The organism is Mesorhizobium sp. A623, from assembly GCF_054489405.1.
The window spans coordinates 1-57,421 of sequence record NZ_JBTMXB010000013.1 but is presented as its reverse complement, the minus strand read 5'-3'; the positions used below and the strand labels follow the sequence as shown (position 1 = coordinate 57,421).

At 59.4% G+C, this 57,421-nt stretch carries 49 protein-coding genes and 5 pseudogenes (1 of these 54 cut by a window edge); 28 read left to right on the top strand and 26 right to left on the bottom strand.

Annotated features, from left to right (window positions below):
• The 3 genes from ACX3P1_RS15215 to ACX3P1_RS15205 form a co-directional block, all read right to left on the bottom strand.
• Positions 1-19, bottom strand: partial view of a nucleotidyltransferase family protein gene (locus ACX3P1_RS15215; RefSeq protein WP_459080432.1) — the 5' end (the start) only. The gene continues 1,073 nt to the left of window position 1, outside the view; 19 of the gene's 1,092 nt are visible here — the first part of the coding sequence; it begins with the start codon at positions 17-19; the stop codon falls past the left edge of the window.
• A gap of 271 nt (positions 20-290) precedes the next feature.
• Complete coding sequence (locus ACX3P1_RS15210) at positions 291-1,658, bottom strand: nucleobase:cation symporter-2 family protein (protein ID WP_459080431.1); 1,368 nt, start codon at positions 1,656-1,658, stop codon at positions 291-293.
• 35 nt (positions 1,659-1,693) lie between these two features.
• Positions 1,694-2,164 (bottom strand): nucleoside deaminase, encoded by a 471-nt coding sequence (locus tag ACX3P1_RS15205; protein WP_459080430.1) that lies wholly within the window; start codon positions 2,162-2,164, stop codon positions 1,694-1,696.
• A gap of 136 nt (positions 2,165-2,300) precedes the next feature.
• On the opposite strand from ACX3P1_RS15205, the gene ACX3P1_RS15200 reads away from it, so the two are divergent.
• The 5 genes from ACX3P1_RS15200 to ACX3P1_RS15180 all read left to right on the top strand — a co-directional run bounded on the left by ACX3P1_RS15200 (position 2,301) and on the right by ACX3P1_RS15180 (position 8,030).
• Positions 2,301-3,197 carry a LysR family transcriptional regulator gene (locus ACX3P1_RS15200; protein WP_459080429.1) on the top strand — a complete coding sequence of 299 codons (897 nt, stop codon included), beginning with the start codon at positions 2,301-2,303 and terminating at the stop codon, positions 3,195-3,197.
• A 418-nt stretch (positions 3,198-3,615) separates the two neighbouring features.
• Positions 3,616-4,785: a plasmid partitioning protein RepA gene (gene repA, locus ACX3P1_RS15195; protein ID WP_459080428.1), complete on the top strand. Its 1,170-nt coding sequence runs from the start codon at positions 3,616-3,618 to the stop codon at positions 4,783-4,785.
• A 70-nt stretch (positions 4,786-4,855) separates the two neighbouring features.
• Positions 4,856-5,854, top strand: a complete 999-nt coding sequence (repB, locus tag ACX3P1_RS15190; protein WP_459080427.1) for a plasmid partitioning protein RepB — start codon at positions 4,856-4,858, stop codon at positions 5,852-5,854.
• 157 nt (positions 5,855-6,011) lie between these two features.
• A complete protein-coding gene (gene repC / locus ACX3P1_RS15185) occupies positions 6,012-7,211 on the top strand; it encodes a plasmid replication protein RepC (protein ID WP_459080426.1) in 1,200 nt (399 codons plus the stop codon).
• Positions 7,212-7,595: 384 nt separating this feature from the next.
• Positions 7,596-8,030 (top strand): hypothetical protein, encoded by a 435-nt coding sequence (locus ACX3P1_RS15180; protein WP_459080425.1) that lies wholly within the window; start codon positions 7,596-7,598, stop codon positions 8,028-8,030.
• A 120-nt stretch (positions 8,031-8,150) separates the two neighbouring features.
• On the opposite strand, the pseudogene ACX3P1_RS15175 reads toward ACX3P1_RS15180, so the two are convergent.
• Positions 8,151-9,103 (bottom strand): annotated as a pseudogene (locus ACX3P1_RS15175) (site-specific integrase).
• 224 nt (positions 9,104-9,327) lie between these two features.
• Here ACX3P1_RS15175 and ACX3P1_RS15170 point away from each other — a divergent pair.
• From ACX3P1_RS15170 to ACX3P1_RS15135, 8 genes are all read left to right on the top strand, one after another.
• Positions 9,328-9,690 carry a type II toxin-antitoxin system RelE/ParE family toxin gene (locus ACX3P1_RS15170; protein ID WP_459080424.1) on the top strand — a complete coding sequence of 121 codons (363 nt, stop codon included), beginning with the start codon at positions 9,328-9,330 and terminating at the stop codon, positions 9,688-9,690.
• Complete coding sequence (locus ACX3P1_RS15165; protein ID WP_459080423.1) at positions 9,677-10,000, top strand: helix-turn-helix domain-containing protein; 324 nt, start codon at positions 9,677-9,679, stop codon at positions 9,998-10,000. The genes ACX3P1_RS15170 and ACX3P1_RS15165 overlap by 14 nt, the downstream gene beginning before the upstream one ends.
• A gap of 19 nt (positions 10,001-10,019) precedes the next feature.
• Positions 10,020-11,048 carry a 3'-5' exonuclease gene (locus ACX3P1_RS15160; RefSeq protein WP_459080422.1) on the top strand — a complete coding sequence of 343 codons (1,029 nt, stop codon included), beginning with the start codon at positions 10,020-10,022 and terminating at the stop codon, positions 11,046-11,048.
• Positions 11,049-11,365: 317 nt separating this feature from the next.
• Complete coding sequence (locus ACX3P1_RS15155) at positions 11,366-12,328, top strand: DUF1403 family protein (protein WP_459080421.1); 963 nt, start codon at positions 11,366-11,368, stop codon at positions 12,326-12,328.
• Positions 12,329-12,330: 2 nt separating this feature from the next.
• Positions 12,331-13,050, top strand: a complete 720-nt coding sequence (scpB, locus tag ACX3P1_RS15150) for an SMC-Scp complex subunit ScpB (RefSeq protein WP_459080420.1) — start codon at positions 12,331-12,333, stop codon at positions 13,048-13,050.
• A gap of 77 nt (positions 13,051-13,127) precedes the next feature.
• Entirely contained in the window at positions 13,128-15,359 is a 2,232-nt protein-coding gene (locus tag ACX3P1_RS15145) for an nSTAND3 domain-containing NTPase (protein ID WP_459080419.1), read from the top strand.
• A gap of 298 nt (positions 15,360-15,657) precedes the next feature.
• Complete coding sequence (locus ACX3P1_RS15140; protein WP_459080418.1) at positions 15,658-15,957, top strand: hypothetical protein; 300 nt, start codon at positions 15,658-15,660, stop codon at positions 15,955-15,957.
• A complete protein-coding gene (locus tag ACX3P1_RS15135; RefSeq protein ID WP_459080417.1) occupies positions 15,950-18,433 on the top strand; it encodes an AAA family ATPase in 2,484 nt (827 codons plus the stop codon). The genes ACX3P1_RS15140 and ACX3P1_RS15135 overlap by 8 nt, the downstream gene beginning before the upstream one ends.
• Before the next feature lie 21 nt (positions 18,434-18,454).
• Here ACX3P1_RS15135 and ACX3P1_RS15130 read toward each other — a convergent pair whose 3' ends face one another.
• The gene (locus ACX3P1_RS15130) at positions 18,455-21,937 is read right to left on the bottom strand and encodes an ATP-binding protein (protein WP_459080416.1); all 3,483 of its coding nucleotides are present in this window, start codon (positions 21,935-21,937) and stop codon (positions 18,455-18,457) included.
• The gene (locus ACX3P1_RS15125; protein WP_459080414.1) at positions 21,937-23,208 is read right to left on the bottom strand and encodes a metallophosphoesterase family protein; all 1,272 of its coding nucleotides are present in this window, start codon (positions 23,206-23,208) and stop codon (positions 21,937-21,939) included. The genes ACX3P1_RS15130 and ACX3P1_RS15125 overlap by 1 nt, the downstream gene beginning before the upstream one ends.
• A gap of 160 nt (positions 23,209-23,368) precedes the next feature.
• Here ACX3P1_RS15125 and ACX3P1_RS15120 point away from each other — a divergent pair.
• A pseudogene (locus tag ACX3P1_RS15120) lies at positions 23,369-23,626 on the top strand (acyl-CoA dehydrogenase family protein); the annotation flags it as partial.
• Between the two features lie 170 nt (positions 23,627-23,796).
• On the opposite strand, the gene otnC reads toward ACX3P1_RS15120, so the two are convergent.
• The 3 genes from otnC to ACX3P1_RS15105 are packed head-to-tail and all read right to left on the bottom strand — an operon-like array spanning position 23,797 to position 26,708.
• Positions 23,797-24,447, bottom strand: a complete 651-nt coding sequence (gene otnC, locus ACX3P1_RS15115) for a 3-oxo-tetronate 4-phosphate decarboxylase (RefSeq protein ID WP_459080413.1) — start codon at positions 24,445-24,447, stop codon at positions 23,797-23,799.
• Positions 24,444-25,709 carry a 3-oxo-tetronate kinase gene (otnK, locus tag ACX3P1_RS15110; protein ID WP_459080412.1) on the bottom strand — a complete coding sequence of 422 codons (1,266 nt, stop codon included), beginning with the start codon at positions 25,707-25,709 and terminating at the stop codon, positions 24,444-24,446. The genes otnC and otnK overlap by 4 nt, the downstream gene beginning before the upstream one ends.
• A 27-nt stretch (positions 25,710-25,736) precedes the next feature.
• Positions 25,737-26,708, bottom strand: a complete 972-nt coding sequence (locus ACX3P1_RS15105) for a LacI family DNA-binding transcriptional regulator (RefSeq protein WP_459080513.1) — start codon at positions 26,706-26,708, stop codon at positions 25,737-25,739.
• A 161-nt stretch (positions 26,709-26,869) separates the two neighbouring features.
• Between ACX3P1_RS15105 and ltnD the strand changes: the two genes are divergently transcribed.
• Together ltnD and otnI are read left to right on the top strand one after the other, a co-directional pair.
• Complete coding sequence (gene ltnD, locus ACX3P1_RS15100; protein ID WP_459080411.1) at positions 26,870-27,784, top strand: L-threonate dehydrogenase; 915 nt, start codon at positions 26,870-26,872, stop codon at positions 27,782-27,784.
• Positions 27,785-27,786: 2 nt separating this feature from the next.
• Positions 27,787-28,554, top strand: coding sequence for a 2-oxo-tetronate isomerase (gene otnI / locus ACX3P1_RS15095; RefSeq protein ID WP_459080410.1), 768 nt, complete (start codon positions 27,787-27,789; stop codon positions 28,552-28,554).
• Positions 28,555-28,882: 328 nt separating this feature from the next.
• Here otnI and ACX3P1_RS15090 read toward each other — a convergent pair whose 3' ends face one another.
• The 8 genes from ACX3P1_RS15090 to ACX3P1_RS15055 form a co-directional block, all read right to left on the bottom strand.
• Positions 28,883-29,113, bottom strand: coding sequence for a hypothetical protein (locus ACX3P1_RS15090; RefSeq protein WP_459080409.1), 231 nt, complete (start codon positions 29,111-29,113; stop codon positions 28,883-28,885).
• Between the two features lie 71 nt (positions 29,114-29,184).
• Positions 29,185-30,180, bottom strand: coding sequence for an ABC transporter permease (locus tag ACX3P1_RS15085; protein ID WP_459080408.1), 996 nt, complete (start codon positions 30,178-30,180; stop codon positions 29,185-29,187).
• Positions 30,180-31,085, bottom strand: a complete 906-nt coding sequence (locus ACX3P1_RS15080; protein WP_459080407.1) for an ABC transporter permease — start codon at positions 31,083-31,085, stop codon at positions 30,180-30,182. The genes ACX3P1_RS15085 and ACX3P1_RS15080 overlap by 1 nt, the downstream gene beginning before the upstream one ends.
• A 53-nt stretch (positions 31,086-31,138) precedes the next feature.
• Complete coding sequence (locus ACX3P1_RS15075) at positions 31,139-32,662, bottom strand: sugar ABC transporter ATP-binding protein (RefSeq protein WP_459080406.1); 1,524 nt, start codon at positions 32,660-32,662, stop codon at positions 31,139-31,141.
• 61 nt (positions 32,663-32,723) lie between these two features.
• Positions 32,724-33,827, bottom strand: a complete 1,104-nt coding sequence (locus ACX3P1_RS15070; protein ID WP_459080405.1) for a sugar ABC transporter substrate-binding protein — start codon at positions 33,825-33,827, stop codon at positions 32,724-32,726.
• A gap of 65 nt (positions 33,828-33,892) precedes the next feature.
• Entirely contained in the window at positions 33,893-34,930 is a 1,038-nt protein-coding gene (gene pdxA / locus ACX3P1_RS15065; protein WP_459080404.1) for a 4-hydroxythreonine-4-phosphate dehydrogenase PdxA, read from the bottom strand.
• A complete protein-coding gene (locus ACX3P1_RS15060; RefSeq protein WP_459080403.1) occupies positions 34,930-36,243 on the bottom strand; it encodes a four-carbon acid sugar kinase family protein in 1,314 nt (437 codons plus the stop codon). The genes pdxA and ACX3P1_RS15060 overlap by 1 nt, the downstream gene beginning before the upstream one ends.
• A complete protein-coding gene (locus ACX3P1_RS15055) occupies positions 36,240-37,040 on the bottom strand; it encodes a DeoR/GlpR family DNA-binding transcription regulator (RefSeq protein ID WP_459080402.1) in 801 nt (266 codons plus the stop codon). The genes ACX3P1_RS15060 and ACX3P1_RS15055 overlap by 4 nt, the downstream gene beginning before the upstream one ends.
• A 337-nt stretch (positions 37,041-37,377) precedes the next feature.
• On the opposite strand from ACX3P1_RS15055, the gene ACX3P1_RS15050 reads away from it, so the two are divergent.
• Positions 37,378-38,286, top strand: a complete 909-nt coding sequence (locus ACX3P1_RS15050; RefSeq protein WP_459080401.1) for an SMP-30/gluconolactonase/LRE family protein — start codon at positions 37,378-37,380, stop codon at positions 38,284-38,286.
• 186 nt (positions 38,287-38,472) lie between these two features.
• On the opposite strand, the pseudogene ACX3P1_RS15045 reads toward ACX3P1_RS15050, so the two are convergent.
• Positions 38,473-38,649: pseudogene (locus ACX3P1_RS15045) on the bottom strand (IS110 family transposase); the annotation flags it as partial.
• 623 nt (positions 38,650-39,272) lie between these two features.
• Here ACX3P1_RS15045 and ACX3P1_RS15040 point away from each other — a divergent pair.
• Positions 39,273-39,662, top strand: a pseudogene (locus tag ACX3P1_RS15040) (SLATT domain-containing protein); the annotation flags it as partial.
• Positions 39,663-39,725: 63 nt separating this feature from the next.
• On the opposite strand, the gene ACX3P1_RS15035 reads toward ACX3P1_RS15040, so the two are convergent.
• The 3 genes from ACX3P1_RS15035 to ACX3P1_RS15025 are packed head-to-tail and all read right to left on the bottom strand — an operon-like array spanning position 39,726 to position 43,468.
• The gene (locus tag ACX3P1_RS15035; RefSeq protein ID WP_459080400.1) at positions 39,726-40,805 is read right to left on the bottom strand and encodes a response regulator; all 1,080 of its coding nucleotides are present in this window, start codon (positions 40,803-40,805) and stop codon (positions 39,726-39,728) included.
• Positions 40,806-40,865: 60 nt separating this feature from the next.
• A complete protein-coding gene (locus ACX3P1_RS15030; RefSeq protein WP_459080399.1) occupies positions 40,866-42,974 on the bottom strand; it encodes an ATP-binding protein in 2,109 nt (702 codons plus the stop codon).
• Between the two features lie 47 nt (positions 42,975-43,021).
• Positions 43,022-43,468: a putative pterin-binding protein gene (locus ACX3P1_RS15025; RefSeq protein WP_459080398.1), complete on the bottom strand. Its 447-nt coding sequence runs from the start codon at positions 43,466-43,468 to the stop codon at positions 43,022-43,024.
• Between the two features lie 446 nt (positions 43,469-43,914).
• Here ACX3P1_RS15025 and ACX3P1_RS15020 point away from each other — a divergent pair, with 446 nt between their 5' ends.
• From ACX3P1_RS15020 to ACX3P1_RS14985, 8 genes and pseudogenes are all read left to right on the top strand, one after another.
• A complete protein-coding gene (locus tag ACX3P1_RS15020) occupies positions 43,915-44,901 on the top strand; it encodes a hypothetical protein (protein ID WP_459080397.1) in 987 nt (328 codons plus the stop codon).
• 37 nt (positions 44,902-44,938) lie between these two features.
• Positions 44,939-45,958 (top strand): hypothetical protein, encoded by a 1,020-nt coding sequence (locus tag ACX3P1_RS15015; protein WP_459080396.1) that lies wholly within the window; start codon positions 44,939-44,941, stop codon positions 45,956-45,958.
• Positions 45,959-46,002: 44 nt separating this feature from the next.
• Positions 46,003-47,715, top strand: coding sequence for a vWA domain-containing protein (locus ACX3P1_RS15010; RefSeq protein WP_459080395.1), 1,713 nt, complete (start codon positions 46,003-46,005; stop codon positions 47,713-47,715).
• Positions 47,716-47,738: 23 nt separating this feature from the next.
• Positions 47,739-48,581 carry a hypothetical protein gene (locus tag ACX3P1_RS15005; RefSeq protein ID WP_459080394.1) on the top strand — a complete coding sequence of 281 codons (843 nt, stop codon included), beginning with the start codon at positions 47,739-47,741 and terminating at the stop codon, positions 48,579-48,581.
• A 76-nt stretch (positions 48,582-48,657) separates the two neighbouring features.
• Complete coding sequence (locus ACX3P1_RS15000) at positions 48,658-49,152, top strand: DUF805 domain-containing protein (protein ID WP_459080393.1); 495 nt, start codon at positions 48,658-48,660, stop codon at positions 49,150-49,152.
• 151 nt (positions 49,153-49,303) lie between these two features.
• Positions 49,304-49,573 (top strand): annotated as a pseudogene (locus tag ACX3P1_RS14995) (transposase); the annotation flags it as partial.
• Between the two features lie 133 nt (positions 49,574-49,706).
• Entirely contained in the window at positions 49,707-50,786 is a 1,080-nt protein-coding gene (locus ACX3P1_RS14990) for an IS1595 family transposase (protein WP_459080392.1), read from the top strand.
• 98 nt (positions 50,787-50,884) lie between these two features.
• On the top strand, positions 50,885-51,826 hold the full coding sequence (locus tag ACX3P1_RS14985; protein ID WP_459080391.1) for an MYG1 family protein: 942 nt from the start codon (positions 50,885-50,887) through the stop codon (positions 51,824-51,826).
• A gap of 9 nt (positions 51,827-51,835) precedes the next feature.
• On the opposite strand, the gene ACX3P1_RS14980 is transcribed toward ACX3P1_RS14985, so the two are convergent.
• Positions 51,836-53,431, bottom strand: coding sequence for a serine hydrolase (locus ACX3P1_RS14980; RefSeq protein ID WP_459080390.1), 1,596 nt, complete (start codon positions 53,429-53,431; stop codon positions 51,836-51,838).
• A gap of 256 nt (positions 53,432-53,687) precedes the next feature.
• Between ACX3P1_RS14980 and ACX3P1_RS14975 the strand changes: the two genes are divergently transcribed.
• On the top strand, positions 53,688-53,969 hold the full coding sequence (locus ACX3P1_RS14975; RefSeq protein WP_459080389.1) for a hypothetical protein: 282 nt from the start codon (positions 53,688-53,690) through the stop codon (positions 53,967-53,969).
• On the opposite strand, the gene ACX3P1_RS14970 is transcribed toward ACX3P1_RS14975, so the two are convergent.
• The 3 genes from ACX3P1_RS14970 to ACX3P1_RS14960 all read right to left on the bottom strand — a co-directional run bounded on the left by ACX3P1_RS14970 (position 53,963) and on the right by ACX3P1_RS14960 (position 55,409).
• On the bottom strand, positions 53,963-54,697 hold the full coding sequence (locus ACX3P1_RS14970) for a carbonic anhydrase (RefSeq protein WP_459080388.1): 735 nt from the start codon (positions 54,695-54,697) through the stop codon (positions 53,963-53,965). The genes ACX3P1_RS14975 and ACX3P1_RS14970 overlap by 7 nt on opposite strands.
• Positions 54,698-55,012: 315 nt before the next feature.
• Positions 55,013-55,258, bottom strand: coding sequence for a hypothetical protein (locus tag ACX3P1_RS14965; protein WP_459080519.1), 246 nt, complete (start codon positions 55,256-55,258; stop codon positions 55,013-55,015).
• On the bottom strand, positions 55,158-55,409 hold the full coding sequence (locus ACX3P1_RS14960; RefSeq protein WP_459080512.1) for a DUF6538 domain-containing protein: 252 nt from the start codon (positions 55,407-55,409) through the stop codon (positions 55,158-55,160). The genes ACX3P1_RS14965 and ACX3P1_RS14960 overlap by 101 nt, the downstream gene beginning before the upstream one ends.
• 650 nt (positions 55,410-56,059) lie before the next feature.
• Here ACX3P1_RS14960 and ACX3P1_RS14955 point away from each other — a divergent pair.
• Positions 56,060-56,374: a hypothetical protein gene (locus ACX3P1_RS14955; protein WP_459080387.1), complete on the top strand. Its 315-nt coding sequence runs from the start codon at positions 56,060-56,062 to the stop codon at positions 56,372-56,374.
• 225 nt (positions 56,375-56,599) lie between these two features.
• Here ACX3P1_RS14955 and ACX3P1_RS14950 read toward each other — a convergent pair.
• On the bottom strand, positions 56,600-57,421 hold an 822-nt coding region (locus ACX3P1_RS14950; RefSeq protein WP_459080386.1), incomplete at its 5' end, for a DUF2182 domain-containing protein.

Genomic DNA, 57,421 nt, shown 5'->3' with positions numbered 1-57,421 from the left:
CGAGATCGATCGTTTTCATGCATTGAGCCTGTTATAAGCTTTTCGTGTAAATCTTATAACGGCGCTGCCGCAAATGGCGCAAGTGGGGTTATAAGAAAAATGCGAAAAAATTATAACGCAAAGGGCTGCCAAAAACATAAGTAATCGGGCCTCCCTTCGTGGCCGCCTGCAAGAGGAGGTGGCGTCTTGATCGTTACCGACCTCGCCTCTAAAATGTATACATTTTTGATGAAGATCGTCCGGTCGTGGTAGGGAGTTGCAGGGGGAGTAACTCTTCCCCTGCAACTTTCTTATTCTGCAGACAGCGATGCGCCTTTGGCAGCGACCCCGTTTAGCGCGACATTCAGGATGATGGCTGTCACGGCTCCCATGATGACGGGCGAGGTGAACAACACCTGAGACCAGTCGGGCATGAACTGGAAGAACTTCGCGTTCATGATTGGGATCATGCACATTGCGACGCTGATGCCGACCACGATGAAGTTCTTGAAGCTTGAGTCGAAATCTACCGACTTGAGCGTCTTCATGCCGACGACGACCAAAGTGCCAAACATCATGAAACCTGCGCCGCCCACAACTGGCTTCGGCAGAGCAGCCACCGCAGTTGCAAGAAATGGTGATAGGCCGATCACGACAAGGAATCCGCCAGCCAGGGCGACGACCCATCGGCTTTTGACGCCCGTGATGCTTACGAGCGCTACGTTCTCCGAGAACGCTGTGTACGGGAAGGAATTCAGGATGCCGCCGAGAATTGTCGCCAGCCCGTCGGCACGGATCAGATCAGAAATCGTTCGGGCCGTTGGTTTCTTGCCGACCATGTCTCCGACAACGATTGTATCGCCGATGGATTCGACCCAGGTGATGGCGACCACAAGGCACATGGTAGCAATCGGGAGCAGATGAAACGTAGGCATGCCGAAGTGGAACGGCGTTATGATCGAAACCGCCTTCGCATCGTGGACGGCACTGAAATCCAGCATCCCGGTGAATCCTGCGACAATCACACCCAGGATCAGGCCGATGAAGATGGCGATGTTTCGGATGAAGCCTGTCGCCACGACATTGATGATGATGATCGTTGCTAGGACAAAGAATGCCAGGCCGATGTACCCGGGCGCTCCAGCATCGTCGACGAAGCCACCAGCCGCATACTGGATCGCAACCGGAAGCAGGCTCAGTCCGATGACCGTCAGGACAGAGCCGACCACCACAGGTGGGAAAATCCGCACCACGTGTTTGCCGATTGGTGCCATGATGATCGCGAAGATGCCCGCGGCGATAACAGATCCGTAAACAGCCTGTAGTCCGGCATTGGGACCGCCTGCCATGATCGACGGATCGCTAGCAATCGCGATGATGGGAGAGATCGATGCAAAGGTGACACCTTGCATCAGCGGCATTCTTACGCCGAACCGCCAGACGCCGAGGGTCTGGATTATGGTGGCGATCCCGCAGGTGATGAGATCAGCCTGTATCAGAAAGGCGACCTGCTCTTGGGTTAAATGAAGAGCGCTGCCGATAATAAATGGTACCGCGATGGCTCCCGTGTACATGACGAGCACGTGCTGAAGAGCAAGCGCGCTCATTTTGACAGGAGGCAGCACCTCGTCGACGGCGCACACCGCTGATGAAGACCTCTCTGCAGTTATTGATGTCACTTATCCCTCCCCTGGTTAGTGACCTTTTTGGATGGTCACCAGAATCCTTCGTGAACTTGGACAATCTCCCGTTCCAACTCCGGATAAGGTCCCCTCACCTGGACCTTCCGCTGACCAGCGTCGAAAATGCGATGGCATGTCAGGTCCATCGTCAGGTTTTCGGGATTGTCGCCCGTCAGTTCAGCAAGTCGCTTCTCGGTAAGGCCGTAGACGACTGTTCCGATACCAGCCCAATACGCGCCGCCCGAGCACATGCTGCAGGGCTCCACGGACGTGTAAAGCGTGCATTGCTCAAGGAATTCCGGATCGTATTTCTTCGCAGCGTCACGAGCAACATTCAGTTCGGCGTGGCCAATGCCCTTATCCTCCGAGAACGTATTGCCGGAAGAAATTAGGGTTTCTCCCTTGGGGCCGACCAATGTCGAACCGAACGGATGGTTTCCGGCTTCCCTGCTCTTGCGGGAAATTTCGATCGTTTCTCGAAGGCACTCAATGTCAGTCCGCAACGTCTTCCTCCAATGCTTTTATGGTCATGTCAGGATGTGCCAGTTCTGGAAGGATGCAAGACGAATGAATCGGTCAACGTGTTGCGAAAATTAGAACACAGGATAGTCTGCCGTTCTCTTTGAACGGATAATTTTGATGACTGCTTTCTCCCGCGAATTACGGTCCTTCATAGAAATAGCTGGCGAGCGTTCGATTCGAGGGGCCGCTGAAAAGCTGAATATTTCGCCCTCTGCGCTTAGTCGCCAAGTCCAAATCCTGGAGAGAGATTTTGGTGTGGCCCTAATCGTGCGATTGCCGCAAGGAATTGAGTTGACGGCGCAGGGGAAGTCCCTGCTCAAGCATGCTGAGGCATGGCTGGAAGATGAGGAAAGCCTCCGAAATTCACTTCATCAGCGTAGCAACCAGCCGTCGGTCACAATTCGTCTTGGAATTATGGAGTGCTTGGCATCAAGTGCCTTGCCTTTGGAAGGGCCGGGTCTGCCATCCACCAATTTGGAAGTTACCGTTGGAAGCACTGCCCACCTGACTGAACTGCTGTTGCGAAATGAATTGGACGCCATTGCCGCGTTCAATGTGCCTCGTGTTTCCCAGCTTCGCGTCATCTTTGAACAAGACTGTGTGCTTGGTCTTGTTCACGGGATGGGTATCGATTTGTCGGGAAAGACCTCGATCCGCATTGAGGACTGCCTGCAATGGCCGCTTTGCCTCCCCGACAGAAGTCTGTCGCTGCACCCGAGGCTGAACGCCGAATTGTTTCGGAGCCGAGCCGACGCTCAGATAGTGCTACGGAGCAGCTCGATTGCCCTCATTCGCCGTTTTGTCGCCGCCGATAAGGGCGTGAGCTTCCTGACCTGGTACGATGTCTCGAACGATGTTCGGAGCGGGCTTCTCGGCTTCGTCCCGTTGGAAAATCGGAGATTGAAAGAGCGCCTCTACATCTGCACGGCGTCAAACAGAAAAATGGATGCCGGGATCGCGCGAGTGCTTACGGCATTGGCAAATCGGTTCGTCGAGACGGCAGATGGCCATTGATGTCCCTGTTTGACATACGAGATACAATTTTGGCGAGGCTATCCCCGGAGCCATCATTACTCTGAACGCGCTCGCGTTCTGAAAGCTAGCGACAATAAGGATCCAAGGTTTCGAAAGAGGCGTTTGAGGGGTGATTGGCCGAAATCGATGCCCAGAATGGATGGCATGACATCGCGGCTAGATAGGCGACCTGGCCAGAACCTCCAGCGAAGCGCTATTATCCGTTGTCAGCCGTACACCTCGGTGATTATCGTAATGAAATGAATAGGATAGCCGATCTCGGATCACTGGCCTGTCTCTTTGCAATCCATGTTAACCCTTTGTTAACTCAAAACTTCTTGCCGGAGCGCCAGAATCGGACGATAGTGTCGATAATTTCCCGGATGTCGGGAAAAAATCGTTCCTGACGGGTCCAAATATGAATGTTGTGGCTGCGAAGAATCAAGGTATCGACTTCGCGAGAACTATCCTAGCGCATGGCGGCGAGATTTCCCGTAAACTCGATATGTTGCGCACGGAAAAATTTCCGCCTGATGCGCAAAAGCGGCTGCGTACGTTTTCACTAGCCGAGGTTGCTCATTTCGTTGGTGTATCTCCGAGCTACCTGAAGAAGTTGCATCTTGAAGGCAAAAGCGTTCAGCCGAACACGTCGCCGACAGGAAGGCGATCATACACCGCCGAGCAGATGAACGAGCTCCGAGAATTTCTTGATCGGTCGCCCATGCGCAAAGAAGGTGACACACTCAAGGTCATCGCCGTTGTCAACTTCAAGGGCGGTTCTGGAAAAACCACGACAGCAGCCCATCTTGCTCAGTACTTAGCGCTGACAGGGCATCGAGTTCTTGCGGTCGATCTGGACCCCCAAGCGTCGTTGTCGGCCCTGCACGGAATCCAGCCTGAGCTCGACCGGAACTCGTCATTCTACGACAGCCTGCGTTACGACGATGAACGCAAGCCCTTGAGCGCAGTCATCCGGCCGACGAATTTTCCGCTTCTGGATATTGTTCCCGCGAATCTTGAGCTCCAAGAATACGAATACGACACTCCGCTTGCGATGCAAAAATCGGGCGAGGGAAAGACGTTTTATACCCGCATCGGCAGCGCACTCGCTGAAGTCGATGACCGCTATGACGTTGTCGTCATCGACTGCCCGCCGCAGCTCGGTTACCTGACGTTGACAGCTTTGACCGCGGCGACATCGGTACTCATCACCGTGCATCCGCAGATGCTCGACATTATGTCGATGTCCCAGTTTCTCCTCATGCTGGGGGAAATCTTGATGACGATTGAGGATGCTGGTGTGAAGGTCGGGCTCGATTGGTTCAGGTATTTGGTCACTCGCTTTGAGCCAACGGATATCCCGCAAGCGCAGATGGTCGGCTTCATGCAGTCGATGTTTGCCGAGCAAATGTTACCGAGCCCCATGCTGAAATCGACGGCTATTTCCGATGCAGGCTTGACCAAGCAGTCCCTGTACGAAGTCGAACGGGCGCAGTTCACAAGGTCAACCTATGACCGCGTCATGGAATCGTTGGAGGCGGTCAACAGCGAGATCGCTTCGCTGATCCACCAATCGTGGAGGCGTTAGTTGTCAGCCGTACACATCAACATTTTTGCCAGCAATCATAACGCGTTGTCGGCGATCAGGAGATTTTGAGATGGCTCGAAGGAATGTCCTTCTAGGGATTACGCAAGCGGATGCGAAGCAGCCCGATAGGGATGCGACATCCGGCTATGCCATGCGGGGCGCATCGAAATCAATGCTGTCTTCTATTGGTGAACTGGCAGCCCAGGCCGCTAAAGCTGAGAAGTTGACCGAGGGCGCGATGGTCGTCGAGCTTGATACCGCCATGGTCGACGTGTCCTTTGTCTCTGACCGCATGGATGGAGGAGACGAAGCCTTCGGTGAGCTACTGGAGGCGATCAGGGAGAACGGCCAGAATTCTCCGATCCTGGTCCGTCCTCATCAAGATCACGGAGATCGATACATGGTCGTCTTTGGCCATCGGCGGCTTCGTGCGGCCAGGGAACTCGGAAGACCCGTAAAGGCTGTCATCAAGCCTCTTGCGGATATTGAACACGTCGTAGCGCAAGGGCAGGAGAATTCAGCTCGGGAGAACTTGTCGTTCGTTGAACGATCAGTTTTCGCACAGCAGCTCATCGGTCTCGATTACAGTAGGGAAACCGTTCAGGCGGCGCTTGCTATCGATGCGCCAATGCTCACGCGAATGCTGTCCGTGACCAAAAGGATTCCGGGTCGAATTCTGGATGCCGTCGGTGCAGCCAAAGGGGTAGGGCGGGATCGGTGGATTGAGCTGACGATGCTAATTGAGCGGCCAGGCAATCTTGGTAAGGCTGACGCCCTGGTTTCTGATGCCGACTTCAGCACTGCCGAATCGAATGAACGGTTCGGCCTTCTGTTCGAAGCCATGAAATCTAAGAAGCAGGCCGTCAGAAAAGGTGCTGCGAAGACTGGTGCCAAATCCTGGGCTCCTGAAGACAAATCAGTTAGCGTCAGCCTGAAGAAGACGCCGAAGAAGGCCACGCTATCCATTGGGGCGGCTGACGGCCCGCTCTTTGCAGAGTTCATCAATGGACGACTGGACGACCTCTACAAGGCCTTCAGGCGGTCCAAAACGGAAACCACTGGAGAATAGAAACCGCAAAAGAAAAAGGCCCCCAGACGGCGAACCGTGGAAGCCCTTCTCGTAATCTAAGCAGTTCGAGAATCACATTTCCACGAATCAGTGTCAAGCGTTTTGACGTCGAAGTCGGCGAGCAGGATTCTTTTGCCTAGCTAAGGCGAACATAAAGATGGAAACGCATATCGCAGCGACGCCCTTCGGGCGGCGGTCGATGACGCTTGCCATGTTGGCAGTACAAAGGGAAGAGATTCCGACAGGAAAGGCCGTCGATAAATGGCAGGTCTACCGCGATCTATGCGAAGGGAAGAGCCTTGTTGGCATCGGAGACCGGTCGCTGGCCGTCTTAGCGGGCTTGCTGTCGTTCTACCCGGATAACGAGCTGTCGGAGGAGAACGGGTTGATCGTGTTCCCTTCTAACAAGCAGCTATCGCTTCGGGCACACGGGATGGCGAATGCCACGCTGCGGCGACATCTGGCGGCGTTGCTGGATTGCGGTCTCATTACTCGGCGGGATAGCCCGAACGGCAAACGATACGCCCGCAAGGGCAGGGAAGGGGGCCTTGAGGATGCCTTTGGTTTCTCTCTCGCACCGCTTCTTGCGCGCTCTGAAGAGTTTCAGCAGGCGGCCGAACGGATCCGTGCGGAGAACCGTGGCCTCAAACTGATGCGCGAGCGGATCACGCTGCATCGTCGTGACATCCATAAGCTGATCGAGGCTGCGATAGAGGAAGCCGTTCCTGGTGACTGGGGAGGCCTGTGGAGGCGTTTCCGTGCGATTGTAGAGGCTATCCCGCGCAAAGCCGCCCTGCACGAACTGGAGGCTATCGTTGGCGACCTGGCTTCCGTGCGTGAAGACGTGGACATGATGTTGGAAAACTTCATGAAAACCCAGAATCCGAGCGCCAATGAGTCCCGTAATGAGCCGCAGCAATCTGACTCAAATACATATGCCTTATTTGAACTTGAACCTGCTTCCGAGAAAAGCGGGGCAACGGTTGAGCCTGACCGGGGAACGCGGGAACCGCCGAAAGGGTATCCACTAGGCTTTGTGCTGAAAGCCTGCCCTGAAATTGTCGATTACGCCGTCGACGGGATAGGCAGTTGGCGCGATTTGATGGCAACGGCCGCCCAAGTGAGGGGATATCTCGGGGTTTCGCCGTCAGCATATGAGGATGCTTGCCACACGATGGGGCCAGAAACTGCGGCGATTGTGGTCGCCTGCATCCTGCAGCGGGCCCAGCACATCAATTCGGCCGGCGGATACCTGCGGGTGCTGACGGAAAAGGCGAGGGCAGGGGAATTTTCCGTCGGCCCGATGCTGATGGCGGCGTTCAAATCGAATGGAGCGACATCAAGAATGGCGGGGTAGGGCGCGATGATTTCATTGACGAGCGGCTTGGGTTCAAACTCGAAGCGGCCCGGTTGCTAGGGTTTGTATACCTTTCATCCATCTGCTGAGGGAGCGACAATTTTGTCGATCTGCCGGGTTTTTCTGAGCCACGCCGCAGCCGGCAGACGCGGAGAGCGATCTGCACGAAGGGAGCGGTTCAAAATCGGCTTCCGAGCGCAGTCCGAGATGCTCAATCTCGCGAAATGAATTGATCGCTATACGTGGGCCTGCCCATCCAGGAATACGAAAGCCCTGACCGTCCCTGGCCGGTAGTATCGTCTTGGTTCGTCATGGAGGATTCGATTTTCTTGGATATGCCCTGTCTGTAGGGCAAACTACCTCTGGCACCGATGGAGGAAAAAAATGAGAGCACGATCAGCGACCGTCGGAGACCTCGAAGCCGTCTTTCATGACTTGTCGAAGCGGATGTCAGACGAATATGTCGCCGCCGGCAAGGACAGCAAGGCTGCTTACGACAATCTGATGATGAATTTGAAGGAAGGGCGGGCCCACGCGCTTGTCGAGAATGATACTACCGTCGCAATCATCGCGTGGCATGAGCATGGCGACGCAGCAGATACCCTGTTTTCCGCGCGGGACGATTTCTTTAGCGCCAAGACTGTTCGGTTTTGCAAACGACACATACGCCAAATCCAGGCGCTCACTGGAAATCTTCCGGTCCGCTCGCGCAGTTGGCTTGACGGCCCAGATGTCGTGAAATGGTTTCGGATAATTGGCTATGCCGACGGAGGTCGCGAGAATGGTGCGCGACTGTTCGAGTTACCGCCAAATGCCTGAAGGACCGATAGAAGAACATGTGGCGCGTCTTCTCCCTCAATTTTCATGACTTTGTCGAGGAGTCGTGCCGGAAAGATGTCAAGTTAGTCTTCTGACGTCGATCATTGCCGGCTGGCTGGCCTACAGGCCAGACGCCTTGGTGAGATTGACGCGGAAGCGGTCGCGGCGGCGCTGGTATTTGCGGGTCATTTCGGCTGACGCGTGGCCGAGTTGCTTTTGCACGTAGCGCTCGTCGACCTCAGCCGAAGAAGCGAGGCCGGCCCGCAGTGAGTGGCCCGAGAATTTTGCTGCCCGTTCACCTTCTGAAAGATCGCCGCGCACGCCGGCGGCTAGCGCGGCGCGCTTAACGAGACGGGCGACCTCCTGGTCGTTGAGCCGCTCGGCGCCAACGGCCTTGCCTTGCCCGGTGACGCGGCGAAACAACGGGCCGTGGCCAATTTTTGCGAATTTGAGCCAAGTTTCGAGCACCACGACCGGGCAGGTGGCGTCGGCCGAGCCGCGGCCGATCTCGACCTCGCGCCAGCCGGTCTTGCCGCGCTGCGTGACCAGGATGCCCTTGTCCAACACCTCGATCCAGCCGCGACCGTCCTCGGTCTGGTCGCGGCCGCAATCCAGGCCGGTGATTTCGGAGCGGCGTAACCCGCCGGCAAAGCCGAGCAGCAGCATGGCACGGTCGCGCAGACCGCGTAAGGTTCCGCGGTCAAGCGTTTCCAGCATGGCGATGAGATCCTCGGGCAGGATCGCTTCCTTCTGCCGGGGAGGGGCGGCGTGTTTGTTGCGGATGCCCGCCATGACCGTTGCTATATGGCGATCTTTGCGGTTGAGCGGCTGGCCGCGCTGCGTGTAATTCCACGAGAGCGAGGAAAGCCGACGGTCTGCGGATCGGGCGGCACCATTTCGACGCCTTGGCGGCGGCACCAGCCGGCAAAATGCTTCCAGTCCGAGGCATAGGCGCGCCGCGTATTGGCGGAACTGGCCGCCTCGACGTAATCGCGCGCGCGGTCTGCAAGCTTTTCCAGATGAGCCGGGAGGGGAGGGAAGGGGACTTTGGCCTGCACGACTCCCATCTCCATCACGACATCAATAATGTCGGGCAGATCGCCGGCGTCGGTGTCAGATGGATTTTCAGATTGGTTCATAATTACAGGAGCGGGACCGTCGTCTTAAGATTCTCTCGGAAAGCAATTTCCGACGCCCCAGTGTATGACAACGTGCACGGAATGTGAATCGCCATCGGAAGCAGGGTCACTGCCCGCATAGACGTTGATTTCTATAGCACTTGGTGCTACATGACAACATGAAGGAACGAGTATTCAAGACGGCCTGGTTTGCCAAGGCGGCGCGCAAGGCGCGCATTAGTGACGCCGCCTTATGCAAGGCTATCGCGCAGGTGGCGCAGGGACAGGCGGATGATCTGGGCGGCGGCGTGTTCAAGAAGCGCCTGAACGACAACCGGCACCGCTCGATCATTCTGGCCAGGTCTGGCGCGTTCTGGGTCTATGAATATCTGTTCGCCAAGCAGGACAGGGCCAACATCGACGACAATGAACTCGTCGCGTTCCGCAAACTGGCCAAAGCCTATTCCGGATTGACGGACCGGCAGATCGCCGCGTTGCTCGCAGGCGGGGATTTTTTGGAGATATGCCATGAACAATGCTAGAAAATACAAGTCTGACGCCTTTGAGGCGATCCACAGCTCGGCCAGCGCGCTCTACAAGGTCGGGGCGATCGACAAGACGACGATGCGCGGCTTCGACGAGGGCTGTCTGGCGGTTCCTGCGGCGTTCGATCCGGATGCGATCAAGGCGCTGCGCGAGAAAAATCATGTCAGCCAGCCGGTGTTCGCGCGCTATCTGAACACGTCGGAATCGACGGTGCAGAAGTGGGAGACCGGCGCCAAACGGCCGAGCGGGCTGGCGCTGAAGCTGCTGTCGGTGGTCGAAAAGCACGGTTTGCGTGTGCTCAGCTAGCGCTTTGCAATAATGACCGATGAAGCCGGACGACGGATTGGAAGAGGCTGACAGCATGAAGACGGCCGCCGCCCAGTTTGACCTGTTCGATGCGGCGCCCGGTTATCGGGAAGTTCCGCGCGCCGCGCCAAGGAAGCGGGCTGCAGCACGCGGTCCGGTCTCTCCGAGTTGGGACGCGGAGGAGGCAGTCCGACGATTGGAAGAGGGCGGTGATTACAGGGTCTTGCGCAAGCTGGTTCCGCGTTCGATCGTAAGGCGGAGCGAAAGTCGATATCCCAACCTCGCAATTTTGGTCGATACCGAGACGACAGGCCTCTACCACGCAAGGGATGAGGTCATCGAAATCGGCGCGGTCGCGTTTACCTATGATGACGGCGGCAACATCGGCGACGTGGTCGGCGTCTACAGTGCACTGCGCCAGCCCTCGTCGCCTATCCCGCCGGAGATTACCCGCCTGACCGGCATCACCGATGCGATGGTCGCCGGGCAGGAGATCGATAGGGCCGCCCTCGATAAGCTGATCGAGCCGGCCGACCTTATCATTGCCCACAATGCCGGATTCGATCGGCCGTTTTGCGAAAAACTTTCGCCGGCCTTCGTTTCAAAAGCGTGGGCATGCTCGGTCACCGAGGTACGTTGGGCCGATCTGGGCTTTGAGGGCAACAAGCTCGGCTATCTTGTGGGACAGTCCGGCTTGTTCCACGAAGGGCATCGCGCCACCGACGATTGCCATGCGCTTCTTGAAGTGTTGGCGCGACCGGCGGGGGAGGGCGGTGCGCTTCCCTTTGCCCAGCTGCTGCAATCAAGCGCCCGCTGCAGGATCCGCATTTTTGCCGAGAATGCGCCTTTCGAGATGAAGGATCATCTGAAGGCGAGGGGCTATCGCTGGTCCGACGGCAGCGATGGTCGGCCGAAGGCCTGGTGGATCGAAGTCGATGAAGACCTGTACGGTGACGAGCTCCGTTATCTCCGCACCGAGATCTATCGCTGGGACGAGGCGGAGCCGCCGACCGTTCGGCAGACGGCGCATGATCGCTTTAGGGCATAACGCGTTTGCGTGTCTCGCGAAATGCAGGGCGCAGCGCGAGGGCCACATCTGCGGTACCGTGCGCTTGGGCGACGGCCTGTCGGTCGATGGCGCGCCCGTTTCTGCTGACGCCGGCTCTCATGATGAACGCCAATTTTCTCACTGTCGTCGAGCGGAGCCGGGTTGAGGGCCGTTTGCGGGCTCTTGCTCGAGATTTTGAGCCATTTCGGCCCACGTTCCAATTACGAGCGATAAGGCAACATTATCATTCTTTTATTCCGAACGACAGGCGGTGCGGTTTATTGCATTATAGGTAGCAGAAAACGCACACTCGATTTATGCTGGCCTCCATGATTCGTGCCGTCCCGTCGCCCATTGCCTCGCCCCCGACACCGCGCGTGCCCGCCTGGGCACTTCCCGTGGGGTCGGTTTCGAACGACGTTGACGCCGCTTTCTGCGCCGGCGCCGCCTTGACTTCCCTCGATAATCTGGTCCGATCGGACCCGGTCTGGGCCGGGTGCTGGCGCCAGCGCCTGGCCCTGAAAAGCGCGGCCGGTGCCTGCCGCCTAGCCGGCCGTAGCGAAGACGAGGCCGCGTTGCGCGATGCCTGGCATTTGCGCGCAGCCGGCGACAATGCCGGCCCCGCCGGCGCCATTTACGGCGCCTGGCGGCAGCTGGCGTCACGGCAAACGCCCCTGGATGCCGGCAAGATGGCCGAGATCGTTGACTGGCTCGGCCTACGCTGGGACGATACGTTCGCATCAATTCCCAGCGAGATCGGGGCCTTGGTCGGCGCCGGCCGCTCGGCGCCGTTCGCAGCGGCGGCAATCGCCGACCAGATTGTTGCCCTGTCGTCGGGTGCCGAAGCGCTGGCCTGGTGGTGTGCCGACCTGGCACTGGCGCAAAGCCTGCGCTGGCCAAAACCGGTGCCGCTGCTGATGGCCCAGGTTTTTTCGCCCGTGTTCCGCATTGATGGTAGTCGGGGGCGGATCAAGCCGGGAGAGGAGGGGTTTGAGCGAGCTGTTTGTCTGGCGCTGGCGCAGGGCGCGGCCGAAGCCTGCCGGCTGGCCGGTGAAATCGACCGGCGCGCGCAACAAATCATGGCGGTGGCGCCAAAACTGCGCGCCAAGGGGGCAGGCGAGGTGATCCAGAAACTGCTGGACGACGATGCCGTGCCAAGCTCACTGACCACGAGAAATCTGTCGCGCTTCGGTTCACGGCGTCTGTTCGAGCGTCTGCAAAAGTTCGAGGCCGTGCGAGAATTATCGGGCCGTTCCACCTTCCGGCTTTTTGGGCTGTAACGATGGCAGAACCGTTCGTCCGCCGAAAGGAAAATGCTGAGTTGGCATTGCTGGACATCGAGCTCGAGCACCTGCCGCCGGAGCTGCGTTGGCGCGAATGGCTTTTGCGCGTCGAGGCGGTGATCTTTGCTACCGGCACGCCGGTGACCCGCGAAACATTGGCGCGTGTCGTCGGCAAAGACTGCAACATCGATCTGATCATCGACGACATCCGTGCCGAACTCACTGGGCGGCCCTACGAGCTGGTGGCGGTAGCGGGCGGCTGGCAGCACCGGACCAGAAAAATCTATTCCGACGCAATTCAAGCGGCGACGGGGCAGAGCGCGGCAGAATCTCGCGCGCTGTCGCAGAGCGAGACGCTGGTTTTGATGTGTGTGGCGTATTTCCAGCCGATCACCCGCGGTGAGCTCTCCAGCTTTTTCGGCAAGGAGGTTTCGCGCGACACCATCGGCGCGTTGCGGTCGCAAGAGTTCATCGCCTCTGGGCCGCGCAGCCCGACGCCGGGCGCACCCTACACCTATGTCACCACGAAGACCTTCCTCTCCCACTTCTCGCTCGACACGCTGCGCGACCTGCCCGACTTCGAGGCCCTCGAAGTCGCCGGCCTGCTGTCCAAGGAAAAGCTGCTCGTCGGCGAGATTCCGGCCGGATTGGGTCGCGGGGAGCGCGACGGGGACGAGGAGGAGCCGAAGACAGACTTCGTTGAAGATGAGATGTCTTAAGCGGTTGTCTTTGGATCTCATCCTCGGCGACAATTGCCAACTCACGACTAGGATGATTCGGTAGGCGAAACACAGGGATGACGTTTGATCTGACCAGATTGGGCTGGAAGGCCTTTCAGGATCTCGCCGCGGCGGTCGCGGCCGAGATCCTGAAACGCCCGGTGCAGACCTTCTTGGGGTCGAACGATGGAGGCCGGGATGGAGCGTTTCTTGGGACATGGACTGGGGATAACGGTCAGCCGGTCAAGTCGACGCTTCAGTGCAAGTTCATGGGGAAGCCCGGCGCCAACTTGACGCTGGCCAACCTTAAGAACGAACTGCCGAAGGCGGAGCAACTCGCCAAGGACGGGCTCGCCGAGGATTATGTGATCCTGTCCAACGCCGGCGTCTCGGGTGAGGCGGACAAGGAGATTTGCGCCGCGTTCGAGTCGGTGGGCGTGAAGCGATGCCTAGTCTTTGGCGGCTCGTGGATTGAGCAGCAGCTCGACGAGAGCGTGCGCCTGCGCATGCTGGTGCCCCGGATCTACGGGATCGGCGACCTTTCCCACATCATAACCGACCATGCCTACATGCAGGCCAAGGCGATCCTCGACAATATGGGATCCGATCTCGGCTGCTTCGTGCCGACCAACGCCTATCGGGATGCAGTCAAGGCGCTCCAAGAGCATCGCTTCGTCATCCTGCTTGGTGACCCGGCCTCTGGCAAATCGACGATCGCGGCGATCTTGGCGCTGGGCGCGCTCGACGACGGCTGCATCGGTGCCGTGAAGATCAACGCTCCCGATCAGCTGCACTTCTGGCATCCCGGCGAAAAGCAGTTGCTGTGGGTCGACGATGCCTTCGGGCCTAATCACTTCGACGTTGACCGAATGAGCCGGTGGAACGCCGAGCTCGGCACGCTGCGCGCGGCAATCGAGGGCGGCGCCCGCCTCATCTTCACGTCCCGCAACTATATTTGGGAGGCGGCCCGACTTCATCTCAAGTTGAGTTCGTTCCCTTTGTTCAAGGAGAGCCAGGTCGTTGTAAATGTCCAGGAGCTAAGCGACAATGAACGCGCGCAGATGCTCTACAACCATGTCCGCCGTGTCCATCCCCAGGCAATGCGCCAGCGGCTGAAGCTGTTTCTGCCCAATGTCGCCGCCAACAAGGCATTTCTGCCCGAGACCGCGCGGCGGCTCGGTGATCCGCTGTTCACCGGGAAGCTGAAGCTCAGCGCGGGGCGGCTGAAGGAGCTTGTCGAGCAGCCGGTCGAGTTCCTGACCGAAGTGCTCGAACAGCTTGATGCGCCGTCGCTCGGCGCCGTCGCGCTGATTTTCCTCAACTCGGAAAACGGCGTGCCGTCGCCGATCGGCCAGCACCCGGCGCTCGAAATGGTCACGCGGCTATTGGGCGTACAGCCGGCCGCCGTCGCCAGGGCGATTGAGCATTTGAATGACAGCCTCACGAGGCGGCTTTCGGCTGAAGACGGTGATCGCTGGGTGTTTCGGCATCCGACCGTGACCGATGCGTTCGCCGAGATCGTCGCCCGCTCCCCCGAACTGGTCGAGCTCTATGTGAATGGCGCCAAGGTCGATCGGCTTGTCCGCCAGGTCGTATGCGCACCGTTGGCCGCTCAACACGCCCATGTCCGCGTCCCGGTCTCGTTGTTTCCGGTACTCTTGGGGCGGTTTAAGGATCGTTCGCTCGACGAGAGTTTCAAGTCGTTCCTCGGCGCCCGCGCGGGTGACGGCTTTCTCGGCAAGATCGTCGCTGCGCGGCCAGACATTCTCGAATGGGCAGCAACGATGAACACCAACGACCTTTCGCCGGGTAGCCTGTTGCTCTTGGCGGCCCTCAACTCATATGGCCTCCTGCCCGAAGCGGCCCGAGGGCGGATCGTCGAACGCGTGGGCGACGACGCGATCACCTGGATGCGGACCAAGGTGTTCGCGAACGACATGTACCACCAGATATTCACTGACGACGAGTTCGACGACCTTGCTGCACGCTTCCGCAAAGAATGGCTGAATGATATCGAGAGCCTGATGGACGACCTGCGCGGCCGGTTCTCCTCGGACAACGAGCTCAGCCTCTATGAGGAGTTCAAGGACAGCATGGAAAAGGCCGAGGCCTTCTTCTTCCCGCATGGACGGACGGAGCCGCTCTATACCTTCTACGCCGAAATCAGCGCCCATATCAGCACGCTCGAGGAGGACGAGCCCTCCTCAGAACCTTCCGCCTGGTCAGCGCAGGCGATAACGTCGGCAAGCATCTCCGCGACGTCGGCTGCAGCAGACAGCAGCACGATCTTCGACGATGTCGATGATTGAGGTCGGCGCGCAGAAGTTGTACCAACCTCGCTTGAAAGGCGGCTTTTGATGCCGGGGAGATGGGCTGGTACCGCGCGCTGCCTGCGGCCACGCCGAAAGAGAAAAGGACGCTGCCAACAAGGCTCCTAGCGTTGCCGTCCACAGCCTCGAAGGCTTTCGCGTTCAAATCGGCGCAACCGCTATTCGCGGCATTTTCGAGAGGCTTTAAATCAGATAACTTTGACAATGCGGGCTGGTCGAAGAATCTACCGCGTTGTTCTTCGAGGAGTGAACACGGCCCGGGCCGTTGGGGGGAATTATGTCGGATGCAGATGGGGCGGCAGTCGCAGTTGACGCGAGGGCGGGCGAGGCAGCAGCGGAGACAGTCCCTGTCGAGGCTTTCACAGCCAAGCCCGAGACGCCCCAAGCCATTCTCGCCGCGCTGGCGGAGACGCTGAAGACATCTGAGGGCATCGACACCGATCTCGCGGGCATTGTCATCGATCACATCCTGACGACCAATCCGCATGCCGACGCGGTCACCAATGCAAAGACAGCTATTATGAAGCTTGCCGCAAAGCGCGCCGCTCCTCCGGAATCGGACACTGTCGATGGCTGACACAACGCTGTTTCAGTCGCTCACTCTCGAAGGATTTCGCGCCTATCTCCAGCCCAAGACGTTCGACTTCAGTCAGAAGCGCTGTTTAGCAATCTTTGCGCCAAACGGGAGCGGCAAATCGAGCGTTATTGATGCGCTCGAATTCCTGTTTTCGGATCACGGAACATTGGATCGGCTTGGTCAGCGATCCCTTAACAACCAAGCCGGGCCGACAGCCTTGGCGCATTACGGCGCGCAGGCCGCCGGGATCGCGCCCGTGGTCAGGTTCTCGACCACTGCCGGAAAGACGATCACAACTGGCAGTCGCGCCGCTTCCGGTTCCGAACGCTCGATCCATGCGGCGGCGACCGAGATGGCTGCATCCTTCGTCGTATCGCCCATCATCCGCGGTTACACGCTGCGAACATTCGTCGAGACCACCAAACCCGAGACCCGCTACTCCGATGTGGCTGGCTGGCTGCAACTGACCTCACTGGTCGAGGTGCAAAAGAATCTCCGCGCGCTCCGCAAAGATGTGAAGGCGACAGCCGAAAGTAAGGCGGAATTGACCCGCCTCGATGGCGAGATGGGCAAGCAGACGTGCCAAGTGGTGCAGTCCTGGGATGCCCCGGCAGTGCTGGCCTATGTCAACGACAGCGTGATTGCTCCCCTCGACAAGGGGCTGACGTTCGCGGCGTTTCAGAAGGACGATTTGTCCTATGCAGAGGTCGAGAAGCGCGTTCAGGCTGAGGAAAACCGCATCGGGCTGGCGGGCCTCAAACAGGCTCGCGCGGCCGCCGCAGCGCTATGGTTGAAGGCTGAACCGGAGATTGGCGGCGACGCTGTTGTCAGCGGCGCTATCTATGACTTTGAAGTTGCGCTTGCCGAGTTTGCTGACGCGCGTGTTTTCGAAGCTGATGAACGCGATAAGGCGGCCGGAGCCGTCTTCCGCACCATCTGGAATGAAGCGGAGACGCTATTCGCCGATGATGCTGGCGCACCGGACGCATGCCCAATCTGTACGACGCCGATCAACCAAACCACCGCAGGAAGCACGGCCGCGATCCGCGATCTGCTGGCCGAACATCTCGCGGATTTGAAGGCTTATGGCGAAGCTAAGTCTGTGCTTGACACAGCCAGCACTACTTCCACACAGGCACACAACCGTCTCGTGGCGCGGCTGCCCGGTCTGATCGAGCATCTAAATGATGATGACGAAAGTGGACCCAAGTCCAAGCTGATCGCCTATCAGGCGGGTGTCTCCGCCTGGCCTGTCGCTGAAGCGCCGGCTTCGGCCGACATCATTGCCGTGATCGCCGCAATGCTCGCTGACCTCGACGAGGACATCGCGGCGATTGAGGCGAAGCAGGGTGATCATACCTGGGTGAAGGCGAAGGTCAAAATCGCTCACCTTCTGGAACTACAAGATGAGATCGTGCTCGCCGTCAAGACATCGGAGGAACTGACTAAACTTTATGAGGCGCTTGGCGCGCAGGCGAAACTGATTTCCGACGCGATTCGCCACAAAATGCAGGCGCTTCTCGACACGCTCCAAGTACCGATGAACGACATCTACAACGAGATTCAGGGTGCAAACGCAAGGGCTATTCGCTTGGAATTGCCGGGCGATGACGAGGCCACGCAGAACAAAATGCAACTAGTCATCGACTTCGCCAAGAACCGCACAGGCGTGGCGCCCGGCGGCTATCTAAGCGATTCTCAAATCCATTCGGTCGCGCTCGCCTTGCGTTTGGCCGCGATCAAGGCGTTTAACGGCGGCGCGCCCGTTATTGCGCTCGATGACATCGTTACCTCATACGATGCTGATCATCGCCGGGCAATCGGCGCGCTTATCGCCAAGATGTTCGGCGACTGCCAGATCATCCTCGTCACCCATGACGAGCGCTTCTTCAATTACCTGAAAGACCAGCTTCAAGCGAAAGATTGGCACTTCACGCGCATTATCGCCTTCGATCCGGCCTACGGCCCGCGCTTCGCCGATAATAAGGTGACGGACGAGATGATCGAGGCGCGCTGGGTTGCAGGGGAACTCGCGGCCAACGAGATGCGGCAGGCCGAGGAGGAATGGCTGCTCGGACTGGCGCGGGGTTTTGGCGTGAGCGTTCGCATCCGACCACTCGAAAAGGCGTATTCCTACGAACGGGCCGAGCTAGCCTCGGCAATTGGCAGTATGCTGAGCGGATTGAAGTTGGTGCCTGGGAAAGTACCGGGGGTAAACAACCGCTTCATCGACAGCCTGATCAAAGGCAATATCGAAAACTTCGGAAGCCACTTTCAAGATGGACCTTATGGTGACGGCTCAATGGGTGATGAAAAGGCACGCTGGGAAGAGTTCAAAGCGTTTCGCGAACAATTCAAATGTGGTGCCTGCGGCCGGATGAAATACCAGCGCCCGTTCGGCCTGAATAAGCCGGTATGTGCGCATGGCGGATGCGAAACGCAGTTCGCGTTCGCCGCTACGCCGGCCGTCGCCTGATGGTGCTCACGTGTTGGTTGTCTATGCAATCTCACAAACGTTTACCTGCGGTGCGACTTGAGCGGCGATCTCGCATAGATGCCGATGGTGCGTGAGATAGATCACCTGCCCGACCTGGGCTATTTGTCCGAGCAGCCGAAACACTTCCTCTGAGCGTGGCTCGTCGAAGGTTTCCATTATGTCATCAGCAATGAAAGGTACCGATGGCCGTGCCGCAGCGAACTCCTCGTAACCGGCCAAGCGTAAAGCCAGATACAGCTGAAACTGCGTACCCTTGGACATCTCGACCGCAAGCTTCGAGCCGCCGTGCCGTGACAAGCCGATCAGCGATTCGCGGTCCTTGTCAGGTCGCGTGGCAAGGCCGGTATATTCGTCACGAGTGATCAGCCGGAACGCTTCGGATGCCCGGTTCATCATCGCGCTGCGGTGTTTGTCCCGGTAGGCGCGAATGCCGTGCTCGGCGACCAGGCTGCCGCTTCTCAGGCGCAGATAGCGGAGCGCCAAATCTTCGATTTCAAGAAGCAACGTGCGCCGGTGCGCCTCAATGCGGGCAACAGCATCATCACCTCCGATGGCGGTTAGGCGGTCGTTTGCACGCGCCTTGTCCGCGAACAGGTTCTTCGCTCGCCCGTCCAGATCCTCAAGCCGTGTCACAAGCTCGGCCTGCTCCCGCTGTAATTCGCCCAGGTCGGCGCTGGCAAGGCTGGCCAATGCATCCTCCAGCGATTGCTGCTGCATGTCGCCGATGATTTGCCGTTCAAATCTGTTTTGCTGCCCGACCAGCTCATCCCTTTTCCGGCAGCGCTCCAACGCTTGCCGGACCTCGGACAGCGTGTCGACGTGGAAAAAGTCTGTCATCTCCCTCTTGCGCGCGGCATGGGTGGAAATCTCGCCGTCCAACTGCTCGCGTTCAATCGCGAGATCGGCAAGGGACTGACCGCGCTCCCGTCGTTTCGACTGGACCTGCCTGGCTTCCTCGATCCGCCGGATCAAGGCTTTCGCCGCGGCGACCGGATTGTTGCCGTCAAACGCATCGCCGAGGTCGTTATGCAGCTGCCTGACCGCATCGGCGAAGGCTTTTCGATCCGACTCCATGGCATTGATGCGATGTTGCATCTCATCCTGTTCGCGCAAGGCTTCGGGGAGATTGGCGGTCGCGTCGAGGAGTTCCCGCACCGCGCCGACGCTGCTTTGCCGGTCAGCGAACCACGTGGTCGCGAGCGCTGCCGTCCAGTCATGTTGCCATGCTTCGGATGCTTTGGCGGCTTCGTCGAGAACCTGCTTTCGTTCGGCCAACGCTGCATCAAGCTCTTCGAGCCGCTTTTTGGCTTCCGTCTTTTTGGTCTGGAGCGCCGCATTGTCCGCGAGGGTGGTTTCGGCCGCCTGCACCAGAGCCGCCAAGCCTATCCCGCCGACGTTGATCCCGACGCCAGTCAAGGCCTTTGTGAGTGAGTTTTGCTCTGTTTCGAGCGCACCGTTTGCCTCTTCGAGGTCGTTTAGGGCGCGACGCAGATCATCCCACGCAGTCAGGGCTGCAGCGCGGCTTTCTGTCCACTGGCCGATCCTTGCCAGCCATGCACCCGCGGAGGCATCGGCACGCAGATCGATTTCGTCCGGCGTTTCCGACCTGATTTCGCGGCGCAAGGTCTTCAGTTCCTCATCAGTCTCGCGCAGCAATCCGCTTTGCCGATCGACGCTGACTTTGGTCACTGCCAGCGCCGCCGTCAGAGATCGCAGTTCTTCGAGTTCCTTGGCGCCGTTGAGACGTGCAGCGGCGACCGCATCGGTCTTTCGCATCCTGTTCTCGAAACGATGGGCCGACTCCCGATCCAATTCCGACAGATGATGCGTCCATGCCTCGTCCCGCTCGAGGCGGTCGGCCTTTGCCTCTTCATCATCCATGACTGTGGCGGCTTCGCGCAGGGCAGAAATCCTTGCGGCATCCTCCTCGTGGTTTGTCGAGAGCTCTCTTTCCCGCTCTTCGATCTGCGATCGCCGCTTGTCGATGGCGGTGAGGGATGATTTCCAGGCTTCAAGGCGGTCGGCACGGGGCGGCGAGATCTGCCGAAGAGCGTTGCCATCGCCGGTCCAGGGATGCAACCCGCCGACACTATCGTCAAAAGCCTGCCGCCTGTCGAGGATGTCGCGCTCGGCAAGGCGGAGTTCGGCTGCAAGATTGCCGTCACGCAGGCGGGTTAGAATCGACTGGAGCTGTGCGACCTTTCCGGCATCGATCGAAGCGCTTTGGCCGTCGAGCATCTGCCGTGCGCGTTGTTCTTTTTCCAGGGCTTTCCGGGCGGCGTCATGTTCCTTTTCGGCCGACTGGCGAGCGACATCGATGCCGGATTTGTCGGAAATAAGATCACGCAATGTCCCGATCATAGCGGCCGGTATTAGCAGCGTTTTCGGATCATCGACCTCCGACTGACCCAGGGTAGCCAGGATGAGATCAATCTTGCGGGTCCACTCAGACAGCGAATCCTTTCTTTTCAGCAGGTCTTCCTCCGCGGTCGTATAGCGCGCGGCGGCATCTGCCAGCTGATCGAGACGGTCCGCCATCTCAAACAGACGTTCATCGACCACCAGTCCTTCAAGCTCCTCCCGAATCTTCTGTTCGTGCTGACCGAAGCCGGCCGACTGAGTTTGAAGCCGCGTCTCCTCGACGATGAGATTGGGAAGCGCTGCCACCCATTCAGCCGAAGGGTGCGGCAGATCCTTGTATTGCCCGAGCTCCTCCGTTCCCTGGCTGTATTCAGCCGCCAGAGGGTGAGCGCGTAGGACGCGGGCAATCTCATCCTGGCGCGCCTTTGCCGTACCGATTTCCTTTATGGCGGCGTCATATGCGACCTCGGCCTGCTCGAGCGCTGTCGTAAGCGCCTTGTAGGCCGACGCCTGTGTGTCGATTTCATCTCGTTTGGATTTGAGTTCCGCGATCTGGCGTTTCAGACCGGCAATCTTCGTCGAACTCGCTCTCTTGCGGAAAATGCCGTCGGCCTCGGCGACCGCAGCTTCGAGAATGGAACTGGTGCCTGCCAGTCCGGCGCTGGCTGAAAACAGCAGTTCGCCCAGATCGCCCTTGCTTTCGAGGATGGCGTTGCCGCCATCTTCCAGTGTCTGATCGTCAAGCGAGAACATCATGCGATAGGCATCGCGCGTTAGCCCGGCGAGCGGGGCACTCAGGATCGCCTCGTTGACCGGTTGCCCATGCTCATTCAGCAGGGAGTTGCTGCGCTGCTTGACGCGCTTGAACTCACGGGCCTGCTCGTCGAACTCAAGGCAGGCACCGATTTCCATCGCCTTACCCTGATGAAGAAAACCATAGCGCGTGCGCTCCTCGATGCCGAACAGAAGATCGAGAAAGCCTGCGAGAGCTGTCGATTTACCCGCCTCGTTCAGGCCGTAGACAATGTGCAGGTCCGGCGCACCGGCGGCGTGCTCTCCGAAATCGATCGAATAATCCGTGAACTTGCCGTAGCGGGTGAGATCGAGCCTGCGCAGGCGCATCAGCTGATCTCCGATGCTTCCGGCTTCAGCCGGGCCAGCATGTCCTCGCTTCCCTCCGAAAGCAGCTGGTCAATCAGGGCTTCGAACGCGGCTTCATCATCGCCGCTAAAGCCGCGCGCCTCGGGTGGCAGGTCATCGCGGAGTTCCTTGACTAGATCGCGGACGGCTTCGCGAACACCATGCTGGTGAATGATGTCGTTGCGCATTAGATCGCCGAGCTCCAGGACCGGGTCGGCGGAGGCACTGCCAACCGGTGTGCTGATGGGGGCTGTGGTAGTGATTTCGATCTTCTCGATCCAGGTCTTGCCTAGTCCCTCTGCGCGCTGTTCGGCTTCCGCCAGCAGCAGATCGCGATCGCGGCGCAGCTGCCATGACAGAGGCGTCGCACCTGTCAGCCGAAGGCGACCGACAAGATGTGCGGAACGCGTTCGGTCGCGCGCAATACCCATCGCCTCATCAATGAGCTCGACCGCCTCCCGCCAAGTCTCGGCGGAGGAAAGGTCGACCGACACGCGTTCGAACTGGGCAACGCTCGTCGGGCGTTCCTCGACGGTAAGGCTGCGATCATCGTTGACCGTAACGAGCGTGACCGTCTTCTCACCGCCCTCGTTGATGTCCCGGCCTTGCGGCATCCCCGGCATTACCACTATGTGCTTGCCAGCATGCTGCGCCCGGACGTGGACATGTCCCAAAGCCCAATAGTCAAAACCCCAGCCATGTAGGTCGGACGCCTTGCAAGGCGCATAAAGGTCGTGACCTGGAGCGCCCGCCACGCTCGTATGCATGATGCCGATATTGACGGCATCGGGGGCAGGGCGGTGGTATTTTTCTAGCAGACTCTCCGGCGCGTGAGGCTTGGCAAAGCTCAGGCCGTGAATCGAAAGAGCGAGATCCCCGTGTGCGATGTCGATGGTATGAGAGCGGCCGCCGAACACGGTGACCGATGGCGGCAGGATCAGTTCTTGCGTGATCCGCGACAAAGCATCGTGATTGCCCCGAATGATGAAGGTGGCGACACCGGCCTCATGTAGCCGCTGCATCTGGCTTGCCAGAAACCGGGCGGTTTTCATTGACGTCTGGTCGCCGTCATAAATGTCGCCGGCGATGATGAGTGCATCCACCTGTTCGTCGATGCAAAGGTCGACGATCGCAACCAGAGCTTGGCGCGTTGCATCGCCAATCAGCTCAGCCAGATCGCCATTGCGCATCGCAAGTGACCGCAGCGGGGAGTCGAGGTGCAAGTCAGCTGTATGAATAAATCGAAATGGCATGTGAACGTTTTATCTGATCGTTGAGGTGGGTCGTTAGTAGCCTATCGTATTGTCACCGTTCGCTGCACGTCTTTTCCAAAGCGCTCAGCATTGGTGCCTGAATATAGAAATTATGTAAGCCGAGAGCGCCAGATCAAACGACGGGCTTCGGGCGCGCTGTGCTACGGTACTGGTCGATAGCGGAGGATCGTTCCGGGAGGCTTCTTCGATGGCCAAACTTTTTGCGAGCGAAATGGTTGAGCGGGTTGTGTCCGATGCCATACAGGCGTTTGGTGAATGTGGCTATCTGAAGGGCTATCCGCTTGAACGCCTCTACAGAGATGCTCGGATCTGCAAGCTTTACGAGGGAACCTTGGACATCCAGCGCATGATCATTGCAAACCACCTTACGAAATATGGCGTGAGCCGAAGCGACTAGATGGTAAGTGGACGTTGCCAAACAGGTACGGGGTCGTACTGCCGGTGTTACCTGTGAGCACTATGACAACACGATCGAAATCCCTTTGTCGTCACGTAAGTAGAGGGTGCTCCGGGCGTCGGGCTCTGCAGGCCGTAACCATAGGCAATATGCAATGACGCTTCGCCCTTCTATTTCAGGCTGTTCGCCCGCAAGGTTTCCACCTGCCCGGCTGTCAAATGCCTTGTACGCCGCCCTTCGAGAAGCAGGAACAGCTTGGCGGTTTCTTCGAGTTCTTCCGTAGCATATTGGGCTTCGAGCAAGGTTTTTCCGGCCACCACCGGACCATGATTGGCCAGAAGCACCGCATGGCTGTGGCTGGCCTTTTCCGAGACCGCGATGGCGAGCGCTTCGTCACCCGGTGGAAAATAAGGCACCAGCGGCAAGGAGCCGACCCGCATAACATAATAGGCGGTGAGTGGCGGCAGGACGTCGCTGGGGTTGATGTCTTCAAGGATGCTGACGGCTACCGAATGGGTTGAGTGGAGATGCACGACCGCGCTAGCCTGCTTCTGTTGGCAATACATGCACTGATGCAGGAAGGCTTCCTTGGTCGGCTTGTCGCCGCCGACATGCACGCCCTCGGCGCTGAACCGCGACAGGCGCGCCGGATCGAGGTCGCCGAGCGAAGCGTTGGTCGGCGTCATCAAAAGGTCGCCGTTGCCGAAGCGGGCACTGATATTTCCTGTTGAGCCGAAAGTCAGACCCCGGTCGAAAAGCGATTTACCTACGCTCGCGATCTGATCGCGCAATCTTGTTTCTTCGGAAAGAATGGCGCTCATTGGATGTGAGCCCATGCTTTCAGGAAGAAATCGTCGGCACCGAAATTTCCAGATTTGAGTGCAAGGGCGATAGGCTTCTCGTCGCCGATGCTACGGGTCCAGGGAACGCCCGGATCGATTTCTGGACCAATCCGCAAGGCGCTCACCCCAAGAGAATTGACGACGGCACCGGATGTTTCGCCGCCGGCGACAAGGAGGCGGGTGAAGCCGTCCTCCCTCAGCGCGCAAGCTACCTCGGCCAGCAGGTTTTCCACCAGCGCGCCGGCCTGCTCGCGTCCGAGTTCCTTTTGAACCCTGGATACCTCGGCAGGATCGGAACTCGAGTAGACGAGCGGCGTGGGGTGGTGGTTCTCCCGCACCCAATCCGCGACACCTTGGGCGGTAATCTGGCCTTGCGCGATCAGAAGCGGATCGATCTGCAGCGCAGGCACGTCTGCTTCGGTGGCGCGCTTGATCTGGCGGCGTGTCGCGGCCGAGCACGAGCCGGCCAATATGACGGCGCGTCCATCAGGGGCAGAAAAGCTGAGATCGGCACCTTTCTTTCCGATTTTGCCTGCGCGCCGAAAATTCTCCGGCAGGCCGAGCGCGATGCCTGATCCTCCGGTGATGAACTTCATGCCGCCAACCGCCCTGCCGATCTGACGCAGATGCTCATCCGTCAGGGCATCAATGATAACCACCCTCTCGCCCTTCGCCTTCGCGGCCTTAAATGCCGATGCAATAGCCTCGCTGCCATCCTTGACCGCGTCATGGGAAACCAGTCCGACCGGAAGCGAGGTTTGTCGCTGCAGCACCCGCACGAGATTGGCGTCGCCCATCGGTGTCAACGGGTGGTCCTTCATCGGGCTGTCGGACAACAGCATGTCGCCGACGAAAAGATGGCCGTGATAGACCGTCCTGCCATTCGCCGGAAAGGCAGGGCACGCGACCGTCAGGGGCTCGTCGAGCAAATCTAGCAAAGCTTCGGTGACTTGGCCGATATTGCCCTCGGGCGTGGAATCAAAGGTCGAGCAATATTTGAAGATGATCTGTTCGGCCCCAGTGCCAAGCAGCCTTTCTGCGGCGCTGCGTGAAGTCGCGATGGCCTCGCTCGAGGCTATCGTGCGCGATTTCAACGCGATGACGACAGCCTCGGCATCGCCGAAATCAAAGCCTGCCGGTGGCACGCCGATCACCTGCACCGTTCGCATGCCTTCTCGAGCAAGCGTCAGCGCAAGATCAGTGGCTCCAGTCAGATCGTCGGCAACCGCACCCAAAAGCATATCAGTTCACTCCGTCCCGTTTGATTTTTACGCCGTCGCGCCTTCGAATATTTCATAGCCCGTGTCGATGACGCGGCGGACGTCGGTTTTTTCTCCGGTGTCGAGGAGCGTTTCGACGGCGATCTTGCCGATCAGAAAGCGGTTCGATCGCACGGTGGACAGGGGCATCGGCAAGGCCTGCCCAATGTCGAGCCCGTTGAAGCCGAACAGGCCAAGTTCATCCTTCACGGAAATGCCCGCCGTCAGGCAGTGGAAAAAACCGCCGACGGCCATATCGTCATTGGAAAAGACCACGACATCGAGGCTTGGCTCTTTTCGCAATAGCGCGTCGAGCGTTTCTTTGCCGGCCAGCGTCGAACTGGCCTCAGGACAGCGGCTCTCGGCCTTAAGCGACAATCCCGCTTCAATCAGCGCATTGCACAGGCCATCATAGCGCATGCGGGCCCGCTTGTCGGCGTCCCAGTCATGGCCCACATAGCCGAATCGCCTGTAACCGCGTTCGATGAGATGACGTCCACTGTCGTAACCGGCCTTGCGGTGGGAGAGACCGATGGCAATGTCGATAGGTTCTGCATCGATGTCCATCAGCTCGGCAATACGAACACGGTGGTTGGCGAGCATTGAGCGGGTTGCATCTGTATGGTCGAAGCCGGTCATGATGAGTGCGGCGGGCTGCCATGCCAGCAGCGACGATACAATATGCTGTTCGGTTATGGGATCGTAGTCGGTGACGCCGATCAGTGGCTGGTAGTTCGTTGATGCCAGTGCCGCATATATTCCCCGCAACACCTCGGGGAAGACGATGTTGGAAAGCGACGGCAGAATAACGCCGATCAATGGCGCGTTGGAGGAAGCGAGAGATCTGGCCGCTCGGTTCGGCACATAACCGAGCGCGTCTATCGCACCAGTTACGCGCGAACGAGTGTCGTTGGAGATTGGCCCTTTGTTGCGCACTACCCGCGATACCGTGATCTCGCTCACACCAGCCATCTTGGCCACGTCGGTCAATGTCGGCGAAACCGGCGGCATTCCATTTTCCTTTCAGTCGATGCAAATTTGCGAATGACAGCGCTAACATAATTTTCTTGCACGCGCCAAGCCTCTGTGTCAAATCTAGTGTTAGCGCTGTCATAAGCGGATCATGCATTGGGGAAGTGAGTATGAAGCCGTCTCGGATCGTTGCAGTTATCGGACTTGGTTCCATGGGCCTTGGCATGGCCCGGTCGTTGATACGTGCCGGGCATGCGGTGTCGGGATGCGATCTGGATAAGGCCGCGCTGGAAAAGCTCACCGACAGCGGCGGTGTAGCCTACGACAAGCCGGCGACTGCTGCGCGTGATGCCGATGTTGTCGTCGTGGTGGTTGTCAATGCCGCCCAGACGGGGGCTGTGCTTTTTGGACCGGATGGTGCGGTCGCGGCCATGAAGTCGGGCTCGGTTGTCATTTCATCGGCCACGATGTCGCCTGCCGAAGCGCAGGATTTCGCGGCGCGCGCCGGCGAGCACGGCGTGCTCTATCTCGACGCGCCGATCAGCGGCGGCTCGGTCAAGGCCGATGCCGGCAAGCTGACGGTCATGGCATCCGGGTCGGCGACGGCATTCTCTGCTGCACGACCTGCCCTGGATGCGATGGCGCAGACCGTATATTCGCTGGGCGACGATGTTGGAATCGGCTCTTCGTTCAAGATCGTCAACCAGCTTCTGGCGGGCGTACACATCGCCGCCGCTTGCGAGGCGATCACGTTTGCCAAGCGACTCGGGCTCGACATCTCCAAGGTTTTCGAGGTGATTTCCAAGTCGGCCGGCAACAGCTGGATGTTCGAGAATCGGATTCCGCATGTTCTGGCGGGCGACTACGCGCCGCACAGTGCGGTTTCGATCTTCACCAAGGATCTCGGTATCGTCTCGGAGCTTGGCCGCAAGCAGAGTTTCCCGCTTCCCATCGCGAGTGCCGCGCTGCAACTGTTCCTCATGACGGAAGCGGCTGGCATGGGACAGGATGACGATTCCTCGGTCGCGCGCCTGTTGGCTCGGATTTCGGGCCTCGAACTGCCGGAAATGGAGCAGGCCAAGTAATCATGCCTCGCCTTGCTGCAAATCTGACCATGATGTTCAACGAAAGCCCGTTCCTCGACCGCTTTGCGGCCGCGGCTTCGGCTGGATTCAAGGCTGTCGAATGCCTGTTCCCTTACGATCATCCTGCCGAAACCATTGCCGAACGCCTCAAGGCTAACGGCTTGAAGCAGGCCTTGTTCAACATGCCGCCGGGTAATTGGGTGCAGGGGGATCGCGGGCTTGCCGCCTTGTCTGGGCGCAAGGAGGAGTTCCGCCTGTCGGTTAGTGATGCGGTCGACTATGCCCGTGTCATCGACGCGCCTTTGCTGCACATGATGGCAGGCATCGCTTCGTCGCGGGACGCCGTGGCGCAGGCTTGCTACAAGGATGCCCTGGCCTTTGCTGCTGACGCAGCGGGAGCGCAGGGCATCGGCCTGGTGATCGAGCCGCTCAACGGGCGCGACATGCCGGGTTATTTCCTCGACAGTTTTGAGCGTGCGGGGGAGATCATCGATGATCTCGGGCACGCCAATCTCCGCCTCCAGTTTGACGTCTATCACCGGCAGGTGATGCGCGGTGACGTGTTGACGGCGCTGGAGCAGATGATGCCGCTGATCGGTCATGTCCAGATCGCTTCCGTTCCCAAACGCAACGAGCCGGGTACGGGCGAACTCGACGATTTACGGATTTTCGCGGCCCTCGATGCACTTGGCTATGGCGGCTATGTGGGATGCGAATACCGCCCGGCTGCAGGGACAGTCGCCGGTCTTGGCTGGATGCAGAATATCTGAGCCCGAGTGGCTGCTCTTGGAGGAACTACACTATTTCTCAGAGGGCGTTTGGAAATTAACGATTGCGGTGTCGGCTTGCTCCCCCAGTAGGAGACATCAAGACGAGTTGCAGCCGATACCCATCGAACTTGATGGACAAACAGTGGTCTATTGTCGAGCCGCTGTTACCATCACCGAAACGGCGTGGTCGACAACGCCGGATCGGCTTCGTTCCGTGATCGACGCGATATTCTATAGGATGCGATCAGTCCGCCAGTGTCCGTTCCCCAACAAAGGCCGGCTTGTCCGCCCGGTTGGTGGAAGGCCGTAAGATTACCTTGCGTCGCGATCAACCCGATCCCAACCACCACGGCCGCAAGTCCCGACAACGCCTGTCCCGTTGACTAGTGTCGCCGCGCACCAGCAGATAGAACACCCACGGCGCATAGGCCACGCAGGCGGCTACGTTGTAGGCGAACACGAAGATCGGGCCAACCGAAGCGGACCGTTTGGACAGAAGATTCCATGTTGCGTGGATGAACGAGGCAAAGACAACGAGGAACACGGAGGTAAGCGTCATTGAGACCCCCTTGTTCGACTCGCTGTTCCTTGTGTCGCCTTAAATCGGTAGACTGCGGTGGGAGATGACTTTCAGAGGTCCTTGTTCTTATCGGTGAGACTGTGGACCAGCAGCATGGCCAAGATGATCGTCCCGAAGATGATTTCGCGTGCGGCAGCGGGCATCTGCATCACCGAAAGGATCGACGACAGAAGCGTGATGAAGATAGCGCCGACGAAGGTGCCGATATAGTTCCCTCGACCGCCCAGAATCGAGGTTCCCCCGATCACCACAGCCGAGATGACCGGCATGAGATAAGGGTCACCCATGCCCTGATAGGCCTGATTGGTGTAGCCCAGCAGCAGGATAGCGCCGAAACTGGAAAACATCCCGGCAAGGACGAAGGTCACCACTGTCACCAGACGAACCCGTGCCCCGGCAAGGAACACGGCACGTGGCGAATTGCCCAGTGCATAGAGGTAATTGCCATAGACGGTACGCTTGAGCACCCAAACCATGATTACAGCGACTGCAAGCCATACGAGAAAGGCGTTGGGGATGCCGAAGGTCCGACCGATGGCCGCCTGCGTCGCCAGCCAGGGCACCTCACCGTTGGGACGGCTGTTGCCTGTGTAGAAAACCGCGGCGCCAAGCAGCATGGCGTTGACGGCCAGCGTCCAGACCATCGCGGGTACGCGAAAGATGGCAACACCGATGGCGTTCAAGACCCCGACAACCATGCCAAAGCATAGGCCCAACGGAATTGCCAGGCTGGCGATCACCGGATCGGAGCTGTCAGAGACCGAGATGACGACGATCGCCGTGCCGGTGATCGTCCAGGGCACCGAGAGGTCGATCTCGCCCAGCAGGATCACCAGCATGGCACCGGTGGCGATGATGCCAAGAAAGGCGGCGATTTGAAGCTGTTGTAGAATGTAGCCGGGCTTCAGGAAGCCGGGGTACAGTACCGAACCACCCAACAGCAGAACGATGCAGCCCAGCGCGATCAGCAGGACAGATACACGGTCCCGGCTGAGCCAGCGGGGGGATTTGCGGGACGGAACGGATCGTGCGGTCGCATCCCTCATCAGCGGTACAACTCAAGCCGGCTGCGCACCCGGAAAACGCCGAGGGCGCCGAGTGCAATTGCGGTTGCCAGGATCAATCCCTCGAAGAACGGTTGCGCCAACGGTGGCAGCCCGGAGAAGAACATCAGCGACGAGATCGTCTTGAGGATCAAAGCCCCGATTACCGCGCCGATGGGGCTGCCGACGCCACCGCTCAACGCCACTCCGCCCAGTACGACGGCGGCGATCGAGTTCAGCGTGTAGGACGGCGCGATATTGGGATCGCCGGTAAGCGTGACCATGCTGACATAGATCCCGGCAAGGGCCGCGATGAAGCCACTGCTGGCATAGGCGATCAGCTTGAGCCGGTTCACGCGAAGGCCGGTCATATAAGCCGACTGTTCCGACGACCCGACAGCATAAAGGGCGGGGCCGATGGCCGTCCGGCGCAGAAGGACCCACAGCGCAACTAGAACGATAACAAGAATGACCGCCGAGACCGGGATGCCCGCCACTGCATAGGTGAGCGCATCTGACATAGTCTCGTTGATGCTGCCTCCGGGCGTTGGCCGCAGAAACAGGGCGATGCCGCCGAAGATGCCACCGGTCGCCAGCGTCGTGACGATCGGCTGCACCCGACCATAGGCAACCGCGATCCCGTTCACCAGCCCGCAAGCCACCCCGACGGTCAGCACTGCAATCACACCAAAAACAATCGACGCCGGAGAGCCGTCGAGAAGAAATGAAGCGACGACGTTGGTCAGCGCGACAATAGACCCTACCGACAGGTCGATCCCTTTGACCAAAACCACAAAGAACTGAGCGATTGCGGCAAGCCCAAGCAGCGCCCCCTGGTTCGACCAGATGGTAACCACATAAGTAGAAAAGCCGCGTGGATGGATGGCGATATAGCCGGTGAAAAGCACCACCAGCGCGAGCGCGGCGATCGCTTCCTTTGCATTTTGACGAAGCCAGATCATCATGTTTGGGCCTCAGAGTGAAGGTGCATATTCATCGAGGCGGCGATGAGCGCATCGGCGCACAGGTGATCGCCCTTGAGTTCCTTGGCCACTTTACCCCGGTAGAAAACATAGACTCGGTCGCACAGGTGGATAAGTTCCTCATAGTCGGTCGATTGCAGGATAACGGCCATTCCCTCGGCCGCCAGATCGGTGAGCAGCCTGTAGATCTGAGCCTTGGTCGGCAGGTCGATACCGCGCGTCGGGTCCATCAACAGCAGACATTTGGGCGACAGCACCAGCCATTTGGCCAGCACCACCTTCTGCTGGTTGCCGCCTGAGAGCGTCGCGACCGGATCATCGAGCGAACCATAGGTCAGGCCCAGCCGTTCGATCAGCTGTTGGAGCCGTGCCTCGTTATTGCCGTTCAGGTCGAGCATGCCGAAGGGTGCGCGTCCAAGGGCTGCCAAGCACATGTTTTGCGCCACCGACATGCTGGGGATCAGCCCCTCGGTCTTGCGATCCTCGGGCACCAGCGCCAGGCCGATGTCGGATTGTTTCAGCCTTGGCGGCTTCAGACCATTCAGTCGCTTACCATTCAGTGTAATGCGGCCCGTCACCCCGCGCAGCACGCCGAAGATGGCATGCATGATCTGCTGCTGACCCTGCGCGTCCAAACCGCCGAGCCCGACGATTTCGCCGGCGCGCACGGCAAGCGATACATCGACAAGCTGGCTTTGCCAACTGACGTTGGACACATCCAGCACGGTCGGTGCCGCGTCGGGCACCGGCGGGCGATGCGGCGGGAACAGCTCTTCCAGCGAGCGGCCGATCATCAGGCCGACGATCTCATCCGTCGAATGCGCGCCAACGTCGAAGGTCTCAATATGCTTGCCGTTGCGGAAGACGGATATGCGGTCGGCGATGGCGTCGACCTCGTGCATGCGATGCGAGATGAATAGGATCGCCACGCCCTGTTCCTTCAGCATTTTGAGGACACCGAACACCGTTTCGACGAGCTCGCTGGTCAACGCAGAGGTTGCCTCGTCAAGGATAAGGAGCTTGGGCTTGCGGAACACGGCCTTGGCGATTTCCACCAGCTGGCGTTCAGACAGCGACAGGCCCAAGACGCGGGCGCCGAGCGGGATCGACTTGGCTCCTACCAGATCCAGCGCCTCACGCGCCTCACGATAAACGCCACGCTCCATCAGCCCCATCCGAGTACGTGGGGCGGCAAGCACGATATTGTCGCCAACCGAGAGGTGTGGCATCAGCGACAGTTCCTGGAACATGCAGACTGTGCCCTGTTCGGCCGCCTCGCGCGGCGAGGAAAAGCGTGCCGTCTGCCCGCCGATGGAGATCGTTCCCTTGTCCGGCTGGATGACGCCGGCCAACAATTTCATCAGCGTCGATTTGCCGGCGCCATTTTCGCCGAGAATGGCGTGCACGTGTCCCGGCTCGCAGCGGAAATCCACATTGGTCAGCGCGGGAACGCCGCCATAGGATTTCGACACCGCTTTCAGTTCAACATAGCGATCAGCCATGCGGGCCCCCTTGCCGCGGATCTGGCCGGCGCGGGCGCCGGCCAGATCCGTGTGTTCTTGCTCAATCGGCGTTATCGGCAGTCTGGCCGTTCAGCTCATCCGGCGTGAACACGGGGAAGCACTGCGGAAAGCCAGTGGCCGTGTAGAAGGTCTTCGGCAGGTCGGGGAAGAAATCCTTGCCCTCTACCAGATCCGCATTGTTCTTCTGCGGGATCGGCAGGAAGACCTTCTGCGGCAGGGCATTCCCCTCCAGCAGCACGACGGAGGCTTCCAGCGCCATCGCAGCCAACGCCGGTGCTTGGGCGGCAGTGATACCGGGGTACTTCCCCTCATAGACCAGCATCCGCGTGCCGTTGCCGGCATCGAGCCCGACCGGGATGACCGGGTGCTTCGCGGCAGCCATCGCCTCGAGCGCGCCAACGGAGCCCTCCTGGACAACGATGCCGTCGAAATTGCCGCTGGTGGCGATGGCGTCGGACGTCACCTTCGACGCCGTCCCGACGTCCCAGTCGCCCTGGACCTTGATCACCTTCAGATCCGGGTACTTGGAAAAGACCTCGCTGAAGCCCGCTTGGTTGTCGCGATCGACGCTGTTGCCGGGGACGCCATCGATTTCCAGAACCTGCCCCGAAACATCGCCCTTCTTGGCCTTGATGCCGTCGACCACGGCCTGCGCCTTGATCCGGCCCAGTTCGACCTGATCTTCGTTGATCTGCACAACCTGGTCGGAGTCGAGGACGTTGTCATAGGTGACCAGCACTACATCAGCACGCTTGGCACGCTTGACGACCGCGTCGAAGGCGGTGGGATTGACGGCATTGATGATCACGGCATCGTAGCCGGCGGCGATGAAGTTGTCGATTGCAGAGATCTGTGCGGTGGAATCATTGCCCACGGATATGATCTTCAACTCGGACAGCTTGGCCTTGTTGTCGGGACGGGCACCCCAGGCTTTCGCGGTTTGGATGGAATTGGCACGCCAATCATTGCCGACATAGCCATTGACCAAGGCAATTTTGTAGGGCCCCGGCTTCTCCGGATACGAGATCACCGAAGCGCTGTCCGGCGCAGGAGCGTAGCACTCGGGCTTGTAGGTGTCCTGCGCCCAGGCGCTTGTGAACATTTGGGTGGATGCGACAAGGGCGCCCACCATCAGAAGCGTCATATATCTTTTCATTTCACTTTCCTCCCTGTTTTCCGGCAACCATCACCGGCTCTTTAAGTTGAACATTAGCTTTCCCTCGCCGCAGCTACCGCCGTGGAGGCCGAATTCTTGGAACGCGCACCGAACTGGACGGCCTGGTTCAGCGCCTCGATAATGCTGCGCTCGTCCGCCTTGCCGGTGCCTGCGATGTCGAAGGCCGTGCCGTGATCGACCGAGGTACGGATGACCGGCAGGCCCACGGTCACGTTTACGCCGGCATCGATCCCCAACACCTTGATCGGGCCATGCCCCTGGTCGTGGTACATGGCGACGACCAGATCGAAATCGCCCCGGGACGCCCTGAAGAACAAGGTGTCGGCCGGCAGCGGACCTTCGACGTCGATGCCGCGGGCTTGGCAGGCGCGAATGGCCGGCACGATTTTTTCAGCTTCCTCGCCGTGGCCGAACAAGCCGTTCTCGCCGGCATGCGGATTGATCCCGCACACGCCAATCTTGCGGCGGCCGGTACCGGCCTTTTCCAGCACATCCTGGCCGCGCAGGATGGTGCGTTCGACTAGCCCCGGATCGATCTTGGCGATGGCGTCGACCAGCCCGATATGCGTCGTCACGTGGATGACACGCAGATTGGGCGCCGTTAACAACATCGACACTTCGTCGACGTTCAAAAGCGCGGCCAGCATTTCGGTATGACCGGGATAGATGTGCCCCCCGGCCTGCAACGCTTCCTTGTTGAGCGGCGCGGTACAAATGGCATCGATTGTGCCGCTCATTGCCAGGCGCGCGGCGATTTCGATGTAGCGATAGGCCGCATCGCCCGCAGTGGCCGAAAGCCGCCCCCAAGGCAGATCCCGGGGAATTAATCCCAGATCGATGCAGTTGACGATGCCCGATGTGTAGTCTGCCGCCGCGATGGCATCTTCCTTGAGAGCTCGCAGTTCGAGCGCGGTGCCCACGATCTTGCCAGCCGCCTCAAGCCGGCGCAGATCGCCGATCACCAGAACACGGCAACGCGCATGCACCTTGGGACTGGCCATGGCCTTCATGATGACTTCGGGACCGATACCGGCGGCATCGCCCATGGTTATTGCGATCAGGGGAAGCATTACACACCAACTCTCCTGTGGTCCGTTGCCACGTCACGCGAGGCCGTCGCGGCGTGTGAGAATGCAGCCCGGCACACCGCCATGGTCGCGTCATTTCCGAACGCCCCGGCCTTGGTGATCATGGCAAGATCACCGCCGCCAACCGCCATAGACAAAGCGACGCCGGGTTCGATTTCATCGATAAGGCGCAGCGCCCGCACATCGAGCGCCTCTAGCAGGCACCGCGCGGTTTCCCCGCCGGTTGCAAACAGCGCGCCGATCCGGCTTTTGTGATGGGCGATCTGGGTAGCGAGGTCGCCACATTGCCGGGACTTTGCCGTTTCGATGGACGGCTCCGCACCAGCCTGCCAAATCAGCACGGTTTTCCCGGTTTCGAGCGCGGCGGAAAAGCGCCCTTTGAAATCGACCTTGTCCAGATCACCGGCGGAGGCTGTGGGGTCGATGTCGACGACTTCGACCCCATCCAGCGCGGCAAGTGCTGCGGCCTGCCGCCACGAGATTGCCGATCGGCTACCCACAACGAAAACCTGGGCCCCGACCGTTGCGGCAAGCATGTGCTCTGCCTGTGCGCGCTTAAGACCAGCCGCATCCACCAGATGGCCGACCAAACCCGCTGATCCCGCCCAAATCGTCTCCCGACCGAGTTGGAAGGATGCTCTGGCGAGGGCGGCAAGATCGTCGTCGGTCTCGGAATCACAGGCAATGACATCAGACCTTGCGGCCAATCGCTTCATCGTTGTCAGCAGCGCGTCGTCGCCTTCCCGCACGCGGTCAAGTGGCAGCAACTCTGCGCGCAAGCCAGCATCCGAAACCATTTGCGGTAGGAAAGCACGTCCTGTCTTACCCTCGCTCCGCCAGGGCTCGGACTCTTCAAGCGGCCGCCCCCACAAGAGGTGATTGCCGTCGACCGTTGTTCGCCCCAAAGTGGGAAAGGCCGGTGCCAGAACCACCACGCTGTCTGGAACGATGCCACGCCGCGCCGACAACATCGCAGCGAGTTCTACGCCGAAATGTCCGCGCAGTGTGGAGTCAATTTTTTTGAAGACAAGCGAGCGCTTCTTGTGACCGAACGCCGTCAAGATGCGCGCGGTCTTCTCAGCAGCCGCCTCTGCATGCAGGACACGCGTATTGGCGTCAATGGCCACGACGTCAACGAATTCGGCCAACGTGTCCGGCGCCATGACGACGACGGCATCGAGGCCCCGTTTCACGCAAACCACACCGCAATCCGCCGCTCCCGTCAGATCGTCGGCCACGATCAGCAGGGCAGGGTTCCCTCGACCGGCGACAGCACAAGAAGCGGTGAGTGTCATGGTCGCCGATCCAGCGGCACCACGGTGACTTTCACGCCCAGTTGCTCGAGCCGCCTTTTATTTTCTGGATCGAGCCCATCATCGCAAATGATTTCGTCGATGCGCTCGATAGGGCAGATCTCGCAAAATGCAGAGTGATTGAATTTCGAGGAATCGAGCAGCAGAAGCACCCGGTTCGCGGCCTCGATCCAGGCACGCTTGATATTGGCCACCTCAATCGAGGTTTCGCTTGGCCTGAGATTTGCGAGCGAGTGAACGCCAATCAACGCGATGTCGGCCTGCAGCGTACGGATCATGGCTTCGGCGGGAGAGCCGACAAGCGTAAATGATCCGCCGCGCACCTGGCCACCGGGGACGATCAGCTGCACCTTTTGAAAGTCTTTCAAAGCGATGGCGATGCGCAGATCGTTGGTTACCGCCGTCAGGCTCAGATCGCGCTTGACCAGGGAATTGGCGGCTTCGAGTACGGTTGTGCTGGAATCCAGAAAGACACTCTGACCATCTTCGATCAGACTGGCCGCGTGGCGACCGATCGCTATTTTTTCAAGCCGGGCAACCTGACCGGCGATGTCGGTGGCAGGTTCGAAAGTTGTTCGAGAGCGCATGCTCAACGCCGCTCCGCCGTGGGAACGTTCCAGAAAGCCCGCGGCAGACAGGTAGTCGACGTCCCGCCTGGCTGTCGAGATCGACATCCCGATCTCATTGGCAAGCCGATGGATCGAGATCGCGCCGTCCCGCTGGATAAGCTCCAGCGCACGCGCTCTGCGGGCGGCCGGAATAAGGCCCGTTTCGGGCATGGCGCTCCTCCCCTCCAGTTCCATCGCCTTTCTTGTTCAGCCCCCGCTCTCACGGCTGGCCCCGGATGTTCATCGGCACCGGCCGCCAGCGTGATGCATTTCGATCATATTTGACGCTTTTTGATATCCATTCGTCATCAACTTGGCAAGGAGATTCCTGTTTCCGTCGTTTTTGCCCAAAGGGGAGCGCAATCGCAGCATGCTTGACAACTTACGGTAACTAATCTCCCAATAGACATCAAAAATGTGCACGCTATTGGCCCCCAATGGCATTCGCTACTGGCAGGGCCACCTGTTGACGCAGCAGCGGGAGACATGACTTGGGGAGATTTTTGGAATGGCGACCTTCGAGACATTAGACGACCGCTTCAGGCGTTACTCACTGCCGAACGCCTTGCTGGAAAAACTTTACACAGGCATGCGATGGTCCGAAGGCCCAGTCTATTTCGCCGATCAACGATGCCTGATCCTGTCGGACATTCCGAATAACCGGCTGCTACGCTGGGACGAGGAGAGCGGCAACGTCACCATTTTTCGTGCACCGTCGAATTTCTCGAACGGCAACACACGCGACCGACAAGGTCGGCTTATCACCTGCGAACATCGCGAACGCCGGGTGACACGCACGGAGCTGTCCGGCGAAATCACCGTGATCGCCGACCACTACAAGGGCAAGCGGCTGAATTCACCCAACGATGTCGTCGTCAAATCTGATGGTTCGATCTGGTTCACTGACCCAACCTACGGCATCAGCGCCGAATACGAGGGCGGCAAGGCAGAAACCGAGATCGGCAGCTGCAACGTCTACCGAGTCGACCCCGCGGACGGCATGGTAAGCCTGATGGTCGACGATTTCTCGCGCCCCAACGGGCTCGCCTTTTCGCCGGACGAATCCATTCTTTACATCGCAGACTCAGGCTTCTGGCCGGACCCGAATGGCCCGCATCACATTCGGGCGTTCACGGTCACGGATGACGGACGGCTCGTCTCCAGCCGCGTCTTTGCCGATGTGACGCCCGGCATCCCTGACGGCTTCCGCATCGATACTGACGGCAATGTCTGGACCAGCGCTGGAGACGGAGTGCATTGTTTCGCGCCTGATGGCACGCTGATCGGCAAGATCCATGTGCCTGAAAGCGTTGCCAACCTCTGCTTCGGCGGCCCTGCCCGCAATCGCCTGTTCATCTGTGGCCACAGTTCGTTGTACTCCGTGTATGTGAACACGCGCGGGGCCCAGGTTCCATAGCGCCATCGTGCCTTGCACGCCTTCCATGCGGAAAAAAGCTTGCAAACCCGCTTTGTCCGTAGTCGGTTCCTGACGATTACGTAGTCTGCGCATTGCCACTAAGTATGATCGTCGCGCTACTCTTGTGTCGATTGGCAGTTAAACGGAGACCGGAAAGAAGTTGGGGTGTCAGGCGGCGATGGGGATCAACGGCCCGGCTTCAAGTCCGATCCGAACGAATTGCCACGCGGGATTCTTCAAGGTTTGAACGAGGTCTTCCGGGTGGCTGGGGACTTTTATCTCGCGGCAGATCGTACCCGCTTCGTCCAGGACGCATATCGAGGTTTCCTTTACCGAGACGTCCAATCCGGCATAATGTTTCATGCTGCGCTTCCTTTCCTGATGCTTGTGGCTGTTCCAAACAGACCACGTTCTATCATCAGCTCGAAGCGCAGCACCTCACCACCCGGTTTCCAGGAATGGGCTCAAGCCGAATATCCCATCTGTCGCAAAATTATCGCGGCGTAGAATAATGTTCTCAGGCGCCTACGACTCGACATCGAAAATGCCTATCGTGGACTGTTTGAGCGCGGTCCAGACAGCGGTAATGGGCGGATCAGGAATGAATGCGTTCGTCGGATAGAATAATTTTCTACATTTTCGGACCGTCAAAAAAATTTGCGACAGAACCGATTTGCGCGCACGCGACCGGGAAAATCTTTCCGAATAAAGCCGACGCGGGGAGGGTTGTCAGCCTCGTGGCGACAAACGGCTTTGTCGCTAGAGCACATGTTCGCCTGAGACTGGGCACGTCCGTCGGGTTGTGTTGCAACGTTTTGAATACGGGCCTTGTGGCAAGGACAGCCTCTGACCTTATCGGAGGATTGAATGTTCAAGGTACGCGATTCCATCAGCCGGCGACCAGTGACGGGCGATCAGATCACCAATGAAATGAACGCAATTCGCGCTCTTCCGCTGGCCGAACGTATTCAAAATACAAGACGGACCGGATCACGGACCAACGTGAATGGTATGTTGCGAAGGTAAAGTGGAACAGGCGGCGTTTTCGGTTATGGATTGCAATTTGCGTTGTTGTCCAAGGTACTGCGATCGCGTTAGCTCTCCTTCGGGTTCGTCATGACCCCCCATGGATGATTTGGCCAACTGAACCTTTGTTGGTTATCGCCTGGGCAGCCATTGGGTGGATCCAGCTAAAAAAATTCAACGAGCTTGCTTCTGCCTACAGTCTCACCGCTCACGAAATCGGCATCCTTCAGACACGCCTCGGCGCGATAAATAGCGAAGAGAGTTTTTCTGCCTTCGTAAATGAAGCAGAACGTGCATTCTCACGTGAACACACCCAGTGGGTCGCGCGGCAGATTGAGAATGCACCCTAAGTTCGTATCCGTCCGCTTTGATGAGCGCGGAGCCGTTGCAACAAAACCGCTCAGAGCCTGTGTTCAATCCAGCGTCATCGCCATTGGTCCGGCCAGGACAAGGGCGATCAGGTCTGCCTGGCGGTTCGTACTCGTCTTCCGAAACAGGTTGCGCATATGGAAGGCTGTGGTCGTCGGCGAAACTCCGAAACTCGCCGAAATATAGTCGGGACGTTTCCCCTCGGCCAAGGCAAGCGCGATCTGCGCCTCGGTGGGCGTCAGGCCGAAAAGTCCGCACAGAACGTTTTCGGGAACGCAAGGACGGCGTTCAGGGTCCGAAATGAACATGGCGGCGGCCGTCCCCTCGCCGTCATCCTGGCCGGCCAGGGTACAGGCAAGAACAAGCAGGTCGCGGCGTCCCGATGGTCTGGGCACCGTCAGACACATGACCTGGTCATCCCCTTTCAGGCAGGCATCGATCGTTGCCGATATGATGCGCTTCAGTTCCGTGGAATGATCAGCGAGCGACGCCTTCATCGTCTCGCCGATGATTAGCCCGTCATCTTCCCCCGCGTAATCACGCGCCGTGCGATTGGCAAAACGAACCTGGCCATGGCGATCGAGAAGAACAATGCCGAGGGCGACATAGTCAAGGACACGAACGGTGTTGTCGAAAATGCTGCGGGTTTCCTGTTCCTGCAAGTTGGCGAGAGCACCGCGGATTTCGACGACCTCGGCCGCGACCTTATCGCGCATGCGCGAGACCTGACGTAGCCTGGCGCCAATGGTCGCCAGCATCAGTTCGAAATCGATCGGCTTGACGAGATAGTCGTCGGCGCCGGCACGCTTGCCGTCCGCGACTTCTTTCGGATCTGCCAATGCCGTCAGGAAGACGAAGGGAACGTCGGCAAGGTCCGGTCGTGTTTTGCGGACTTCCCGCAAAAGATCGTAGCCATTCTGGACCGGCATGTTTACGTCGCACAGGATGAGGTCGGGGTTCACCGCAGCCAGTTGCGCCATGGCCTGTGCGCCATTGCTGGCTTCGAGAACCGTATATCCGGCTTCCTCCAGCTCTTCGACGAGATCGATACGCAGATCGTCTTCGTCTTCCACGCAAAGCAGCAGCGGCCTGGTCGCTTCAGCTTCTTTGGAAGACGCGTTCATCTCCAGATTTCCAACAGGGCTCTGAGCCATATCGACCTCTTAACACTGGCTTGCGGTTGTTTACGCGACGTCGCGCGACAAGCGGCTTTCCGCAACTTGCGGAAGACGCAGCGTAAAGGTGGATCCGACCCCTTCCTCGCTTTCCACCGTGACATCCCCGCCATGCATGCGCGCCAGATGACGCGCGAGGTTGAGGCCAAGCCCGGTGCCCGCGATATGGTGCGCGGTGCTGGCCCGGAAAAATCGCTCGAACAGACGCGGTAGCTCGTCGGCGGGAATGCCGACGCCATCGTCTTTCACAGAGCAGCAGAACGATCCGCCGTTGGCCCAGACGTGCACCTCGACCGGGGCCGTTGACGGTGAATATTTGAGCGCGTTCGAAAGAAGGTTCGTCAGAACCTGCTCGACCAGAACCGGATCGCACTTCACTTCCATCGGATCATTCTTGGCCGATACCAGAATCCGGCGTCCCGGCATGGCGTCCTGCTGGTGCGCGCAGGCGCCGCGGACCAGAGCGGCGACATCGCAATCATTCGCATTGACATGTGCCGGTTCGGCATCGAGACGCGTGGCGCTCAGTGTCGTGTCGATAAGCTGGGTCATTCTGCTGATGGCGGCTCGTATCCTGGTGGTGCGTTCGGCAAGTTCATCGGCCGTCACTTTTTCTCCGCGGCGTGCGAGCCGTTGAGTACTGGAGTCGATGACGGCCAGCGGTGTGCGAAACTGATGCGAGGCCATGGCGGCAAAACTTCGATAGAACTCATTGACGCCCTGCTCCTTCTTCAGCGCTTCCTCCAAAGCGAGTGCGGCCATCTTGTATGGCGTGACATCCGCTAGGCGCATGACGGTTCCCCCCGTGGGCATCGATCTGATGGTCATCTGGATCCATTTGCCGCCCGCCATATGGAGATCCCTGCGCACATCGCTTCCCTCCGTGAGTTCACTATCGGGATGAGCGCCCTGATCCGGGTGGGCCAATTGCATCACGGCATCCATTACATGCTGAACCGGCGTTCCGGCCGCGACCAGATCGTCGTTCAATGGCAGCAGGTCACGAAGATGACGATTGGCCAGGACCAGTCGGCCTTCCGTGTCGAAAGCTGCAAACCCGTCCGGCGCCGTGTCGATCGCCGACACGAGCTGGAGCTGGGCATGTTCGAGATCGCGTGTCCGTTCCTGGACGAGCTTTTCGAGCTGGCTGCTGTGGCGCGCCAATGCACGCTGGGCGGCATGGCGTTCGGTCACATCGCGAATGAACAGGATAATACCGGTCGTCTTGCCCTCGGTATGCAATGGAAAACATGCCAGGTCGATATAGACCTGTGCCGCGTCCGGTTTCGGGACGAACATCTCGTCGCCGACGAAGACCTCCTCCCCGGCCAGCCCGCTCTCAAGTGCGGTTTTGATCGATGGCTTCTCGAAGAAATTGGAAACCTGCGCGATCTCCATTCCGGTGCAGCTTGCGGCTGTGACGGCGAAGAGGCGTTCCGTGCCGGGGTTCAGCAATATGCATCGCAGCCCGCTGTCCAGCGCCACGATACCCTCGCCGCTCGAGTTGATCAGCAGGTCGGAGAATTCCTTTTCCTTGCGGAGCGATCGCTCCGCGGCTCTTTCCATGTGGAGAGTGAGCAGCAGCCTTACCGCCAGAAACAGCCCGCTGAGCATGATGCCGATGGCAGCGGCGATGACCTGCAATACAGCACTTCGGTATTGGTCGAGCCGCGCTCCCGATTCTTCCCACTGCCTTATCATCGCCGCGTTGGCGACCCGACCCAACAGCGCGTTCAAGGGTTGCAGCGCTTCGTGAAGCTCGTCTGCTATGACTGTTGCACCCGGCATGATTGTGTCGAGGCGGGGCTCGAAAATATGGACAGCCTCCGAATGTTCGCCGATGGCATGGGCCATCCCGAGTTCATCCAGGTACCGGGCCTGCGGCCCCTGGGACAGCAGTTTCAGGCGGCTCAGCAAAATGTCGTACCGAAGCCGAATATCCGTATTTTCGAGGTCGCCGTTGGTCCGCCTTGCGACCTGTTCATCGAGGCGCAGACCGGCGATTTCCGCCTGCGTGAGGACCCAGAGCATGTTCTCTCCGACATTGAGACGCATGTCCTTTTCGATTCTCGCCAGGGTCGACATGGAGAACGCCAGGAAGACGGCGAACGCCACCACGACAATCGCCGGCACGCCGTACGAGATGAGATTTCGACGCCGCTCTCTCACCGGACGTCCAGATGGTGCAACTGCCAGACCCAGCGAGAATCATATCTGATGTCCTGCAACACCGTGAAATCGTCGCGTGGATAAACGATCCAGTATGGCCCCTTGTCGCGCCGGGTAAGCTGCTCTCCATCCATTTGGAATGCCATCAGAACATCGAATTCCTCAAAATCGGTCACGGGTATGTCGACAACATAATCATTGAGAGCGCTTGCGGTGACGACCGTCCCGGCTGCACCGACGGCATCGAGCAAATCACGCATCAGGACGCCCTTGAACCGTTTGACGCCGTCTGCGACGACCGTCGTAGTCTCCAGCGTGCTCAGGGCAAGCGCCTCGATCATTGCGCGATCGAAACGGGCCTCGCCGTCGCCATTGGTGCGTTCGATATCGCCCGTAATACGCAGCAACACCTTGCCGGCCGGCTGCGGCAGATCTTTTGCCAAGGCCCCGGCCGGAAGTCCGAGCAGGACTGCGACCAGGAGGATAGGCCGGAAATATCGGGCAAATCCGGGTAGCCAGCGCGTGGACCCGTCATCCTTCGGGTTTTGAAAAGGTTCGCCGTTCCAACTCCGGTCCGTTCGATGTGCACGTTCAATTCGCATCCTCGCCCCCATAGCAGAGATCAGGCTACGTTCGGTCGATCACAAAATGCAAGGACGTGGGCGCCTGACTTTGTTCGAAGTGAAAATTCCTAAGATGAACCGACGCCTGCGAATTGACCTTCCCCAAGACAGGTTACTGAGAAGCGTGCAGCGATTTAATTCTCCTTTCCCGTCCGTTTAGACGGGGCGCCCGCCCTGATCTTTCTGGTACCGGAAGGCTGGGTTGCGAATCGCCGAGGGATCGCATTCGCCTATGGTCGAGGCGTGACACGCCTGTTGGGGGAGCAATGTGGGATTTTGAAATAGGCAAGGCGCTCAGCCTTATGTGGCGGACGCTGCCATTCGTCATCTTCCGCATGCTGGTCTATTTCGGCATCGCTGTCGCCTATGTCGTTGCCACGGGCGTTGGCGCCGGTGTCGGCTGGGGGATCGGAAATATCGGCGACGAGGGTTTTCGGGCAAGCGCCTCGCTATGGGGCGGGATCGCCGGCTTCGGAATTGTCGGCGTGGTCATGTACTGGCTGCGCGAATATATCCTGTATCTGGTCAAGGCGGGCCACATCGCGGTGCTGGTGGAACTGCTTGACGGCAAGCCCATGCCGGAAGGGCGTTCGCAGATATCCTATGCGCAATCGGTCGTCAGCGAGCGGTTCGCCGAGGCAAGTGTGCTGTTTGCGGTGGACCAGCTCGTCAAGGGCGTTCTCGCCGCCATCACCGGGCTGATGCGCGGCGTACTTTCGATCCTGCCGCTGCCGGGCATAAAACAGTTGGCCAGCATATTGCGCGCATTTTTGCGGATCGCCGTCGGCCTGATCGACGAGGTGATCTTCGCCTATGCCATCAGAACGGCTGCGACCAACCCGTGGGAGTCTGCCCGCACGGCCCTGATCCTCTATGGCCAGAACTACAAGCCGATGCTGAAGAACGCGGCGTGGATCGCCTTATTCGTCTATGGGCTGTCGTTTCTGGTTTTCCTTGTCATGCTCGCGCCGGCAATGGCCATCGTTTACCTGATACCGGGCGCGTGGGCGGCGGGCGGCGTGATCTTTGCGCTGTTGTTTGCATGGAGCGTGAAAGCTGCGCTGCTTGAGCCGTTTGCGATCGCCTGCATGATGCAGGCCTATTTCCGCGCCATCGACGGTCAGCGGCCGGACCCCGCATGGGAAGCGCGCCTCGACGAGCTGTCGGGGAAATTCCGTACTCTCAAGGACCGCGCGCTCGCCTGGTCGAAGCCGCGGGGCGCGCCGTCCGCGCTGGCGGCGAAGCTGCCATGACACTGAATGAATTGATCGGCGCGAACGGGAGAACCTGGTGACAGCGCATTGCAAACCTGCACATTCCAAATCTGCTTTCGCCATTTTCAGGCCGCACCGCATGGGCATAGCGGCGGTGGCGATCATACTGCAGGCGGGCTTGACCATGTCGTCGGCCCTCGCTGTCGTCCTGCCGGAAACGGTTACGAACGAGTTGGAGCAGCGTTTCGATGGCTTCGTCGGACAGGGTGGATTCACCGAGATCGATGCAGAGTCCCTGACCGAGGGGAACTGGTATGACCCGGCACGCTTCCCGCAAATAGGGTCTTCCGCTTTCCAGCCCGACGCCGCCATCGATCCGGTCACGAAAAGCATTCTGCTCGTGGAAAGCCGCGAGGCGCAGCTTCCCCACACCCGTTACCAGGTCACCTACCGGCTGTCAGCGGCATCCCCCGACTATCCCGATGTTCGATACGCCTATGTCGAGGTGACGAGGTTCAATCTCGGGCCTGCCGTCCACAAGGACGTTATTGGTGCGTATGGAGCCGAGAATGCCGCGCCTGAGAAGGTCTTCGGCATAGGCCCGCATATCACATGGCGTTTCATTGCCGGCGAAGTGATGGGGATGCGGGCGAGCGTCGTGCGCGCCAGCCGCAAGGAACTGAGCGATCGTGAGGCGCGAGCGGCCGATTGCCTGGGCGTGCCCTGCCTGTCACTCGACATCCCCGAGGGGCCGAGCGGGAAATGGCAGACGATATCGGCGCCCGATTTTGAGCTTCCCTTCTATCAAGAGACGGATGGCGCCATGCCGGGGCCGGCCGGTATTGCCGATTATCTGTTCTCCCATGCGACGCGCAATGGCGAGGAACCCGGCGACGGGGCCTTTGCCGACAGGCCGCAAATGGTTTTCGTCATTTCGATGAACATAAGTGGCCAGGAGCAGACGGCCTTCGGCCTTCTTCATCGACCCTGGCTGATGGACGACGCTATTTCCGACATCTGGACACAGCGTCTCCAGGTCGGCCGCGATCTGATCGAGTGGCACGAACTGACAGTCCACCGCCCAAGACGGCAATGAGAATGCGCGGCCCGTTCTTCCGAATTTTAAGAAGGTCTACCACCATGAACATTTTTGCGAAGTTTCTGGCTGTTTCGGCGTTGCTCGGCTTGAGCGTGCCGGCAATGGCTGCCGAGCGATCGATCATCGTCCTCGACGGGTCTGGCTCGATGTGGGGTCAGATCGAAGGCGTGCCTAAACTCGAGATCGCGCGTAGCGCCCTGCGTGATGTTCTGGAAAACGCGCCCGCCGGCCTTGAGCTGGGCCTCATGGCATATGGCCACCGGGAAAAGGGCAATTGCTCGGATATCGAGTTGCTGGTTCCGCCTCGTGCCAATTCCGTCCCGGAAATCATCGCCGCTGCCGACAATATGAAGTTTCTCGGCAAGACGCCGATCTCGGCCGCTGTAAGACAGGCCGCCGACGCCCTGCGCTTCACCGAAGACAAGGCGACGGTCATTCTCATTACCGATGGTATCGAGACGTGTGAGGCGGACCCATGCGCGCTTGCAGCCGACTTGGAAGAGCGCGGCATGGATTTTACCGCGCACGTCGTCGGGTTCGGCCTGTCGGAGGAAGAAGGCCAGCAGGTTTCATGCCTCGCCGAGAAGACGGGCGGGCGCTATTTTTCGGCCTATAATGCCGCCGAATTGACGCGCGCCATGGGTGAAACCGTGGCGGTGGTTCAAACCGAACCGGAACCGGTGCAAGAAAAATTGCCGGACGCAACCGTCGAAGCGCCCGCCGAGATCCCTGCCGGTGCGGACTTCGAGGTCGCCTGGACGGGCCCGGACAATCACGACGACTACATCACCATTGTCGAAAAGGGCGCGCCTGAGGATAAATATAACAGCTACGCCCGCACCAACCGGGGCTCGCCGGCAAATATCCGGGCACCCGACGCCGTCGGCGCCTACGAAATCCGCTATGTACTGAAGGAAACGAAGCGTGTGCTGGCCAGCCAGGACGTCACGCTGACGCCTGTTTCTTCAACGGTCGAAGCGCCCGCCGAGATTCCTGCCGGTTCGGACTTCGAGGTCGCCTGGACGGGGCCGGATAATCACGACGACTACATCACCATCGTCGAAAAGGGCGCGCCTGAGGATAAGTATAACAGCTACGCCCGCACCAACCGCGGCTCGCCGGCGAAGATCCGGGCACCCGACGCCGTCGGCGCCTACGAAATCCGCTATGTGGTGCAACAGTCCAAGCGCGTTCTGGCAAGCCAGACGGTCACGCTGACGCCCGTATCGGCGACCCTCGAAATCCTGAACACGCCCGTTCCGGGAGGCGCCGTCGAAATTGCCTGGACGGGCCCGGACAGTCACGACGACTACATTACCGTCGTCGAGAAGGGCGCGCCTGAGGATAAGTATAACGACTACGCCCGCACCAACCGCGGCTCGCCGGCGAAGATCACTATGCCGAAAGCCGTCGGCGCCTACGAAATCCGCTATGTGGTGCAACAGTCCAAGCGCGTGCTGGCCAGCATCCCAGTGCCGCTGGCGGAGGCGGCAGCCACCCTCTCGGCACCGGGCTCCGCGGCGGCTGGCGCGACGATCACCGTCGCATGGACCGGCCCGGCCAATTGGGAGGACTTCATCGAAATCGTGCCGGCCGATGCGCCTGCCGATACCAAGCCGCTGCGCGAGACGCGAACGTCTCAGGGAAGCCCGCTATCGATCTTCGCGCCGTCATCACTCGGAGAATACCTGATCCGCTACAAGATGCGCGGCACAGGTGAAATGGCGGCGCAGATCCCACTGATCGTCGAATAGCTGAATCACCGCGCGCTTCCGCGGTGGCAGTCAGGCGCCGACACCAAGAAACATATAGTCAGGATCGAACCATGCCTAACGGCCCAATCTCACAGCCCAGCAATCGATCGGCGACGACTTTTCCATCCATAGGCTGTCTCGCACTTGCCTGCTTTCTGGGGCTTGGCCTGATCGGGTGCAGCGATGCATCGAGCGAGGCGTCGTCCGAAGATCAGACTGTTTCCAGTGACTCGCAGGTGAATACCGACTCCACAGCCAGTTCAGCGGTCTTCGATGCGGCGTTGGAGGAAACGCCATGTGAGATCGTGCCGAAGGAGTTGGTCGCCAAAACGTTCAACGTGCCCGCCGATCAGCTTGAGGTGTCGGACGCCAGCTCTTCCACATGCGCCTATGATTGGAAGGGGGACAAGGAGATGCTGGAAGTGAGCCTTGGAGTCGATGTCTTCGACACAGCAGAGGCGGCTTCGAGCAATTTCCGTAGTGTCACACGCGGCATGTCCGCCAAGGAAGTCTCCGATGCTATGGATGGCATCGTGAATAAGGCCAAAGAAAAGGTAGAACTCGACAGCGGGACCAAGCAGGGCGCGGCCAAGCAGCTTTCCAGCGCGGTCGGCGGCAAGGGGCTTCACTTCGAGGATGTGGAGGGTGTTGCAGATGAGGCCCGTTTCGGGACGAGGTTCGGAACGCTCTATGTCCGGCAGGGCAATCTGCAACTTCGCCTGAGCGCCTATCACGGCCACGGCATGATGCCGTCGGAACCGGGCAAATCGATAATGACGGCAATCAAGGAATGGCAAAAAGAAACCATGTCGGCCCGCAAGCAGCAGAGCGCCGAACTGGCAAAGGCCATTGTCGCGGCGCTGTGACCGCAGATCCGGAGGCCCAAACTACCCTCTGGCGACACCCACGACCCTTACGACCATCCGAAACAGGAGGCACGAAATGGACTTTCGCTATCTCTACACATCATTCGACGGGCGCATCAATCGCAAGCCCTTCTGGATTGCCTGCCTGATCATGGTTGTGGCGGCGGTGATCCTTTCCATCGTGATCGTCATGCCGCTTTCAGCGGTCAGTTCGACGCTGGGAGCCGTGGCAAGTCTGATCCTGTCTCTGGCATTTCTTTATCCCGCTGTCGCCGTTGGGGTGAAGCGGCTTCACGATCAGGGCAAGCCAGGCCTTCGCATGGCGGTTTTCATGGCACCTGGCCTGATAACGCAGATCGGCGATCTCCTTGGCATCACCGGAAGCGAGCAGATGCTCGCCGGACAGAGCATCTATCTTCCCAATACGCTGGGATGGGCTCTCAACATTGTAACGCTCGTCATCGGGATTTGGGCACTGGTGACGCTCGGCTTCCGAAAGGGCATGAGCGGCCCCAACGCATACGGTCCAGATCCTTTGATGGGCGAGGCTCCGCAAGCGACAGCGGGTTAATAGGAACGTCCGCACGTGAGAGGGGGCGACATAAACCTTGAAAAACCTAGCCGGCAGGCGCGCTTGAACCAGTTTGGTTATCTCTTCAAGCGGTGCTGTCACGTCGATTTTTCGTCAACCGTAAGTCAACGCTTGAAGGACTGGGCCAAGCGCGCAGATGATCCTCGACACCGTGCGCAAGCGCTGGCCGTGGCTCAAGCACCTCTTCGCCGACGGCGCCTATGATCGCACGAAACTTATGGACAAGGCCGCCTTCCTCGACTTCACCATCGAGATCGTCAAACGCTCCGATGCCGCCGTCGGCTTCGAGGTCCTCCCGCGCCGATGGGTCGTTGAACGCACCTTCGGGTGGATGACAAGGTGGCGACGCCTCGTGCGCGATTATCCACTGGGATCAGAGGTCGCTCCCCGGAAATCATGAGACACAAGCAAACTTAGTTCATGCTTCGTTCGACCTTAGCGTACGAGGCGTTTATCAACGAAAGACAGCGTAACGTTGCAATCGCAAGATATTGGTGCGATTCTCACCGGGGTGAAAAATCCGGGAGACGGCAATGTCCGATGCGGTGCATACGATCCTCTCATCGATCCGAACGGTAGACGATATGGTCATGGCTTTCGCAGATGAAGAGCGATGCCGACGCTTGCTCGAGGCGATGGTCTGGCCTGATGGTCGAGCCTGCCCAGCTTGCGGGTCCAGGCGTTCGATCGCGCTTGCGGGCCGCGATACCGGCAGACACCGGGCACGGCCCGGCCTCTATCAATGCTCGGGTGGTGATTGCCGGTTCCAGTTCACAGTGACCACGCGGACGCCGCTGCATTCTACCAAGCTTCCGCTAGGCATCTGGCTCAAGGCGATGTGGCTCATCCTGCAATCCGACAAGGGTCTGTCCTCGGTGCGATTGGCAGAGGCGCTCGGTGTTAGCCAGCCGACGGCATGGCGATTGGGCCATGCCCTGCGACTGATGATGGCACCGATCAACCGACTGGGTGGCACGATCGAGATCGACGGCTTCTACTTTGGAGGCGAACCGAAGAAGGGTGCGGACGGCCCTGCCCCTGGACGGGGGCGGAAGGGGCTTCGCAAGACCTTGAAAACGCCCGTACTCGCCGTTGTGCAGAGACCAGCCGACGACTCACCAGGCTCTCCGGCCGGGGCCGCGCGAGCTTCTGTCGTGAAGAATCTCTCGGCGAATGAAGCCGCTCGCGTGCTGGAAAAGGACGTCCAACGCACCGCCCACCTGATCAGCGACGAGTGGAAAGCGTTCGTGGCTCTGGGACATAATTTCGTGGCCCACGACACCGTCCGACACTCGAAGCAGGAATATGTTCGCGGTGATGTCCACGCCAATTCGGCGGAGGGCTTCAACTCAAGGGTGCGGCGCACCGTCGCCGGCGTGTTCCATCATATCAGCCCAGAACACGCCGATCTGTATTTCCATGAAATCGGCTTCCGCTGGTCGCAGCGCGTGGCCGGCAATAAGGTTGACCGAAGAACACGCAATGGCCGGATGACATCTCGACGTCTTTGGTCCCGGATCGCCCCGGCCCTCCAAATCCAGCACCTTCTGCGTAGTGCGTCAGGGCAGCAGATCAGACGATCATCGATAGGTGGGATCGTGATAAATCCGTGACGGCTGTCTTTCGTTGATAAACGCCGCGTACGATTTTGAGCAGATCTTGTTCTGACCCCTGCAAGCGGATCCTCCGCGAACACAAGGTATGTCCCGGCATGATCCTAGATTTCCTTGTCACCCATTCCGGTGGCTTCCATGCCGACGAACTGCTGTCCAGCGTTGTCTTGACACAGCTTTTCCCGCAGGCTCGTCTGATCCGCAGCAGGGCGCCGGAATGGATCACACCTGGCCTGGACCGCATCGTCTACGATGTGGGCGGCCTCTACGACGCTAACGCGCAGATATTCGATCACCATCAGCGCGGCGCGCCGCTGCGCGAGGATGGCCAACCCTACAGCTCGTTCGGATTGATCTGGAAGCATTATGGCCGTGACTATCTTGTCGCCTCAGGCCTTCCCGAAGCTCATATTGAGGCAGTCCACGCCTCGTTCGATACGAGTTTTGTGCTCCCGGTCGATCTGGTGGACAATGGTGCACTCAGCCCCCCTGGGCCGCTGGCAGGGCTCACGCTGCCAGCTCTGCTGGAAACCCTGAAGCCGGTTTTTGATGAGACCGGCCCCGTAGCCGAAGATGGCGCGTTCCATACTGCCCTGACGATCGCCCGCAGTTTCGTCGAGGCGAGTATCGCCCGCAGTGCCGCAGAATTTCGGGCCGAGGCTGTTGTGCATCGGGCCATCGAGGCTGCAGGGCAGGGGCGTATTCTAGAGCTTCCCATGGGCATGCCGTTCCGTCCTGCCATCGTGAGGGCGTGCGCCGATCATCTGCTGTTCGTGGTCCATCCGCGCGAAAAGGATTGGTGCCTGACCACGATCCGTCGGGCGGACGAAGGGTTTGAGGTGAGGGCAGATCTTCCCGCGGCTTGGGCCGGTCTGACCAATGGCGATCTGGAGGCGGCATGCGGCGTGGCGGGCGCGAGCTTTTGCCACAATGGCTGCTTCATCGCCGCCGCCAAGACCCGCGAGGCTGCTCTCGCCATGGCAGAGTTCGCGGTAAGGGAGGCTATTTCCAGCAAGCTCGGGTCAGTTGGCGACAACTGAGCGGCCACGCTACCGGCGCGCAAAGACGCCATTGTCGATGTCCTCGCTGAAGTACTCGATCTGAAGTTCGCCATAGCCCTCGGCACTGGGCTTGAATGCAATGGTCGACACCGACCCCTGACTGGCGTTCTCGCTGAACAACTCGAAGGTGAACACGTCGGCGTCCCAGTGCTTTAGCGGGAACGACATGCCGCCCGGTCCGAGCCGCATCGCCAGCCCGGCGTCCGTCTCCTCGATCGTTGCTTCGCCGTAGAAATTGTTGGCGAAGACCCCAACATAGGCGCCCCGTTCAGCGGCCGGTGCCGCGTTGGCGGGCGGGTTTTGGCCAACCAGCGATCCGAACGGCGTATAGAGGCCCGACATCAGGCCCGAATAGGCTGCATACCAGTCCCGCGTCACCTCGCCGAACTGGACAAGATCGGCAAATGCGGCCGCCACCGCTTCGGCGGCGCCGGCCGGCGCGGCATTGGTCAGGACCACGATCCCGACATCGGCGGACGGAATCATCGTGAAACTGGTGCCGGCGCCGAGCAGAAAGGCGCCGGAATGCGACAGGGTGGTGCGGCCGGACGGCGCCACGGCGACGTTGAAACCGTGCCCATAAAAGCTGGCCCTTTCGGATGGGGAGCGCGGTGGCGCGGACACGATCTGCGGCGACAGCGCCGGGAGCAGCGCTTCCTCGGCAATGAAGACTTCGCCGTCGAGGTCGCCGTCCTGCAGAATCATCGCCATCCACTTCGCCAGATCGTTGACTGACGAACTGACGCCTCCGGCGGGCGATTGCGCATCGGGCTGCCGTCGATAGGCTGCGGTATAGGTGCCATTGACCAGGGCGTGCCCCGATGCCCGGTTCTCGCGCGCGAGGAAATCGTCGAACCGGGAACTGGTGGATCCCATGCCCAGGGGCTCGTACAACGCCTCTTCCGACAGCGTCTCCCAGTCGATCTGCGCAGCGGCAGCGACGGCTTCCGCGCCCAGCGTCATGCCAAAATTGGTGTAGGCGTATTGGTCGCGGAATGGACCCAATGGCGCAAACCGAAGGCGCTCCAGGATTTCACGGCGGTCGTAGCCGAGGTCCTCGAGCTGGTCGCCAACGTGATCCTGCAGCCCCGAGCGGTGCGCATAGAGATCTCCGACGGTGACGTGCTCTGTCACCCACTCGTCCGAGAGAGCCAGCCAGGGCAGGTACACGGATACCGGTGTGTTCCACGCGATCACGCCCGCGCTCACCTGGCGCGCCACCACCGTGGCCCCGATCGACTTGGACACCGAGGCCAGCTGGAACACCGTGTCGGCGTCGACCGCCGCCCCCTCGCCTGCCTTGCGCACGCCGAAACCCTCAGCGTAGACGGTTTCCCCATCCTTCACCACGGCGACGGCCATGCCCGGAATGCCGGACCGCTCCATGATCTCAGCAGCCAGTTCATCGAGCTTCGCGACGGCCGCTTCTATCTGCCCGGGCGGAATAGGAATCACCGTCGCGCTGGAGGGAGGCGTCGCCGGATCGACGGAGACCGCGAAGGCCAATGCGGGGGTCAGTTGCAGGGCCAGGCCGAACGCGGCCATCCGCGACAGAAATGTAGTGGGACTGAAAAGATGGCGCATGATGGGCCTCATCCACAGTGGACAATCAGGACGAGGGCATTTGCCGGTCGCCAACGACGTGCTCGACCGGCGCGATATCATCGTCGCGCGCATATGAGCTGGAAAACAGTACATCCGTTGTCCCGGATTCGTCTAAACAAGTTTGATAAAGTGCGACGAATCTGGAAGCCGGAGGCGTGGCAGTAAGGATGAGCTAGATCGGAGATGTCCATGGGACTGTCCTCTCCAACCCTCCCTCCACCTCCCGCTTCACTCGGTGCCGAGCAACACAGCCTACGCGAAAGATCACGGATCAGGCGTCACGCTGGCGCGGCTGCTGGCGCCGCGGATTCTCGCGGTTCTCCTCGCCCTGGTCGGCATCCTCCTCGCTGACGGCGGCGGACAGCTCCTCCTCGGCGGCTCCTTCTACTACCTTATTACCGGCCTCGCCGTGATCGCCAGCGCCATTTTCCTCTGGCACGGCAGCATATTGGGCGTCTGGATCTTCGCCGCCCGGGCGCAGACCGTACGCGGTCTGCTGACCTACGGCGTCTACTGAACAATGATACGGGCGTTTAGCGGCTGTACCGGCCGATTGGTATGGCTGCCCATCACCTTGGTAAATACAGCAATTTGCTCCTGCGATGCCGAAAGGGGCGTCTTCAGTACAAACCAGCGCACGCCTTCAGAACAGGGCGGCGTCGTGAGCGATCCGTTAAAACGATAATATTGCAATGCCCCCGGTAATAGCCCGGCAGCCTTGAAGCCCGGCCTCAACACCGTCTGAGCATTTTGCCCAACTGGCATTTGCGCCCAAAGTTCGCTTAACGCCGCATTTGGCTCGCCGCGCTCGAACAGAACCCCAACCACGGCAAGATTACCGTCCGAATCCGCATGCACCAAATGAGCTTCAAGCGGATACGCTTTACCCTCAACCTCATTCTCGCCAGGTGCATGGAAGTGCACCTGCTTCAATACGAAACTATCGCCCTCAACAACCAGCGTGCTGCCCGGCTCAAAATCGACCTGGATCGTATGGCCGTTATTTACAATTGCCCCACCGCTCTCGGTATAGCGCAATTGCAGTGGCTCCAGCGACGCCCCGATCGCTCCGGTTATATTAACGGGCGACTGATTCCGGCCCAGCTCGCACAAACCATAGTCCGCGTTCAAAGCCCCCCAGTGTGTCGGCCCCGCTTCACCCGCATATCCCCAGTGCGTTCCGGCCGCAGTGGCCATTCCCCCAGACAGAAAAAGAGCCGTCACCCCAGCAAATAATCGTCTCATCAACTTCGCCCCTCATTTATTATTTATTGGCAAAAGCCAGGAAAAAAGCACCACGAGCATAACGGCATCCCGACAACACGTCACGCGCCGCCGTGAAATTGTCGCCACTGAACAACTGGAAATCGGATCCCGCCCACCGCATGCCCGAAGCATGAGGCGTCGGCGTCCGGTGCTGGTGCAGCGAGTCGCATGCGCCGTTCAGCCTGTTGAATTCGGAGATGCAAGACCTTCTGACGGCTATCATTGTCAAGCAACAGCCCTTTATCTCGCAGCCATGCGTCCACCTCGGCGACGTTCCGATTGACCAGAAGACGCTCAAAAAAAAGCGAGACTGGCTTTGGGATTGGCCCCCATCGGGAAAACCCGCACCGTCTTTGGACGGAGAAAGGCTTGGTCGAACAAGAGTTTTCCAATCCGTCCCGGAACCTGGTCGGGGTCATCGCCGTATTTCTCGACCATTTCACGGTAGATTTCTCCCGCGATACCCTCCGCCTGTCGATGTGAAAGAGACTGTACGCCTTCGGCTAGTCTTAGCCAGCGAAGCTCGACCGCTGCCGCCACGCGAGCGTGTTCGATCTTTGCAATCTGGGGGTCGCGTGTCCGATAGAGAAACCTTCTCTTCAAGCTTCCCCACATGTTCGCGCAGCGTGTTGGGGACGCGCTTGCGAAACCAATAGATTCCCGTTTTCGGATGCTTGAAGGGCCGCGCCATTAAAAGAACCATGTGTATCGCCGTTGTGTACCACTGCGACGGTTGAAGAATCCTTACAGCCCAAAGAGTTGAGCATTATCAGCTATTTAAGGGGGTGAATGGCGGAGAGGGCGCCCTTTCCCAGTTGCTGGAGAGGGCATGATTTATACAGCCTGCCTGCCAGTGACATGATTGCCTTCGAGCCTGATTCAAATCACCAGTTCGACTTCCTGTCAGCAGTGTAATTGGCATATTTATGTTGCTGGCCAGCCCACCCTCTTGAGCAAGAAATTATGCTGCGGCTAGTTGACAACCGAGCCCATTTCACCCGAGATCTTCGGTATCAGGGCGCATAGTTCAGCGGCGTTTCTGCTAGAGGTACAACGAGTCGGGCTACAATTTTTATTGTCCCCCGATACAGACTTCGCGATCCGGTCTGCGCGAATGCAGCCTGTAAAATGCTCTTCAAGAGCAGGTCGTGCGGCGCTTCATCCCTTTGTGATGCATTGCTGGTGCGTCATCAGGATGGAGTTGGTGCTTCGATCATCTTCAACAACGCAATCCGCTTGCGTTGGGGATGTGGTCGATCATCACGTTGGCTTCCTGCTTATTGATCCGACCATTCCCCATCGCAAGCGATAAGGAAACCGCAGGCGCTAAGGAATATGGTTATGGCGAAGAACGCCGCCCCCCGGACAAGTAAGCTTTCACTTGAACAGACCTACCTTTCTCTGACTGATCATCTGGTCAGGGATTATGATTTGTCGTTCAATTTCCTGGAGAATCCAGAGAAACCACGCTCCCCCCGTCAGCAGACGGCGACCTATCAACCATCCGACCTGCTTACTCCTGAACAGGCGGCTGCGGTGTCCCCACTGCGCGCCATGCGCGAAGAGTTTCTGAATTGCGTCGCCCAATCTCTATATTCATATGATGATGAACGTCGGCTTTCGAGACGGGCCGGGAACTGTGCGAAGACCAGTTAGAGGGCGCATAGCCGTCGGTACTGCGTTAATATGAATGTCCGCTTCCGGGCAAGCACGAAACGGATGTCTACGTCCGACATGAGGTCGAAACCTGCCGGATTGCGAACCCAACGCCGCAGCCGCATGCAGGGATGGCTCGATGTGGTGGATAGCCTCGCAGTTGCACGCTTCATAATAAGGGCCCGCCACGCTGTAGGGCATTCCGCCTCTCCGATTCCCTGCGACCTAAATGTAACTCGCCGTGGCAAGCGCCCCACCCCATAAGATCAAGCCGGCGCCCACCACCCAGTCGAAGCGCCAGCGCGCCGGCATGATCTTTTCAGAGAGCACCAGGGCCGCCAGCAACGCCATCCAGATCAAATTCATGGTGCCGACGACGAACATCACCGCCATCAGCGCCCAGCAGCATCCGACGCAATACATCCCGTATCTCAATCCGACGACGAGCGCGCCGGCCGCGCCGTCGCGCCATTCATGCATCAGGAAGGCGAAAGGCGTCCTGCACTTGGAGATACAGGCGCTTTTGAGCGCGGAAAACTGGAATAGCCCGGCAGCGACCAGGATCGCCGCGTTGATCGCCGTCGAGGTGCTTTCGCCCATGGGCGTCAGCAGTGCGGTGCGTGACAGGCCCCATTGCGCCAGCGCGGCGGGAACACAGAAACCCAGCCAGGCCAGCGCATAGCCGACAACGAACATCGCCGTCAGCCGTCCGCTCGCCGAAACACCGCGTCGGCCCGCCAGCATCATGAATACGGAGACTGCGGGCACCGCCGACGGCAGCATCATTGCCGCCATCATCACCGCCCACATGGCGAAGACTATGAGAAGCGCGGCAAGGCCTGCCGCGGCGGGCATCGCCATGCCGTGCATAGCCGACATGCCGGCGTTCATGCGCAGCATGTAGAGCCAGCCGAGCGCGACGATCGCCGCCATTCCGGTCCAGACCGCAGCGCGGCCGGACCGGATGCTGTCTCGTAGCAACGACATTCCCGTCATCGTCAGGCGGCTGATGCGTAGTGGAAGTCGGACATGAAGCCGTTGCGACCA

What these genes read in the sequence shown, in the direction of transcription:
- ACX3P1_RS15200 (WP_459080429.1), top strand. Translation starts at nt 2,301, where the DNA reads ATGACTGCTTTCTCCCGCGAATTACGGTCCTTCATAGAAATAGCTGGC.
- repA (WP_459080428.1), top strand. Translation starts at nt 3,616, where the DNA reads ATGAATGTTGTGGCTGCGAAGAATCAAGGTATCGACTTCGCGAGAACT.
- repB (WP_459080427.1), top strand. Translation starts at nt 4,856, where the DNA reads ATGGCTCGAAGGAATGTCCTTCTAGGGATTACGCAAGCGGATGCGAAG.
- repC (WP_459080426.1), top strand. Translation starts at nt 6,012, where the DNA reads ATGGAAACGCATATCGCAGCGACGCCCTTCGGGCGGCGGTCGATGACG.
- ACX3P1_RS15180 (WP_459080425.1), top strand. Translation starts at nt 7,596, where the DNA reads ATGAGAGCACGATCAGCGACCGTCGGAGACCTCGAAGCCGTCTTTCAT.
- ACX3P1_RS15170 (WP_459080424.1), top strand. Translation starts at nt 9,328, where the DNA reads ATGAAGGAACGAGTATTCAAGACGGCCTGGTTTGCCAAGGCGGCGCGC.
- ACX3P1_RS15165 (WP_459080423.1), top strand. Translation starts at nt 9,677, where the DNA reads ATGAACAATGCTAGAAAATACAAGTCTGACGCCTTTGAGGCGATCCAC.
- ACX3P1_RS15160 (WP_459080422.1), top strand. Translation starts at nt 10,020, where the DNA reads ATGAAGCCGGACGACGGATTGGAAGAGGCTGACAGCATGAAGACGGCC.
- ACX3P1_RS15155 (WP_459080421.1), top strand. Translation starts at nt 11,366, where the DNA reads ATGCTGGCCTCCATGATTCGTGCCGTCCCGTCGCCCATTGCCTCGCCC.
- scpB (WP_459080420.1), top strand. Translation starts at nt 12,331, where the DNA reads ATGGCAGAACCGTTCGTCCGCCGAAAGGAAAATGCTGAGTTGGCATTG.
- ACX3P1_RS15145 (WP_459080419.1), top strand. Translation starts at nt 13,128, where the DNA reads ATGACGTTTGATCTGACCAGATTGGGCTGGAAGGCCTTTCAGGATCTC.
- ACX3P1_RS15140 (WP_459080418.1), top strand. Translation starts at nt 15,658, where the DNA reads ATGTCGGATGCAGATGGGGCGGCAGTCGCAGTTGACGCGAGGGCGGGC.
- ACX3P1_RS15135 (WP_459080417.1), top strand. Translation starts at nt 15,950, where the DNA reads ATGGCTGACACAACGCTGTTTCAGTCGCTCACTCTCGAAGGATTTCGC.
- ACX3P1_RS15130 (WP_459080416.1), bottom strand. Translation starts at nt 21,937, where the DNA reads ATGCGCCTGCGCAGGCTCGATCTCACCCGCTACGGCAAGTTCACGGAT.
- ACX3P1_RS15125 (WP_459080414.1), bottom strand. Translation starts at nt 23,208, where the DNA reads ATGCCATTTCGATTTATTCATACAGCTGACTTGCACCTCGACTCCCCG.
- otnC (WP_459080413.1), bottom strand. Translation starts at nt 24,447, where the DNA reads ATGAGCGCCATTCTTTCCGAAGAAACAAGATTGCGCGATCAGATCGCG.
- otnK (WP_459080412.1), bottom strand. Translation starts at nt 25,709, where the DNA reads ATGCTTTTGGGTGCGGTTGCCGACGATCTGACTGGAGCCACTGATCTT.
- ltnD (WP_459080411.1), top strand. Translation starts at nt 26,870, where the DNA reads ATGAAGCCGTCTCGGATCGTTGCAGTTATCGGACTTGGTTCCATGGGC.
- otnI (WP_459080410.1), top strand. Translation starts at nt 27,787, where the DNA reads ATGCCTCGCCTTGCTGCAAATCTGACCATGATGTTCAACGAAAGCCCG.
- ACX3P1_RS15090 (WP_459080409.1), bottom strand. Translation starts at nt 29,113, where the DNA reads ATGACGCTTACCTCCGTGTTCCTCGTTGTCTTTGCCTCGTTCATCCAC.
- ACX3P1_RS15085 (WP_459080408.1), bottom strand. Translation starts at nt 30,180, where the DNA reads ATGAGGGATGCGACCGCACGATCCGTTCCGTCCCGCAAATCCCCCCGC.
- ACX3P1_RS15075 (WP_459080406.1), bottom strand. Translation starts at nt 32,662, where the DNA reads ATGGCTGATCGCTATGTTGAACTGAAAGCGGTGTCGAAATCCTATGGC.
- ACX3P1_RS15070 (WP_459080405.1), bottom strand. Translation starts at nt 33,827, where the DNA reads ATGACGCTTCTGATGGTGGGCGCCCTTGTCGCATCCACCCAAATGTTC.
- pdxA (WP_459080404.1), bottom strand. Translation starts at nt 34,930, where the DNA reads ATGCTTCCCCTGATCGCAATAACCATGGGCGATGCCGCCGGTATCGGT.
- ACX3P1_RS15060 (WP_459080403.1), bottom strand. Translation starts at nt 36,243, where the DNA reads ATGACACTCACCGCTTCTTGTGCTGTCGCCGGTCGAGGGAACCCTGCC.
- ACX3P1_RS15055 (WP_459080402.1), bottom strand. Translation starts at nt 37,040, where the DNA reads ATGCCCGAAACGGGCCTTATTCCGGCCGCCCGCAGAGCGCGTGCGCTG.
- ACX3P1_RS15050 (WP_459080401.1), top strand. Translation starts at nt 37,378, where the DNA reads ATGGCGACCTTCGAGACATTAGACGACCGCTTCAGGCGTTACTCACTG.
- ACX3P1_RS15035 (WP_459080400.1), bottom strand. Translation starts at nt 40,805, where the DNA reads ATGAACGCGTCTTCCAAAGAAGCTGAAGCGACCAGGCCGCTGCTGCTT.
- ACX3P1_RS15020 (WP_459080397.1), top strand. Translation starts at nt 43,915, where the DNA reads ATGTGGGATTTTGAAATAGGCAAGGCGCTCAGCCTTATGTGGCGGACG.
- ACX3P1_RS15010 (WP_459080395.1), top strand. Translation starts at nt 46,003, where the DNA reads ATGAACATTTTTGCGAAGTTTCTGGCTGTTTCGGCGTTGCTCGGCTTG.
- ACX3P1_RS15000 (WP_459080393.1), top strand. Translation starts at nt 48,658, where the DNA reads ATGGACTTTCGCTATCTCTACACATCATTCGACGGGCGCATCAATCGC.
- ACX3P1_RS14990 (WP_459080392.1), top strand. Translation starts at nt 49,707, where the DNA reads ATGTCCGATGCGGTGCATACGATCCTCTCATCGATCCGAACGGTAGAC.
- ACX3P1_RS14985 (WP_459080391.1), top strand. Translation starts at nt 50,885, where the DNA reads ATGATCCTAGATTTCCTTGTCACCCATTCCGGTGGCTTCCATGCCGAC.
- ACX3P1_RS14980 (WP_459080390.1), bottom strand. Translation starts at nt 53,431, where the DNA reads ATGCGCCATCTTTTCAGTCCCACTACATTTCTGTCGCGGATGGCCGCG.
- ACX3P1_RS14970 (WP_459080388.1), bottom strand. Translation starts at nt 54,697, where the DNA reads ATGAGACGATTATTTGCTGGGGTGACGGCTCTTTTTCTGTCTGGGGGA.
- ACX3P1_RS14960 (WP_459080512.1), bottom strand. Translation starts at nt 55,409, where the DNA reads ATGGCGCGGCCCTTCAAGCATCCGAAAACGGGAATCTATTGGTTTCGC.
- ACX3P1_RS14955 (WP_459080387.1), top strand. Translation starts at nt 56,060, where the DNA reads ATGGCGAAGAACGCCGCCCCCCGGACAAGTAAGCTTTCACTTGAACAG.